General features: G+C 47.7%; 64 protein-coding genes (2 of these 64 only partly in view). 42 read left to right on the top strand and 22 right to left on the bottom strand.

The features are described from left to right. The 12 genes from NEE14_RS01730 to thrS all read right to left on the bottom strand — a co-directional run. Window positions 1-214, bottom strand: the 5' end (the start) of a protein-coding gene (locus NEE14_RS01730; protein WP_422394666.1) for a PCMD domain-containing protein. Its footprint begins 770 nt before the window's first position; the window shows 214 of its 984 coding nt (coding positions 1-214); it begins with the start codon at window positions 212-214; the stop codon falls past the left edge of the window. A gap of 17 nt (window positions 215-231) precedes the next feature. Then, window positions 232-1,335, bottom strand: coding sequence for a sulfotransferase family protein (locus NEE14_RS01725; RefSeq protein WP_251967709.1), 1,104 nt, complete (start codon window positions 1,333-1,335; stop codon window positions 232-234). Window positions 1,336-1,477: 142 nt separating this feature from the next. Beyond that, complete coding sequence (gene cysN, locus NEE14_RS01720; RefSeq protein WP_251967708.1) at window positions 1,478-2,947, bottom strand: sulfate adenylyltransferase subunit CysN; 1,470 nt, start codon at window positions 2,945-2,947, stop codon at window positions 1,478-1,480. Between the two features lie 78 nt (window positions 2,948-3,025). After that, complete coding sequence (locus NEE14_RS01715; RefSeq protein ID WP_317259016.1) at window positions 3,026-3,145, bottom strand: four helix bundle protein; 120 nt, start codon at window positions 3,143-3,145, stop codon at window positions 3,026-3,028. 65 nt (window positions 3,146-3,210) lie between these two features. Beyond that, a complete protein-coding gene (gene cysD, locus NEE14_RS01710) occupies window positions 3,211-4,122 on the bottom strand; it encodes a sulfate adenylyltransferase subunit CysD (protein WP_251967727.1) in 912 nt (303 codons plus the stop codon). An 8-nt stretch (window positions 4,123-4,130) separates the two neighbouring features. Continuing rightward, a complete protein-coding gene (gene cysC / locus NEE14_RS01705; RefSeq protein WP_251967707.1) occupies window positions 4,131-4,763 on the bottom strand; it encodes an adenylyl-sulfate kinase in 633 nt (210 codons plus the stop codon). 24 nt (window positions 4,764-4,787) lie between these two features. Then, on the bottom strand, window positions 4,788-6,338 hold the full coding sequence (locus NEE14_RS01700) for an SLC13 family permease (protein WP_251967706.1): 1,551 nt from the start codon (window positions 6,336-6,338) through the stop codon (window positions 4,788-4,790). A 111-nt stretch (window positions 6,339-6,449) separates the two neighbouring features. Beyond that, window positions 6,450-7,268: a 3'(2'),5'-bisphosphate nucleotidase CysQ gene (gene cysQ / locus NEE14_RS01695; RefSeq protein WP_251967705.1), complete on the bottom strand. Its 819-nt coding sequence runs from the start codon at window positions 7,266-7,268 to the stop codon at window positions 6,450-6,452. Window positions 7,269-7,880: 612 nt separating this feature from the next. Then, on the bottom strand, window positions 7,881-8,225 hold the full coding sequence (gene rplT, locus NEE14_RS01690) for a 50S ribosomal protein L20 (RefSeq protein WP_022455800.1): 345 nt from the start codon (window positions 8,223-8,225) through the stop codon (window positions 7,881-7,883). Between the two features lie 99 nt (window positions 8,226-8,324). Continuing rightward, entirely contained in the window at window positions 8,325-8,522 is a 198-nt protein-coding gene (gene rpmI, locus NEE14_RS01685; protein ID WP_022455799.1) for a 50S ribosomal protein L35, read from the bottom strand. Between the two features lie 70 nt (window positions 8,523-8,592). Continuing rightward, window positions 8,593-9,195, bottom strand: a complete 603-nt coding sequence (gene infC / locus NEE14_RS01680; RefSeq protein ID WP_251967704.1) for a translation initiation factor IF-3 — start codon at window positions 9,193-9,195, stop codon at window positions 8,593-8,595. Between the two features lie 50 nt (window positions 9,196-9,245). After that, window positions 9,246-11,186, bottom strand: a complete 1,941-nt coding sequence (thrS, locus tag NEE14_RS01675) for a threonine--tRNA ligase (protein WP_251967703.1) — start codon at window positions 11,184-11,186, stop codon at window positions 9,246-9,248. A gap of 121 nt (window positions 11,187-11,307) precedes the next feature. Between thrS and upp the strand changes: the two genes are divergently transcribed. The 8 genes from upp to NEE14_RS01635 all read left to right on the top strand — a co-directional run bounded on the left by upp (window position 11,308) and on the right by NEE14_RS01635 (window position 21,067). Then, window positions 11,308-11,961, top strand: coding sequence for a uracil phosphoribosyltransferase (upp, locus tag NEE14_RS01670; protein WP_251967702.1), 654 nt, complete (start codon window positions 11,308-11,310; stop codon window positions 11,959-11,961). A 119-nt stretch (window positions 11,962-12,080) separates the two neighbouring features. Next, window positions 12,081-12,983 (top strand): nucleotidyltransferase, encoded by a 903-nt coding sequence (locus tag NEE14_RS01665; RefSeq protein ID WP_251967701.1) that lies wholly within the window; start codon window positions 12,081-12,083, stop codon window positions 12,981-12,983. Window positions 12,984-13,164: 181 nt separating this feature from the next. Further along, window positions 13,165-13,950, top strand: coding sequence for an EFR1 family ferrodoxin (locus NEE14_RS01660; RefSeq protein ID WP_251967700.1), 786 nt, complete (start codon window positions 13,165-13,167; stop codon window positions 13,948-13,950). A gap of 22 nt (window positions 13,951-13,972) precedes the next feature. Then, window positions 13,973-14,962, top strand: coding sequence for a TlpA disulfide reductase family protein (locus NEE14_RS01655; protein ID WP_251967699.1), 990 nt, complete (start codon window positions 13,973-13,975; stop codon window positions 14,960-14,962). 14 nt (window positions 14,963-14,976) lie between these two features. Further along, the gene (locus NEE14_RS01650) at window positions 14,977-15,438 is read left to right on the top strand and encodes a septal ring lytic transglycosylase RlpA family protein (RefSeq protein ID WP_251967698.1); all 462 of its coding nucleotides are present in this window, start codon (window positions 14,977-14,979) and stop codon (window positions 15,436-15,438) included. A gap of 28 nt (window positions 15,439-15,466) precedes the next feature. Further along, window positions 15,467-16,330, top strand: coding sequence for a patatin-like phospholipase family protein (locus NEE14_RS01645; RefSeq protein ID WP_251967697.1), 864 nt, complete (start codon window positions 15,467-15,469; stop codon window positions 16,328-16,330). Between the two features lie 181 nt (window positions 16,331-16,511). Then, the gene (ppdK, locus tag NEE14_RS01640; protein WP_251967696.1) at window positions 16,512-19,232 is read left to right on the top strand and encodes a pyruvate, phosphate dikinase; all 2,721 of its coding nucleotides are present in this window, start codon (window positions 16,512-16,514) and stop codon (window positions 19,230-19,232) included. Between the two features lie 338 nt (window positions 19,233-19,570). Continuing rightward, window positions 19,571-21,067, top strand: coding sequence for a tyrosine-type recombinase/integrase (locus tag NEE14_RS01635; protein WP_005938473.1), 1,497 nt, complete (start codon window positions 19,571-19,573; stop codon window positions 21,065-21,067). A 214-nt stretch (window positions 21,068-21,281) separates the two neighbouring features. Here the strand turns inward: NEE14_RS01635 and NEE14_RS01630 are convergent, their stop codons facing one another. Beyond that, window positions 21,282-21,488, bottom strand: a complete 207-nt coding sequence (locus NEE14_RS01630) for a hypothetical protein (protein WP_005938468.1) — start codon at window positions 21,486-21,488, stop codon at window positions 21,282-21,284. A gap of 1,061 nt (window positions 21,489-22,549) precedes the next feature. Here NEE14_RS01630 and NEE14_RS01625 point away from each other — a divergent pair. From NEE14_RS01625 to NEE14_RS01530, 20 genes are all read left to right on the top strand, one after another. After that, window positions 22,550-22,939 carry a hypothetical protein gene (locus NEE14_RS01625; RefSeq protein WP_005938465.1) on the top strand — a complete coding sequence of 130 codons (390 nt, stop codon included), beginning with the start codon at window positions 22,550-22,552 and terminating at the stop codon, window positions 22,937-22,939. Window positions 22,940-23,065: 126 nt separating this feature from the next. Continuing rightward, the gene (locus NEE14_RS01620) at window positions 23,066-24,661 is read left to right on the top strand and encodes a relaxase/mobilization nuclease domain-containing protein (RefSeq protein WP_005938462.1); all 1,596 of its coding nucleotides are present in this window, start codon (window positions 23,066-23,068) and stop codon (window positions 24,659-24,661) included. Between the two features lie 232 nt (window positions 24,662-24,893). After that, entirely contained in the window at window positions 24,894-25,748 is an 855-nt protein-coding gene (locus NEE14_RS01615) for a ParA family protein (protein ID WP_005938460.1), read from the top strand. 20 nt (window positions 25,749-25,768) lie between these two features. Further along, entirely contained in the window at window positions 25,769-26,206 is a 438-nt protein-coding gene (locus tag NEE14_RS01610; protein ID WP_005938457.1) for a hypothetical protein, read from the top strand. Continuing rightward, window positions 26,187-26,783, top strand: a complete 597-nt coding sequence (locus NEE14_RS01605; RefSeq protein ID WP_005938454.1) for a hypothetical protein — start codon at window positions 26,187-26,189, stop codon at window positions 26,781-26,783. The genes NEE14_RS01610 and NEE14_RS01605 overlap by 20 nt, the downstream gene beginning before the upstream one ends. Before the next feature lie 10 nt (window positions 26,784-26,793). Next, the gene (locus NEE14_RS01600) at window positions 26,794-27,477 is read left to right on the top strand and encodes a hypothetical protein (protein WP_005938452.1); all 684 of its coding nucleotides are present in this window, start codon (window positions 26,794-26,796) and stop codon (window positions 27,475-27,477) included. A 213-nt stretch (window positions 27,478-27,690) separates the two neighbouring features. Beyond that, window positions 27,691-28,002 (top strand): DUF4134 domain-containing protein, encoded by a 312-nt coding sequence (locus NEE14_RS01595; protein ID WP_050560719.1) that lies wholly within the window; start codon window positions 27,691-27,693, stop codon window positions 28,000-28,002. Window positions 28,003-28,031: 29 nt separating this feature from the next. Then, a complete protein-coding gene (locus tag NEE14_RS01590; RefSeq protein WP_005938448.1) occupies window positions 28,032-28,322 on the top strand; it encodes a hypothetical protein in 291 nt (96 codons plus the stop codon). Window positions 28,323-28,338: 16 nt separating this feature from the next. Beyond that, window positions 28,339-31,179, top strand: a complete 2,841-nt coding sequence (locus NEE14_RS01585; protein ID WP_005938446.1) for a TraG family conjugative transposon ATPase — start codon at window positions 28,339-28,341, stop codon at window positions 31,177-31,179. Next, window positions 31,167-31,904: a hypothetical protein gene (locus NEE14_RS01580; protein WP_005938444.1), complete on the top strand. Its 738-nt coding sequence runs from the start codon at window positions 31,167-31,169 to the stop codon at window positions 31,902-31,904. Before NEE14_RS01585 ends, NEE14_RS01580 begins: the two co-directional genes overlap by 13 nt. A 14-nt stretch (window positions 31,905-31,918) precedes the next feature. Next, window positions 31,919-32,617: a hypothetical protein gene (locus NEE14_RS01575; protein WP_005938442.1), complete on the top strand. Its 699-nt coding sequence runs from the start codon at window positions 31,919-31,921 to the stop codon at window positions 32,615-32,617. 28 nt (window positions 32,618-32,645) lie between these two features. Continuing rightward, on the top strand, window positions 32,646-33,293 hold the full coding sequence (locus NEE14_RS01570; protein ID WP_372588037.1) for a DUF5045 domain-containing protein: 648 nt from the start codon (window positions 32,646-32,648) through the stop codon (window positions 33,291-33,293). A gap of 31 nt (window positions 33,294-33,324) precedes the next feature. Beyond that, a complete protein-coding gene (locus NEE14_RS01565) occupies window positions 33,325-34,473 on the top strand; it encodes a hypothetical protein (protein WP_005938439.1) in 1,149 nt (382 codons plus the stop codon). An 18-nt stretch (window positions 34,474-34,491) separates the two neighbouring features. Further along, window positions 34,492-35,088, top strand: a complete 597-nt coding sequence (gene traK, locus NEE14_RS01560) for a conjugative transposon protein TraK (RefSeq protein ID WP_005938437.1) — start codon at window positions 34,492-34,494, stop codon at window positions 35,086-35,088. A gap of 21 nt (window positions 35,089-35,109) precedes the next feature. Beyond that, window positions 35,110-35,601 carry a hypothetical protein gene (locus NEE14_RS01555; RefSeq protein ID WP_005938435.1) on the top strand — a complete coding sequence of 164 codons (492 nt, stop codon included), beginning with the start codon at window positions 35,110-35,112 and terminating at the stop codon, window positions 35,599-35,601. Further along, window positions 35,601-36,836, top strand: coding sequence for a conjugative transposon protein TraM (gene traM, locus NEE14_RS01550; protein ID WP_025066792.1), 1,236 nt, complete (start codon window positions 35,601-35,603; stop codon window positions 36,834-36,836). Before NEE14_RS01555 ends, traM begins: the two co-directional genes overlap by 1 nt. Before the next feature lie 135 nt (window positions 36,837-36,971). Beyond that, complete coding sequence (traN, locus tag NEE14_RS01545) at window positions 36,972-37,844, top strand: conjugative transposon protein TraN (RefSeq protein ID WP_005938431.1); 873 nt, start codon at window positions 36,972-36,974, stop codon at window positions 37,842-37,844. A 12-nt stretch (window positions 37,845-37,856) separates the two neighbouring features. Further along, window positions 37,857-38,330 (top strand): hypothetical protein, encoded by a 474-nt coding sequence (locus NEE14_RS01540; RefSeq protein WP_005938429.1) that lies wholly within the window; start codon window positions 37,857-37,859, stop codon window positions 38,328-38,330. A 34-nt stretch (window positions 38,331-38,364) separates the two neighbouring features. Then, window positions 38,365-40,701, top strand: a complete 2,337-nt coding sequence (locus NEE14_RS01535) for a type IV secretory system conjugative DNA transfer family protein (protein ID WP_005938427.1) — start codon at window positions 38,365-38,367, stop codon at window positions 40,699-40,701. A 12-nt stretch (window positions 40,702-40,713) separates the two neighbouring features. Continuing rightward, window positions 40,714-41,427 carry a TraX family protein gene (locus NEE14_RS01530; protein WP_005938423.1) on the top strand — a complete coding sequence of 238 codons (714 nt, stop codon included), beginning with the start codon at window positions 40,714-40,716 and terminating at the stop codon, window positions 41,425-41,427. 9 nt (window positions 41,428-41,436) lie between these two features. Here the strand turns inward: NEE14_RS01530 and NEE14_RS01525 are convergent, their stop codons facing one another. From NEE14_RS01525 to NEE14_RS01500, 6 genes are all read right to left on the bottom strand, one after another. After that, on the bottom strand, window positions 41,437-41,949 hold the full coding sequence (locus NEE14_RS01525) for a methylated-DNA--[protein]-cysteine S-methyltransferase (protein WP_005938420.1): 513 nt from the start codon (window positions 41,947-41,949) through the stop codon (window positions 41,437-41,439). A 10-nt stretch (window positions 41,950-41,959) separates the two neighbouring features. Beyond that, the gene (locus NEE14_RS01520) at window positions 41,960-42,427 is read right to left on the bottom strand and encodes a DUF4112 domain-containing protein (protein ID WP_005938417.1); all 468 of its coding nucleotides are present in this window, start codon (window positions 42,425-42,427) and stop codon (window positions 41,960-41,962) included. Next, window positions 42,427-42,849: a hypothetical protein gene (locus NEE14_RS01515; protein ID WP_005938415.1), complete on the bottom strand. Its 423-nt coding sequence runs from the start codon at window positions 42,847-42,849 to the stop codon at window positions 42,427-42,429. Before NEE14_RS01515 ends, NEE14_RS01520 begins: the two co-directional genes overlap by 1 nt. A gap of 15 nt (window positions 42,850-42,864) precedes the next feature. After that, complete coding sequence (locus tag NEE14_RS01510) at window positions 42,865-43,290, bottom strand: arsenate reductase ArsC (protein ID WP_005938412.1); 426 nt, start codon at window positions 43,288-43,290, stop codon at window positions 42,865-42,867. After that, on the bottom strand, window positions 43,287-43,991 hold the full coding sequence (locus NEE14_RS01505; protein WP_005938409.1) for a DUF5714 domain-containing protein: 705 nt from the start codon (window positions 43,989-43,991) through the stop codon (window positions 43,287-43,289). Before NEE14_RS01505 ends, NEE14_RS01510 begins: the two co-directional genes overlap by 4 nt. A gap of 106 nt (window positions 43,992-44,097) precedes the next feature. Then, on the bottom strand, window positions 44,098-44,718 hold the full coding sequence (locus NEE14_RS01500; protein WP_005938407.1) for a glucosaminidase domain-containing protein: 621 nt from the start codon (window positions 44,716-44,718) through the stop codon (window positions 44,098-44,100). A gap of 90 nt (window positions 44,719-44,808) precedes the next feature. Between NEE14_RS01500 and NEE14_RS01495 the strand changes: the two genes are divergently transcribed. From NEE14_RS01495 to NEE14_RS01450, 10 genes are all read left to right on the top strand, one after another. Further along, window positions 44,809-45,585, top strand: coding sequence for a DUF4099 domain-containing protein (locus tag NEE14_RS01495; RefSeq protein WP_005938403.1), 777 nt, complete (start codon window positions 44,809-44,811; stop codon window positions 45,583-45,585). 12 nt (window positions 45,586-45,597) lie between these two features. Beyond that, window positions 45,598-46,908, top strand: coding sequence for a hypothetical protein (locus NEE14_RS01490; protein ID WP_005938400.1), 1,311 nt, complete (start codon window positions 45,598-45,600; stop codon window positions 46,906-46,908). 53 nt (window positions 46,909-46,961) lie between these two features. After that, window positions 46,962-47,192 carry a hypothetical protein gene (locus NEE14_RS01485; protein ID WP_005938397.1) on the top strand — a complete coding sequence of 77 codons (231 nt, stop codon included), beginning with the start codon at window positions 46,962-46,964 and terminating at the stop codon, window positions 47,190-47,192. Next, the gene (locus NEE14_RS01480; RefSeq protein ID WP_005938394.1) at window positions 47,176-48,501 is read left to right on the top strand and encodes an ArdC family protein; all 1,326 of its coding nucleotides are present in this window, start codon (window positions 47,176-47,178) and stop codon (window positions 48,499-48,501) included. Before NEE14_RS01485 ends, NEE14_RS01480 begins: the two co-directional genes overlap by 17 nt. A gap of 30 nt (window positions 48,502-48,531) precedes the next feature. Next, window positions 48,532-49,716, top strand: coding sequence for a DUF3991 and TOPRIM domain-containing protein (locus tag NEE14_RS01475; protein WP_005938391.1), 1,185 nt, complete (start codon window positions 48,532-48,534; stop codon window positions 49,714-49,716). A 4-nt stretch (window positions 49,717-49,720) separates the two neighbouring features. Then, window positions 49,721-50,464, top strand: coding sequence for a hypothetical protein (locus NEE14_RS01470; protein WP_005938388.1), 744 nt, complete (start codon window positions 49,721-49,723; stop codon window positions 50,462-50,464). Between the two features lie 121 nt (window positions 50,465-50,585). Beyond that, window positions 50,586-51,125: a topoisomerase C-terminal repeat-containing protein gene (locus NEE14_RS01465; protein WP_005938385.1), complete on the top strand. Its 540-nt coding sequence runs from the start codon at window positions 50,586-50,588 to the stop codon at window positions 51,123-51,125. Further along, window positions 51,122-51,682 (top strand): hypothetical protein, encoded by a 561-nt coding sequence (locus NEE14_RS01460; protein WP_005938383.1) that lies wholly within the window; start codon window positions 51,122-51,124, stop codon window positions 51,680-51,682. Before NEE14_RS01465 ends, NEE14_RS01460 begins: the two co-directional genes overlap by 4 nt. Next, window positions 51,679-52,347, top strand: a complete 669-nt coding sequence (locus tag NEE14_RS01455; protein WP_005938381.1) for a hypothetical protein — start codon at window positions 51,679-51,681, stop codon at window positions 52,345-52,347. The genes NEE14_RS01460 and NEE14_RS01455 overlap by 4 nt, the downstream gene beginning before the upstream one ends. A 24-nt stretch (window positions 52,348-52,371) precedes the next feature. Continuing rightward, window positions 52,372-52,548 (top strand): hypothetical protein, encoded by a 177-nt coding sequence (locus NEE14_RS01450; protein ID WP_005938379.1) that lies wholly within the window; start codon window positions 52,372-52,374, stop codon window positions 52,546-52,548. 86 nt (window positions 52,549-52,634) lie between these two features. On the opposite strand, the gene NEE14_RS01445 is transcribed toward NEE14_RS01450, so the two are convergent. The 3 genes from NEE14_RS01445 to NEE14_RS01435 are packed head-to-tail and all read right to left on the bottom strand — an operon-like array spanning window position 52,635 to window position 54,038. Continuing rightward, the gene (locus NEE14_RS01445) at window positions 52,635-53,195 is read right to left on the bottom strand and encodes a sugar O-acetyltransferase (RefSeq protein ID WP_005938377.1); all 561 of its coding nucleotides are present in this window, start codon (window positions 53,193-53,195) and stop codon (window positions 52,635-52,637) included. 27 nt (window positions 53,196-53,222) lie between these two features. After that, entirely contained in the window at window positions 53,223-53,714 is a 492-nt protein-coding gene (locus NEE14_RS01440) for a 3'-5' exonuclease (protein ID WP_005938374.1), read from the bottom strand. Between the two features lie 39 nt (window positions 53,715-53,753). Further along, a complete protein-coding gene (locus tag NEE14_RS01435; RefSeq protein ID WP_005938372.1) occupies window positions 53,754-54,038 on the bottom strand; it encodes a hypothetical protein in 285 nt (94 codons plus the stop codon). Between the two features lie 396 nt (window positions 54,039-54,434). Here NEE14_RS01435 and NEE14_RS01430 point away from each other — a divergent pair, with 396 nt between their 5' ends. The 4 genes in view from NEE14_RS01430 to NEE14_RS01415 are tightly spaced (at most 49 nt apart) and all read left to right on the top strand, a layout consistent with a single transcriptional unit that may run on beyond the window. Beyond that, a complete protein-coding gene (locus NEE14_RS01430) occupies window positions 54,435-54,737 on the top strand; it encodes a hypothetical protein (protein WP_005938370.1) in 303 nt (100 codons plus the stop codon). 33 nt (window positions 54,738-54,770) lie between these two features. Further along, the gene (locus NEE14_RS01425) at window positions 54,771-55,007 is read left to right on the top strand and encodes a DUF6926 domain-containing protein (RefSeq protein ID WP_005938369.1); all 237 of its coding nucleotides are present in this window, start codon (window positions 54,771-54,773) and stop codon (window positions 55,005-55,007) included. Window positions 55,008-55,056: 49 nt separating this feature from the next. Beyond that, window positions 55,057-55,488, top strand: coding sequence for a PcfK-like family protein (locus tag NEE14_RS01420; RefSeq protein WP_005938367.1), 432 nt, complete (start codon window positions 55,057-55,059; stop codon window positions 55,486-55,488). Further along, window positions 55,485-56,082 carry the beginning of a PcfJ domain-containing protein gene (locus NEE14_RS01415; protein WP_005938364.1) on the top strand. The gene runs 677 nt beyond the window's last position, so the window shows 598 of its 1,275 coding nt (coding positions 1-598); the start codon lies at window positions 55,485-55,487; its stop codon lies off the right edge, out of view. Before NEE14_RS01420 ends, NEE14_RS01415 begins: the two co-directional genes overlap by 4 nt.

Below are 56,082 nucleotides of genomic sequence, written 5' to 3'. Positions count from 1 at the left end.
CTGTATCTTTGGCGGCAATCTCATAGAGCAATTTCGTCTCGCCTCCGATAATAGACGATTCTTCAATCTGGCGGACCAGCCATTGATCCATGTTACCATACAAGAATGACGTCTCCTTTTCATCCGAAACCGACTTTATTTCCTCTGCAGCCAGACGACCCTGACACATCCACAAGCAGAGCGCCATCCAGCAAATATATATATATTTTCTCATCACCATCAACATTTCTCTTACAAAGAATATCCCCATTTATCCAAAGCCATGCCCCAGTTTTCCTCAACGGTATGCACGGTAGCATCTTCGTACTTATATTGATTCTTCTTATATCCCTTCTTCTTCCCCAGATATTGGGCAATCTTGTCTTTTGACTCTTCAAACCCGGGCAGGTTTAACTGCCGGTAAATATCCTCAGTCATTCCATAAGCATCCTTTTCAAAGTCTTCAAACTTCAGTTCCACCAAATTGCCTTCCGGAATCAGATGTTTCTCGTCTTCAAACTTATAGAACAAACGCTTGTAGACTTCCACAAAATTACGGATCAGTTCTTCATCTGAAATCGGCTGCAACTTCAAGGGTTTGATTGTATTGATAAAAAAGCTGCGTGTACTCTCAAAGACTGTATATGGATTGCGCTTCAAATAAATAAACTTGGCATTCGGAAACATTTCCAGCAAGGTCTTTACCCGTCCGGTGTGAGGAGGATTCTTACTCAGGTATTGTGTTCCGCCGGTATTGTGCAAAGAGATTTTTACCAGCTTCAAAAATGCCTTCATGAAAATCTGGCGTTCTTCTTCTGTTATCGTATTAAACAAAAGATATTTATCACAATAATCCAGCATCTTCTGCGGGAAGAACCAGAAATTATAATACGTATAAGGCATCATATTGGAAAGGGCAAACTCTTCTTCCTGCGGCAGATCCACCTTCAGTTCCATATTGTCGGTCGGACGATGATCGGGCATCAGGAACGACATATTCTTCTTAAAGAAAGGCTGTCCCCACAGCATTAAGTTCGGAAATACCGTCTGATAAGTAGTCGTGTACCCAAAATGCTTATCGCAAGCAAAGACATTGTGTACAAATGTCGTACCACTCCGCCAATGGCCCAAGATAAAGAGCGGATCCATTTCAAGCGGCTGATTTTCCAGTTTAGCGTATCGGCGGTCTTCAAATGGTTTCAATAAACTCAATAACCGGCAAACAGCTTTCGTCAACCGGAACTTAGCTTTATACTCATCACCTATCCATTGCCCGTCAGTAATCTTCTTAAAGGTGTCCCAATCGGCACCTACCAATGTATTTATCGGCAACTTGTCAAACTGAAGTAATCCCATATTTAATCAAATCTAATAACCTTTTAGCTTTAGCACAGCCGTCGAAAAGCTTTTCCATATATGTCAAAAAGCTTTTTGACAACTGTGCTAAAGCTTTCCGACAACTGTCAAACAATTAAAAGGTCGTATTATTTATATCCTTTCACTTAATAATCCGCAGCTCAATGCCCCGGCTTTCGATTTCCTTACATACCTTTTCGACGGCTTCATAGTGTTCCGGAGTAATTCCCATCTCGGGTAAATTCAGGGTAATCATACTGCTTTCATTTTCGAGAGCTAGCTGATTATCATCTACCGGATTCAGGATCATGCCCACAGCCGACGTATTGTTGGTGATCGGGTCAATCAGGATAAAAGAACCGGTCGGCTTGTTCTGGGTGTAAGGATCGAAGAACAGCTCTTTGTTGGTAGAAATGACGACCTTGCCAATTTCATTCAGTTCGAGATGATCAACGGCCGACTGTTCCATTGTATTGACGTTTACTTTATACCGGATTGTATCGATACGAGCACGCGTGGTATTGGTCGTCTGTTTCAGGTAGAACTGCTTGCTTGTATCCATGGGTTCTTCGTCCATCCAGACAAGCATGGATTCGAAGCAGCGCTTTTCGAACGGAAGATCGTCGGGGTGAACCAGCATCTCGCCACGCGACACATCAATTTCATCTTCGAGTGTCAGGGTAACGCACATAGGCGGAAAAGCTTCTTCGAGCTCTCCATCGTAAGTTACGATGCTCTTCACCCGAGATTTCTTTCTGGAAGGCAAAGCCATGACTTCGTCGCCTTTACGGACTACGCCGCTTGCCACTTTCCCGCTAAAACCACGGAAGTCCAAGTTTGGACGCAAGACATACTGCACCGGGAAACGGAAATTCTCGTAATTCCGGTCCTTATCAATGGGCACTGTTTCCAAGAAATCCAACAGCGACGGGCCTTCGTACCACGGAGTACGGTCGCTCTTATCCACCACGTTATCGCCATCCAAGGCAGAAAGAGGAATGCAAGTTACATCCTCGATGCCCAATGGCTTGACAAAGGCCAGATAATCAGAAACAATCTTGTCGAATACCTTTTTGTCGAAATCAACCAAGTCCATCTTATTGACGGCCAGAACCACATGATGGATGCCCAATAAAGAGACCAAATAAGTATGACGGCGGGTTTGTGTAATCACACCCGTGCGGGCATCTACCAGGATAATCGCCAGATTGGCTGTCGAACCACCCGTAATCATATTTCGGGTGTACTGTTCGTGCCCCGGAGTATCGGCAATGATGAACTTGCGGTTATTGGTACTGAAGTAGCGATAAGCCACATCAATCGTAATACCCTGTTCACGTTCGGCCTTCAACCCGTCGAGCAGCAGCGCATAATCAATGTGTTCGCCGGCATTCCCAACACGCTTGCTGTCTCGTTCCAACGCATCCAGCTGGTCTTCATATATTTTCTTGCTGTCAAACAACAGACGGCCTATCAACGTCGATTTACCGTCATCCACTGATCCGGCAGTCAGAAAGCGCAATAAGTCTTTCTGCTCATCCCGATCGAGGAACTCTCGAATTGACAATTGACTATTGCCAATTGACAATTTCTTATCTTGTTCTATATCCATTATATATTCAGTTTACAAGTTTTTATAATTGCTATTAACAATCGAACAATTTCCTGACAATCCTTTACAATAGACTGATTATTCACCTACTGAAGTTCCGCATCTCAGCAATTGCTTGGACAAAACAAACTCCCTTCTTGCACACAGGAGCTTATACAGTCGGACAATTCGAACCGCAAAGGCAAACGACTTATCCATTATTAAATTCTCCTTTTTCATAGTCTGGTCTTGTAATTATCAATCTTCCATTGTCAATTGTCAATTTAAAAGTATCCTTCGCGTTTCTTCTGTTCCATGCTGGCATCCTGGTCGAAATCGATGACACGGGTTGTACGTTCACTCTTGGTAGTCGTCATCATTTCTTCCACGATCTTCTCAATCGTATCGGCATCGCTCTCGACAGCACCGGTCAAAGGCCAGCAACCTAAGGTACGGAAACGGACTTTACGCATCCGGATCTTGTCACGATACTGCTCCGGCAGACGGTCATCGTCGGCCATGATCAGATTTCCGTCAATCTCGACAATCGGACGTTCTTTGGCAAAGTATAACGGAACAATCGGAATATTCTCTAAGCGGATGTACTGCCAGATATCCAGCTCCGTCCAGTTCGACAACGGGAACACACGGATACTTTCGCCTTTATGCACACGGGTATTGTAAATATCCCACAATTCCGGACGCTGGTTCTTCGGGTCCCACTGGTGGAACTTATCACGGAAAGAGAAGATACGTTCCTTCGCACGGCTTTTCTCTTCATCGCGGCGGGCACCTCCAAAGGCCGCATCAAATTTATATTTATCCAACGCGTGCAGCAGTGCCTGCGTTTTCATCAAATCAGTATGTACTTTACTTCCGTGCGTAAACGGTCCAACGCCCGCCTTAAACGCTTCCATATTCGATTCAACGATCAGGTTCCAGCCATATTTCTTGGCATAATTATCACGAAACTCAATCATCTCCTTAAACTTCCATTTCGAATCGATATGCATCAACGGGAAAGGAACCTTTCCGGGAGCAAAGGCTTTTTCAGCCAGACGAACCATAACGGACGAGTCTTTACCAATTGAATAAAGCATAACAGGATTTTCAAACTCGGCAGCTACTTCACGAATGATATAAATCGACTCAGCTTCCAATTCCTGCAAATGACTTAATTTGTAATCAGACATAATAAATATCTTTATTTTCTTATTTTCGGTAATATTTTTTCCAATAACTGATGAACAGATTCTTCCAAGGTGAGAACCGAGGTATCCAATGACAAAGCCGGGTGTTCAGGCGCTTCAAACGGAGCAGAAATACCGGTAAAATTAGCGATCTCGCCTCGGCGGGCCTTTGCATAAAGTCCTTTCACATCACGCCGTTCACACTCTTCGATCGGTGTACTTACATAAACCTCCATAAAATCGTCTTCCCCAATAATTGAAGCCGCCATTTTACGGATATCGTTATTCGGACTGATAAATGCCGCCAGCGTAATAATTCCCGTATCTACAAATAGCCGTCCGACTTCTGCAATCCGACGGATGTTCTCTACCCGGTCGGCAGCCGAAAAGCCCAAATTATTATTGATTCCGCTCCGGATATTGTCACCATCCAGAATCCGGCATAGCAATCCACGCTTGTGTAATTCTCTTTCCAGCGCAATGGCGATTGTGCTTTTTCCTGATCCGCTCAGGCCGGTAAACCAGACCATCAGACCTTTCTGGTGGAGCAGCTCCTCTTTATCGGCACGGCTCATCATCCTATCAAAAATAGGATACACATGATTCGGATTATCGGTTTCCACACATCCTTTTTCTTTTATATCCATATTCACTTTACTGTTTTCATGTAGTTAAAATTTCCAGATCTGAGGGATCAGAAAGACCGAGATCAGGAATGTTATTATATTCAAAGGCAAACCTACCTTCACAAAATCGACAAACTTATATCCACCAACACCTTGCACAATCAGATTGGTCTGATACCCGATCGGCGTACTGAAACTGGCCGAAGCAGCCATACAGATCACGACAAAGAAAGGCTTCGGGTCAACGCCCAACTGCGAAGCAACCGAAAGAGCGATCGGAAAGCTCAAAGCCGCCGCAGCGTTGTTCGTGATCAGTTCTGTAAAGATATTGGTGATGATGAAGATGATGGCCAGCAAGGCATAAGGCCCCAAGTCGTCGGCCATACTGATTATATACTGGGCTATCAGCGTAGCAAATCCCGAATTTTCCATCGCTTTACTGATGCCAAAGGCACAGGCAATGGTTATCAGGATATCCCAAGAGATGTACTTCGTATATTTTTTCGGAGGGAATATCTTTGTCCATGCCATAATAATCGTGGTAATACAGACAAAGAAGAACATATCCAGCTTCATGTCCGGAAACATTTCTTTCACGGCAGGCAATTCGCCGACCGTCGCTCCTACAATCATGAAGATAAGCAAACCTAAGGCCAACCAGCGTTTCTTGGCAGAAACAGGAGTCTGACTGTCTTTTCCATTGGCCAGCATCAAGAACACACTTGACTCACCCCACGTAGGAATAAAAGAATCGTCGGCCCAAAGGATCAAAGTGTCTCCCACATTCAGACGGACCTTATCTAAATTATGTGTATAACGCCGTCCGCCACTGATCACTTCTTTCACAATGGCACCATAATGGCGTGTAAAATTAAATGCTCCTAGAGTCTTATTAATACCGGGGAAACGAGCACCTAAAACGGCTTCCACCCGATGCAAGCCCGTATGCTGTTCTTCATCATCATCCTGAATGGAATCCGAGCGATCTTCCGGCAATAAGAACTTTGAAAAGGCAAAAAGATAAAGAATACCTGCAATAGCTACGAATACGCCCACTTTACCCAGCTCAAACATCGTAAAGCCTTCGTAACCGGCTTCTAAAATCATGCCGTGCACAACCAAATTGGTAGAAGTACCGATCAATGTGCAGATACCACCTAATATAGTGACAAACGAAAGCGGTATGAGGAACTTGGTGGCCGGAAGCTTTACAGACTCTGCCCAGCGTTTGATAATTGGAGCAAAGATAACCACCACGGGTGTATTATTCAGAAAAGCCGAAATGAAAGCAATCGGAGGCAACATGCGCAACTGAGCTTTAAAGACAGTTGTATGATGCTGCGGCAGCAATTTCTTAATCAATTGTCCCAATGCCCCACTTTGTCGGATCCCTTCACTGACGAGGAAAAGCATTCCTACCGTTATCATTCCCTTATTGCTGAAACCTTCCAGCATTTCCTTCGGTGAAAGGATACCCGCACAAAGGAACAAGACGACAACCGTCAGCAAAATCATGCCCGGACGCATCTTGTCCATGACCAGTGCTGTAATCATTCCGACTAAAGCCAAGAATACAAATATTACTTCAAAACTCATCGATCTCCTTATACTATTCAGACAAAGTGCAAACTTACACAAAAAATCTGGAATAAAACCGTTGAGTTTCGATTAGGCCATCTTTTTTAAGAAAATAGCACAAGTAGGAATTTATTTGTTCACCGGCTTGACAATAAACCACGGATTCAGCAGATTTTCCTTATTATAAGTCAGCGGAGTCTTCTCATCAATGTGATAAACTTCACACCCCGAAGCCTTTGCTATCGCATGACCGGCGGCCGTATCCCATTCCATAGTAGGAGCAAAACGAGGATAAACGTCGGCAGAACCTTCAGCTACCAGACAAATCTTCAAGCTGCTGCCACTGCTTATCAGCGTCACTGGCTGGCCCTTTTTCCGTAAGTTATCAATATATCTCGTTGTTTCTTCCGACTGATGAGAACGGGAAGCAACGACTACGATACCTTGATGGAACATGGCGGAAGGCAGACGTGAAGCATTCTTTTTAAGCACATCCATCGATGGCTGGTTAGCACTGTCGATATCCATCAGCTTATAAGCGCCGACCGACTCACAAGCAAAATAAAGTTCTTTCCGGACAGGTACATAAATCACGCCCAACACAGGCACATTCTTATGTACAAGAGCTATATTAACCGTAAACTCTCCATTACGTTTGATAAACTCCTTGGTTCCATCCAGCGGATCAACCACCCACAAAGTCTCCCAAGTTTTGCGCTCTTCATAAGGGCATTGTTTCTCTTCTTCACTTAGAATGGGAAAAGGAGTAACAGAAAGGGCTGAAACAATAATTCGGTTGGATGCTTTATCAGCCAATGTCAAAGGAGAATTATCCTCTTTTCTTTCAATACCAAAATCAGAATTAGGATCTGTATAAATGTCCATAATTGATTTGCCGGCATCCAAAGCAGCACGAATAGCTATATATAAATATTTAACGAAGTCCATAGTATATGATAAATTAATGTATTCAACAAATATACTAAAAAATTATTTTTCCACTCGAATGTCATTTCATTTTTAACGCATAACAACAAAAAGACACTTTTTATAGTCATTTATCACCCAAATAAGCGACATTTCCATACATTGCACGATAGTCTATAACAAAAAAGGGACTACTTTTCAGTAGTCCCTTTGTATAATAAAAGCCGCACCGTAGATATGAATAAACTCCGCATGACAGGATTTGAGTGCCCTGCCACCTTTGTAATCCGCCGTGCTAAGCATACCCCGAAGGGCGCGGCCCGCCATTGGTGACAAAAGCTATGTCTCGGAATTATTATAATTTGATGAGTTTCCCAATCGAACAAGTGCGGCTTAACTCTTTAAGCTCGTTTGATTGTATTGCAAATATATGCTTTTATTTTGAGTAAACCAAATATATTGTAGAAAAAAATACACGAACATCGAAAACAAAATCGACGAGAAACGAAATCATTTCCCGTAAGTTTCATTTTCGATCCTCACGAGTTTCGAACGGTCATTTCAGAAGCCCCAAAAAGAAAAGGACCTGCCCCTATCAGGCAGATCCTTTCTTTATCCTAAGAAATTCAATTCTTACTTTACTTTGGCAACGATAGCCTTGAAAGCTTCAGGATGGTTAACAGCCAAATCGGCCAACACCTTACGATTGATTTCGATTCCTGCAGCGTGCAAAGCACCCATCAAACGAGAGTATGACATACCTTCCAGACGAGCGGCAGCATTGATACGCTGAATCCACAAAGCGCGGAAGTTACGTTTCTTGTTACGACGGTCACGGAATGCATACGTTAAACCTTTTTCCCATGTATTCTTCGCTACGGTCCAAACATTCTTACGAGCACCGTAATAACCACGGGTAAGTTTCAAAATCCGTTTTCTTTTTGCTCTTGAAGCAACATGATTTACTGATCTAGGCATAATTCTAATCTGTTTTGAATGTTAGCGTCATCTTTTACAATGATCTTTTTTGCTAATACACTCGGTTAATAAAAATCTAAAAAAACTCGCTTTAATAAATTACTTCATGCAAAGCAATTTCTTTACACCGTTTACATCAACACCGGCAACGATACCTGTATGAGTAAGGTTTCTCTTCTGCTTTTTAGTCTTCTTTGTCAGAATGTGACTTTTAAAAGCGTGTTTTCTCTTGATCTTTCCTGTTCCGGTAAGGGCAAACCTCTTTTTGGCACCGGAATTAGTCTTCATCTTAGGCATTTTCCAATCTGTTTTAATTAATTAAACTATACACATCCCCATCTGGGAAATGTTTCTATTTCATTCAATATTATTCATCTTTACTACCAGCTTCACCTGCAGCATTCTCAGCCGGAGCAGCCGGTTTCTTGGCAGCTTTTGAAGAACCAGCGCCTTTCTTAGGTGTCAGAACGATAATCATTCGCTTACCTTCCAAAAGCGGCATCTGCTCTACGCGGCCATAGTCTTCCAAATCATTGGCAAAACGGAGTAATAAAACTTCTCCCTGCTCCTTAAACAGAATGGAACGACCTTTAAAGAACACATAAGCCTTCACTTTTGCTCCTTCTTCCAAGAAGCCCTTCGCATGCTTCAACTTAAATGCATAATCGTGATCATCCGTCTGAGGTCCGAACCGGATTTCCTTCACAACGACTTTCACAGATTTTGCCTTCTGTTCTTTCTGACGTTTCTTCTGTTGGTAGAGGAACTTCTGATAGTCAATCACTCTACAAACGGGGGGCGCAGCATTGGGCGAAATCTCAACCAGGTCTAATCCTTGATCTTCGGCGATTTTAAGTGCCTGTGATGTGGGATAAACTCCCTGCTCTACATTATCACCGACTAAACGAACTTCACGAACACGAATCCGTTCATTAATTCTATACTGCTCTTTTGAATTGTCAATCTTCATTCAAAAATGTTTTATTCTCCTCGTTATTTTGTTAATTTAATCTTCACTTTTTACCAACGATTGATCATTTCCTCAACTTCGTTATTCAAAAGCGCTGCAAAGTTAGCAATTTTCATCGAACCTTTATCACCTTCGCCCTGTTTTCTTACAGAAACTTCACCATTTTCTGCTTCTTTTTCTCCAACAATCAGCATATAAGGGATACGTTTCATCTCGTTGTCACGAATTTTACGTCCGATCTTCTCATTTCGGTCGTCAACCAAAACACGAATATTGCTTTGCTTTAACTCACGTGCCACATTCCAAGCATATTCATTGAAGCGCTCACTGATTGGCAAAACCACTACCTGATCCGGAGTCAGCCACAAGGGGAATTTTCCAGCAGTATGTTCTATCAATACAGCCACAAAACGTTCCATAGAACCAAACGGTGCACGGTGAATCATAACCGGGCGATGCTTCTTGTTGTCTTCACCCGTATATTCCAGTTCAAAACGCTCCGGCAAATTATAATCTACCTGAATTGTTCCTAACTGCCAACGGCGACCGATGGCATCCTTCACCATAAAGTCAAGTTTCGGACCATAAAATGCAGCTTCACCATATTCTATCTTTGCAGGCAAACCTTTTTCTTCGCATGCCTCAATAATGGCACGTTCTGCTTTTTCCCAGTTTTCTTCGCTACCGATGTACTTTTCCCGATTAACTTTATCCCGCAATGAAATCTGTGCTTCGAAGTTCTGGAAATCCATAGACTTAAACACGATTGAAATAATATCCATTACACGGATAAATTCGTCTTTCACCTGATCCGGGCGACAGAAAATATGAGCATCATCCTGCGTAAAGCTACGTACACGGGTCAAACCGTGCAGCTCACCACTCTGTTCATAACGACATACCGTACCGAATTCAGCCAGACGCAAAGGCAGATCCTTATATGAACGCGGTGAGTTTTTATAGATCATACAGTGATGAGGGCAGTTCATCGGTTTCAGGAAATATTCTTCTCCTTCTTCAGGCGTATGAATCGGCTGGAAAGAATCTTTTCCGTACTTCGCATAGTGTCCGGAAGTAATATACAATAATTTATTACCGATAGGCGGACACATTACTTCCTGATAATCATAACGGGCCTGAATACGGCGCAAGAAATCCTGCAGACGCAAACGCAAGGCTGTTCCTCTCGGTAACCACATAGGCAAACCTTTACCTACTGTATCTGAGAACATAAACAGATCCAGCTCCTTACCTATTTTACGATGGTCACGTTTCTTGGCTTCTTCCAGCAAGGTCAAGTATTCATCCAGAAGTTTTTTCTTCGGGAACGTAATAGCATACAAACGAACCAGCTGCTTACGTGTTTCATCTCCACGCCAATAAGCTCCTGCAACACTTAATACCTTAACGGCCTTTATATAGGATGTGTTAGGAATATGCGGACCACGGCACAGATCGGTAAAAGCACCCTGTGTATAAGTGGTGATGGTTCCGTCTTCCAATTCATTGATTAATTCAACTTTATACTCTTCACCTCTGTCTCCAAACATTTTCAAGGCATCTGCTTTTGAAATGTCTTTACGGACAATGGCTTCTTTCTTCGCAACCAGTTCCATCATCTTGGCTTCAATAGTCGCGAAATCGCTGTCTTTAATAACAGCGTCACCCGGATCTACATCATAGTAAAATCCGTTTTCAATAGCCGGACCGATACCGAATTTAATGCCAGGGTACAACTCCTGCAAAGCTTCAGCCATCAGGTGGGCACTTGAATGCCAGAAAGCATGTTTACCTTCTTCATCATCCCACTTGAACAGTTTTACAGTTGCGTCCTGATTAATAGGACGTGTCAGGTCCCAGACTTCACCGTTTACACTTGCAGCCAATACTTCTTGTGCCAAACGAGAGCTAATGCTTTCGGCTATCTGCATGGCAGTTGTTCCTTCTGCATATTCTCTTACGGAATTATCCGGAAATGTAATCTTTATCATAATCTGTTCACTAATAAGTTTTTCTTTCAGCGCACAAAGTTAGTATCTTTTTTTAACTGATAAAAGATTTCAAAAAAAAGTTTGATCTTTATTCTTATCTTTGCAGAAAAAACAAAACGACATGGAAATAATCAACCTTGGAGCTACAAATTCTATTCTCAATCAATTCGTGGCAGAACTTCGGGATGTAACCATTCAGACAGACAGCCTGCGTTTTCGCAGAAACATCGAGAGAATCGGGGAAATTCTTTCATACGAAATCAGCAAACATATTGCTTATCAGAAAAAGACAATACAGACTCCTTTAGGAAATGCCGACATGATGGTTCCTAATTCACGAGTAGTAATCAGTACCATTCTGCGCGCAGGACTGCCTTTTCATCAAGGTTTTCTGAATTATTTTGATCATGCCGAGAATGCATTCGTATCAGCTTACCGCAAATACAAAGACCGTTTAAACTTTGACATTCACATCGAGTACATTGCTTCTCCGCGGTTAAAAGACAAAATTTTAATCATAACGGATCCGATGTTGGCGACGGGAAGCTCGATGGAACTTGCTTTTCAAGCCCTTCTTACAAAAGGTGAACCCGAACATATACATGTAGCTTCAATCATTGCCAGCAAACAGGCAATCAACTATATCAAAGAATGTATGCCGGCCGACAAAACGACGGTATGGGTAGCCGCCATCGACGACCAATTAGACGAACATTCATACATTGTTCCGGGACTTGGTGATGCAGGAGATTTAGCCTTTGGCATCAAGGAATAACCCAACCAGAACAAGCAGAAAAATCTGATTACAAAATTATTTTCTGCTTTTCCGATATTCATCTTTAATTTTAAATTAACTTTGTCGTAAATAACATTCAATTTTAAATTAAATACAACATGAAACCTACATTATTTGTATTAGCTGCCGGAATGGGAAGCCGTTACGGAGGTTTGAAGCAATTGGACGGACTGGGTCCTAATGGTGAAACAATCATGGACTATTCTATCTTTGATGCGATCCGTGGCGGTTTCGGCAAACTGGTATTTGTCATCCGCAAATCATTTGAACAGGATTTCCGCGAGAAAATCGTTGCAAAATATGAAAATCATATTCCTGTAGAAGTAGTGTTCCAGGATTTAAACGATCTGCCTGCCGGTTTTACTTGTCCGGAAGGAAGACAGAAACCTTGGGGAACCAATCATGCTCTTCTGATGGGTAAGGATGTCATCAAGGAACCGTTCGCAGTAATTAATGCTGACGACTTTTATGGTCGTGACAGTTTTGCTGTTTTGGGCAAATGGCTGTCTAATATGGAAGGCAAACAAAACCAGTACTGCATGGTTGGCTACCGCGTAGGAAACACATTAAGCGAAAGCGGATCTGTTGCCCGTGGTGTTTGCGAAACAAATGCTGAAGGCTATCTGACAGGCGTCGTTGAACGTACAGCCATCGAACGCATCGACGGAGAAATCCAGTTTAAAGACGAGAACGGAAAAAAGGTTGTACTGGAAGAAAACACGCCTGTATCCATGAATATGTGGGGCTTCACGCCTGACTATTTCAAATACTCAGAAGATTACTTTGTTGAATTCCTGAAAGCCAACATCAGTAACTTAAAATGTGAATATTTCATTCCGCTTATGGTCAATGAACTGATCACAACAGGCAAAGCTACTGTCAAAGTATTGGATACAACATCTAAATGGTTTGGTGTAACTTATGCTGCCGACCGTCAAGGTGTTGTCGACAAGATCAAAGCGTTGGTTGATGCCGGTGAATATCCGGAAAAACTCTTCTAATTGAAGAATACTCCATTAAATCAAATACTTATCGCCTGCCATTTTTGTATATACGCAAAATGGCAGGCGATTTTCTTTTTTTATTCCTGATATTTCCCTAAATACCTCACAGAAATCAATCTCCTATTGCGATACCAATTTTTATCTTTATCTTTGTAGGATACAAGATATATACATATATATGATATTCTATTTCTCAGCAACAGGTAATTCTTATTGGACAGCTCAGCTATTAAGCGAACACTTTGGATTGCCCTTAATCTCTGTTACGGAAGCAATTAAGCAAGCGTCTTTTCATTTCGACGTATCCAGTGCTTCCCTGATCTTGTTTGTCTTTCCCGTTCATTCGTGGGGACCGGCATTACCCATGCTTTCCTTTGTTCAACAGATGGAACTCTCGGGTTATAAAGGTCAGCCTGTTTATGCCATTTGTACATGCGGTGATGATTGCGGGCAGACCAATGAAGTCTTCAAAAAAGAACTGCAAAAGAAAAGACTGTCGCTTCGCAATACCTTTTCTGTAACGATGCCCAACTGTTACATTCTTCTGCCCGGCTTCGACGTTGATTCCCCTGAGGTGGAAAGAGCCAAACTGGAAAAAGCTCCTTTACGAATCCAGGAAATCATAAAAGCGATTGAATCAGGAGAAACCGGCCATTCACTCTATCATCCTGGAGGAGCGGCCTGGCTAAAGACGAAATGGATTTATTCCGCCTTCCGGAAATACATAACAGGCAAAACCCGATTCCGAGTAACCGATTTATGTATTTCATGCGGACTTTGTGTCAAGGTTTGCCCGGAAAACAATATCCGGCTGAATGATCAAAAGCGGCCCGAATGGGGCAACCGATGTGTACAATGCCTGGCATGCATTCATCGTTGTCCGGAACAGGCCATTGAATATGGGAAGATAACCGAGCACAAAGGCCGATATAAGAACCCCAACGTCTATTCAACACAAAAATAAATTATAAGAAAAACAACGTCGCATGAAAAAAATCAGTATTGCAGCTTTATTGGCTTCGGCATTGTTTATGAGTTGCCAACCAACACCCGAAGGATATGTCATTGAAGGAGAAGTTGACGGTATGCAAACGGGCAAAATCTATTTAAAGTCCTTCCGTAACAAAATGTTCTTTGACGTAGATACTGCTGATATTGTTAACGGGAAATTCTCCTTCCAAGGAAAAGTTGAGCAGCCCTTATTGTACGGACTGGCTACCGACGACATGAGTTACCCAGCACAATTCTTCCTGGAAAACCAGAAGATGAAGCTTAAGTTGGATGCTGAAGATGGCGAAATTGAGAAAATAGAGAATTCGACCCTCAACCAGTTATTCCTTGACAAACAAGACGACGTACTGGAAGAAGGTTTTGATATCGACAAATTAGTCAGTGAAAATCCGGCATCTCCGGTGGCTGCATTCTTTCTATATCGCTATTTTACATACCAGCTGCCTCTTGAACAGTTAAAAGCTACACGGGCCAAGCTATCTCCTACTCTTGCATCTTGCCCGTATGTCAAAGACCTGGATCAGATTATCACGACATTGGCAAGTGTACAGATTGGTCAGCCGGCTCCAGCCTTTACGCTTCCGGATACTGCCGGGGTAAATATCTCATTGGCCGATTTCAAAGGGAAATATGTGTTACTCGATTTCTGGGCATCGTGGTGTCCTCCATGCCGGAAAGAGAATCCGAATGTAGTAGCCGCTTACCAGAAATATAAAGACAAGAACTTTACCATCCTAGGGGTTTCGCTGGATAAAGATAAAGAACGATGGATAAAAGGAATCCACGACGACCATTTAACATGGACGCACGTATCCGACTTAAAATACTGGGACTCGGAAGTTCCGGCGTTGTATGCTGTTCGCGGTATTCCGGCCAACTTCCTGATTGATCCGGAAGGCATCATCATTGCCAAAGACCTGCGTGAAGAAGCGCTACAAGAAAAACTGGAAGAATTACTGAAATAATAAAATTCCATTAGATGCATCAATTCGTATTCCGCTTACTGCTTTTCGGCTTGTTCATAACCGGGAACTTAATTTCCGCTTATGGACAGGAAGAAGGTCTTGCATCTTATTATCACAACCGTTTTCATGGTCGGAAAGCGGCAAGCGGATACATTCACGACAATGACGATTATGTGGCGGCACACCGGACATTACCTTTCGGTACCTTTGTCCGTGTAACGAATCTAAAGAACATGAAGAGTGTCATTGTCTCGATTATGGATCGCGGTCCCCGACGTAAAAGCCGGATCATTGATGTGTCCCAGTCAGCAGCCGAAGCTCTTGATTTTATCAAGGCTGGCGTTACGCGGGTACGCATTGAAGTCGTTCCAGGTCCGGTTGATCTCCGGTATCTGGATTTAATGCGTCCTACGATTCCATTTTTACCCATAGAACAACAAAAGGAAACGCCTCCTTTTATTTACCCCAAAGAATAAACACAGGCAGAATTAATCTATATATAATATGAGAACAGACACAGCAACCGGATTAGTCCTTGAAGGAGGAGGCATGCGCGGTATCTTTACGGTAGGCGTATTGGACTGTTTAATGGACAATCAGCTCTGGTTTCCTTACGTGATCGGAGTATCAGCAGGAGCCAGCAATGGCATTTCGTACATTTCCCAACAGCGCGGACGTTCTTATTTCAGTAATATTGAGCTACTGAAGAAACATAACTACATTGGTCTGAAACATTTGTTGAAAGGGAACGGATACATCGACCTCCATTTCCTTTTCTATGAATACCCGGATAAATATTATCCGTTTGACTTCGAAGCCTACAAAAAATATCCCGGCCGGTTTGTCATGGTAACCAGCAATTGCTTGACCGGTCAGGCTGAATACATTGAAGAAAAACAGGATTACAAACGGACACTCGACGCATGCAAGGCTTCCTGTACTTTGCCTGTGATGTGCCCGATATCGTACGTGGACGACATCCCCATGGTTGACGGAGGTGTCTGTGATGCAATTCCCATCCGGCATGCCATCCAAGACGGTTTCACGCAAAATGTCGTTGTCTTAACTCGCAACAAAGGATATAGGAAACCGGATAAGGAATTTCACCTGCCCTCTTTCATCTATCACCAGTATCCGGCCATACAGGAAAAATTACGGCTGCGCTACAAGAACTACAACCAGACGCTCGATTATATTGATTCGCTTGAAGCTGAAGGGAAAGTGCTTGTCATCCGCCCTGAAAAGCCTTTGCAAGTGACTCGTACGGAAAGGAATACAGCCAAATTACAGGATTTATACGAAGAAGGATATGCTTGTGCACAACAGCTGAAAGAGCAACTAAAAGGACTTTGCAGCCCACTAAAATGATACGCTATCAAATTTCCGCACACAAATATAAGCATTTAAACTGAATTAAACCATATTATAGTTTAAAAACACACAAAAAAAACCATAATACAAAGACTATCAAAGAACTAATAAAAGTCTATATTTGCGATTGTTTATAAAGAAAAACAAAACTAACATCTAAGTTAAAACTAATTATCTTATGGAGAAAAAAAGAGTCTATACCTTCGGTAATGGCCACGCTGAAGGAAAAGCTGACATGAGAAACCTGTTAGGTGGAAAAGGAGCCAATTTGGCTGAAATGAATTTAATTGGAGTTCCTGTTCCTCCTGGCTTTACAATTACGACTGAAGTTTGTAATGAATACTTTGAAAAAGGGAAAGATGCTGTTGTTGAACTGCTAAAAGATGACGTAGAAAAATCTATCAAAGGTGTAGAAGTTTTGATGAAATCTAAATTCGGCGACGTAGAGAATCCGCTTTTGGTTTCTGTTCGTTCGGGAGCGCGCGCTTCCATGCCGGGCATGATGGACACAATTCTTAACTTAGGTTTGAACGACGAAGTAGTTGCCGGCTTAGCCCGCAAAACAGGAAACGAACGTTTTGCCTGGGATTCTTACCGCCGTTTCGTACAAATGTACGGAGATGTCGTATTAGGAATGAAGCCGACCAACAAAGAGGATATTGATCCGTTTGAGGCAATTATCGAAGACGTCAAGAAAAATAAAGGCATACGTCTGGATAATGAACTGGAAGTAGCAGACTTGAAAGAGCTGGTTGCCCGCTTTAAAGAGGCTGTGAAAGCACAGACGGGAAAAGATTTCCCAAGTGACGCTTACGAACAGCTTTGGGGAGCTATCTGTGCCGTCTTCGATTCATGGATGAACGAACGAGCTATTCTCTACCGCAAAATGGAAGGTATTCCTGCTGAATGGGGAACAGCAGTCAATGTTCAGGCCATGGTATTCGGTAATATGGGCGACACATCGGCTACAGGTGTTTGCTTCTCACGTGATGCAGCTACGGGTGAAGACCTGTTCAATGGTGAATATCTGATCAACGCACAAGGTGAAGACGTAGTAGCCGGAATTCGCACTCCGCAGCAAATTACAAAGATCGGCTCCCAGCGCTGGGCTAAACTGCAAGGTATTTCAGAAGAAGAACGTGCCAGCAAGTATCCTTCCATGGAAGAAGCCATGCCGGCTATCTATAAAGAATTGGATGAACTCCAGACAAAACTCGAGAATCATTATCGCGACATGCAAGATATGGAATTTACCGTTCAGGAAGGTAAATTATGGTTCCTGCAAACACGTAATGGTAAACGCACGGGTGCTGCCATGGTACGTATCGCCATGGAGATGCTGGATCAAGGTCTGATTGATGAGAAGACAGCCGTTTTGCGCTGCGAACCGAATAAACTGGACGAGCTTCTGCATCCGGTATTCGATAAAGAAGCGTTGCGCCAGGCAAAAGTATTGACTCGCGGTCTGCCTGCTTCTCCAGGTGCCGCCTGCGGACAGATTGTTTTCTTCGCTGAAGATGCCGCTAAATGGCGTGCCGACGGTCATCGCGTCGTACTCGTCCGTATTGAAACCTCGCCGGAAGACTTGGCTGGTATGACAGTAGCTGAAGGAATCCTGACGGCTCGTGGAGGTATGACATCGCATGCAGCTGTTGTTGCCCGCGGTATGGGTAAATGCTGTGTATCAGGTGCCGGAGCTATCAATGTAGACTACAAGGCCCGCACTGTTGAAATTGAAGGCACGTTATTGAAAGAGGGCGATTTCATTTCGTTAAACGGAAGCACGGGTGAAGTTTACCAGGGAGAAGTTCCGACCAAGGCAGCAGAAGTATCGGGCGATTTCGCCAAACTGATGAAATTGTGCGACAAATATACCCGATTGAAAGTACGCACCAATGCAGATACACCGCATGATGCCGAAGTGGCACGCAGCTTTGGTGCCGTAGGTATCGGCTTGTGCCGTACTGAACATATGTTCTTCGATAACCAGAAAATCATTGCCATGCGTGAAATGATTCTGGCTCCGGATGTAGAAGGCCGCCGCAAGGCATTGGCAAAATTGTTGCCTTACCAGAAAGCAGACTTCAAAGGCATCTTCAAAGCCATGGATGGTTGTCCGGTAAATGTACGTCTGCTCGATCCTCCTTTGCACGAATTCGTTCCTCACGATCAGAAAGGCCAGGAAGAAATGGCAAAGGCCATGGGTGTTACTGTTGAATACATCCGTCAGCGCGTAGAAAACTTATGCGAACACAACCCGATGTTAGGTCACCGCGGTTGCCGCTTAGGTAATACATATCCTGAAATTACGGAAATGCAAACTGAAGCCATCTTGGGCGCTGCCATCGAATTAAAGAAAGAAGGTTATGATCCTCATCCTGAAATCATGGTTCCGCTGACCGGTATCTTATATGAATTCGAGGCTCAGGAAAAAGTAATCCGTGCAACAGCAGCGGCATTGTTCAAGAAAGAAGGTATTGAAATTCCGTTCAAGGTCGGAACTATGATCGAGATTCCGCGTGCCGCTTTGACAGCCAACCGTATCGCTTCGCGTGCTGAATACTTCTCATTCGGAACAAACGACTTGACGCAGATGACCTTCGGTTATTCTCGTGACGATATCGCTTCCTTCTTGCCGGTTTATCTGGAAAAGAAGATCCTGAAAGTCGATCCGTTCCAGGTACTCGACCAGAATGGTGTAGGTCAATTAGTACAGATGGCTGTAGAAAAAGGCCGTTCCGTTCGTCCGAATCTGAAATGCGGTATTTGTGGTGAGCACGGAGGTGAACCTTCATCTGTGAAGTTCTGCCACAAAGTCGGATTAGACTATGTTTCATGTTCTCCGTTCCGTGTGCCTATCGCCCGCTTAGCTGCCGCACAAGCCGCGGTCGAGGAATAATCTCAACAAAATCAAGGCTTCTTGAAAAGTGTTTGCGATAAGTTTTCCAAGCATAGCTAACCTTGCTGATTTTGAGAAGCTTTTCCGAGCTGCCCAGGCTGCTGTTGAGGAATAATTCCTAGATAGAATTATCATATTATAGCATTATCAGGCTGTAATTACCGGTTTTTCGGTGGTTACAGCCTGTTTTGCGCTTGGACGGTTCGTGCATTTGACCGCACTATTCGAGCCAAATGAACAGAAATGTTTGCTCTATGTTTACCCCGAAAAGCACCATGTTTTCCACTGTTTACCCCGGATAATTCTGATGTTTTTTAATATGTAAATTCAAATCGATTATGACGACATTAAAAGTAACCGTAAAGAGACCGAAGAGTGATGGACTTTATACAGTCTATATTCGAGTGACGCATGCGCGTAAGTCCGTTTACATAAATACCAATAAGGTAGTGGACGCAGCGCATATTTCCGACAGTGGTGAACCGACAGACCCGGTGGTAAAAGAACATTGTTCACGATTGGTCCGTGAGTATATGGATCGGTTGAACCGTGTGGACACAACCGCCTGGGACGTGAAGGAAGTGCTGGAGTATTTGCAAGAGACCAATCAAGATGTCTGCTTCAGCGAATATGCCCGGGAGTTTATCCGGAAGATGGCCAATGACGGGCATGAGCGTAATGCCAAGAACTACAAGCTGGCAGTAAACCATCTGGAACGCTTTGTGGGGTCTAACAAAGTTATGTTTAGCTACCTAACCTCTGCTGTTCTAACCCATTGGTTGGAGTATCTGTCCAAAACCAACCGGGCAAAGGAAATGTACCCCACCTGTGTCCGGCAGATTTTCAAGAAGGCTCTGGTCGAGTTCAATGATGACGAACGGGGTATCTGCCGCATCAAGTTCAACCCGTGGCTGAAGGTACAGATACCGAAGTCTGATACCACGACGAAGATTGCCATCAGTGCAGAAGCCTGCCGTGAGTTCTTCAACCGCCCCTTGCCCAAGACCAAGATGCTGGCTTCTACTCCCGAACTGGGAAGAGATGTGGCACTTCTTTCCTTGTGTCTGGGTGGCATCAATACAGTGGACCTCTACTTGATGAAGAAGACCGACTATCGGGATGGCATCATCTGCTACAAACGAGCCAAGACCCGTCACAGCCGCAAAGATGAAGCCTACATCGAAATGCGGGTGGAACCCTTCATTCAGGCTACCTTTGACAAATACCTTTCTACCGATGAAAACGATGAATACCTTTTCGTATTTCACAGCCGTTTCACGGATTCCGACAGCTTCAATGCAGGTGTAAACATCGGTATCAGAAGAATTTGTACGGACATGGGAATGAAGAAGGAAGACTTCTACCATTTCTATACCTTCCGTCACACTTGGGCGACCATCGCACAGAATGACTGTGATGCCAATCTGTATGAAGTGGCCTTCGGTATGAACCATAGCCATGGTATGAATGTGACTCGTGGTTATGTGAAGATAGACTTCTCACCTGCCTGGAGGCTGAATGCCAAGGTAATAGACTTCATCTTCTTCAGCACCAAGAAGAGTAAGCAGGGAAAGGCAAAGGATCTTGGTGCGCCACAGGACAAGATGTTCCGCATTTCACCCAAGATGATGATCTATGCCCGTGCCTATTTCAAAGGTGAAGTGATTGCTGAGTTGACCGACATCGGGTTCAGCAACGTCGATGAAGTCATTGACAAGCTTGTGCCGATGTTGCGCAAGGACATACCCGACGGCTGTAATGTTCAATTCCGTCTGACGAATTGTGATTCTCAAAAAGAAGCTGTGTATGAACGCAGTAAAGGAAAAGGATTTTAAGTAAGATGTGTTGTTATGTGGAAAGCCATCCATTTCATTGCCTCAAATGAAATGGATGGCTTTTGCGTAGAACTATGTTTGATGGGACTTACCCCTTGGGCTTTTGGTAAGGTTATGTAGCATTTAACCAGAGGGAAAACACTTGTTCCTTCCCCATAAGCCACACTACCCTTTGCGGTTAAGTGCAGCTCGTTTGACCTCCGGCTACCTGGCTTTATTTCGGCGGTGGAGAGGAACGCAGACTGGCAAAGACCAACACGGCGACAAACACCAACAGCTTCCATAGCAGGACAAAGGCATGTTTCAACAGCCACACCGCCAACTGAATCAGATTAATGGCAAGCCACAGACCCAGCTTCAGCACGATGCAGAACACGAACACCACCGGTACCAGATATATGAAGAATAACAGTAAAACCATAACATACATTTTAAGTGATTGACTACCCGTATATAGGGTGTTATCTATACTCAAATATACTAATAATCAACGAGATAAGGAAATTTTCCAGTCTCTTTTTTATGTATTTTGGGTCACTTTTTCACCTGGTTCTCAGGCTGTTTCAACCTCCAAACCAAGGTGCAGACAACAGCGAAACATCGGTAGCATGAACATTCATGCAGTCGTTCTTCCGTCAATGCTTCAAATGCACTTGGTCCAACAAAAAGATAACAAAAAATGTTTGACCACATGTTGGACCAACTTCTTTTCCCTCTCGTTCTTTGACCATCGTTCGCAAGCGCCCAAAATCCTTTTCCCTTGAAGTATGATACATCAGCGCAAGGTACATGACGCGACGGTTTGCCGATGAACATCTATATGCTTTGAGAGTTTCATGAACCAAGAGTTCAAGGGACTTTCAGAATGGGCAAACCCGAACACGCTTGTTTGCCTATACCTATATATAGATTGCTTCGTTCGTTCCAACTTGAGAATATCTGTTCTGATGTCGGAGCCATCAAGCTACGCAGATGGACTGTACCACGGAAACAAAGCTGCAGGTACATCCATTTCTTTGTAAGCAGCATCAATGTAACTTATATTCCGTAGAGCTGATGACCGCTGTCGCAAATTAACCTTGGAGAATGTATCTCACGAATGTCATCCTCTGCTGACCAATCCCCAATGTATGTTGAACCGACAACCCCCGTAACCGGGGTTCCATGGTGCAGACGACCCGCATTTCATAGTACGCGGAAAGCCTGGTAATCAAGTAAGTTGTACAGAAGATTTCTCCAAAGAATGATGTTGTGCATTTTTGTTCTTCGCAAAATTTTGCGGTAATTTGGGTCGAGAAATACCCGGGGAGCCTTCGAACTGCGTTGCATATGGAGCCAAGCAAGTTGTACCCTTGTCATTACAAAACAAGTTTTGTCCTCACAAGGGTCACTTGCCGACTGCCGTGCAGCGGAGCGATGTGCATCGCTGTTTCGCTTCGCGAAAGAGGTGTCCGGGAATCCGAACAACTAAAGTCAAGGCATATGAAGAACCAGCGTACCAAAGTATTTCAGTTACGGCTTACCTCCGATGAACTGTTGAATCTGAAGGAAAAAGCCGTTCCTTACCAGTCTGTGAGCAACTATATCCGGCAGGCCGTGCAGGAATTTACCCATGTGGATGTCAGACAGCAGATTGAGATGATGCAGGACTTGCGAGCATTTTACCGGAAGTTCCAGAACGAATTGTCCTGGGCAGGCAGTAACTTGAATCAGTCGGTCAAGCGGGCCAACGAACTGGCGGTCGCCGGACTGCTGGCACCCAGTTATGTGTATGAGGTCCTGCTTCCTTCGATTCAGGATATGCAGGACACCTTGAACAAGCTGAAGGAGGATCTTGAATTGCTGCACCGAAACTCACGGCTGATGCGGTAAGCACATTCACCATTCAGCGATATGGCATACCTGGAACCTTGGAGCCTCCCGATTGGGCATCCGAGGTTTCGTGTTTTTTAGCCCCCAATTCCTTGTTTCACGAATCACCCAACAAATGAACATACCATGATAGCAACCATCCTTCCCGGAAGCGCCGACTTCCATGCCGTCGGCTACAACGAACACAAGGTCTTTAAAGGAGTGGCCACCCTGCTGGAGATGCGGAACTTCGGTGGACTGGACGCTTCGGAACATCCGACCGCCAAACAGCTGGTGCAGTTCCTCCAGCTCTATAGTTCCCAGAACAGCCGGATTCAGAAACCTCAGTTCCATGTAGCCATCTCCTGCAAGGGCCACGAGATGACGGAACAGCAGTTACTTGATTTCGCGCACCAGTATCTGCAGGAAATGGGGTATGCCGAATCCGGACAACCCTGGCTCATCTATGCGCATCACGATACAGACAACACTCACTTGCACATTGTGACTTCGAGAGTGGCGCCCGACGGTCGCAAGATACAGCACGACCATGAACGCAGGCGCTCGCAGGTGGTTATTGACAAGATACTTGGAACCGACAGAACACAAAAGACAGAGAAAGACATCGAGGCCGCCAAGCAGTACAGTTTCTCCTCCTTTGCCCAGTTCAAGGCCGTGATGGGAACCATGGGCTATGAAGTTTTCCAGAAAGACGGGAACGTCTTCGTCAAGCAAGGCGGCCGAATCCAAAAGAAACTCCCCCTGACAGAGATTGAAGTTCTATATAAGAAAGGTTATCAGGACAAGGCACGCAATCGCCAGCTGAGAGCCTGCCTGAAGAAATACCGGGATGTATGCGCCAATAAGGAAGAACTGCAGAAGGAAATGAAGAAGAATTTCGGCGTGGATGTGGTCTTCTTCGGCAAGAAAGACAAACCCTACGGCTACATGCTGATTGACCATGCCAACAAGACCGTCATTCATGGTGCCCGGGTTCTAGCCGTAGAAGAACTCCTCGACTTTGCTACTCCCGAACAACGCTTTGATCGGATTGAAGCCTACATTGGCCAGTTACTCCAGCTGAACCCCAAGATAACCCAGGGAGAAATCTTCCAGAAACTCAAGAAACAGCATGCCTATATAAAGAAAGGTGTCATCTTCTACGACGGCCAGTCCCGACCTCTTCCGGAAGAAATGGCAGCAGCCATCAACCGCAACAACCGCATCAGCTTCATCGAGAAGTTCCGTCCGCAGAATGAAGCCGAAGTGGAACTGCTGTGCAAGGCTTTCAAGGTGGACCGCCCGGATATGGTAAGCATCTCCACGGAGCGTCCTCCCAAGTATGCCGATTCCGTCAGCCGCCTGCATGAAATCTTCAGTGATTCCGAAGTGAAGTCCCCCCGCAGCGCCATGTACCAGGAAGGCTTCATCATCCGTCAGGTCGATGATACCTACTATGCCATCAACTTCAAGGAACATATCCTGATCAACCTGAATGAAGAAGGCTTCGATGTGGAACGGGTGAAGAAGAAATCCAAGAAGCCAAAGCGCCAGGGAGTGCCGTTCAAGAAGTCCAAGAAGAAGACGCTCAATCCAGTCAAGAGTTTGCAGCGGAAGTCGCATCAAGGACTGGGCAAACTCCGGAAAGAAGGTGTCGGCAGCCACAGCGCCAACCGTGAATGGGAAGTCGGCAAGAAGACCAACTACGACGAAGTGGACAACGGCCACTCCATGAAATGGTAAATGAATGATGGACAGATGATTGAATATTGTTTGATTGAAGGAAATCTTCGCATTTTCAGTTTCATGGGACTACCTTCTGTAATCTTTTCGGGCATATAGACAGAAAAACTCCGGTAAAACAGCTCAAAATACAAAAGTTTGCCCGATTCCCTGCACACTGATGTTGTGCATTTAGGTTATCAATATCCTGGAATTTATTTTTGCTTCCGATTTAATTCAGACGAAAAACAACATGATACAGACACCTGTCATAGTAACCTTTGCCAACCAGAAGGGAGGTGTCGGAAAAACCTCCCTTTGCGTAACCTTCGCCAATTACCTGGTGACGAAAGGCGTCCGTGTGGTCGTTATCGACTGCGACTTCCAGCACTCCATCATGAAGTGCCGCAAGTCAGACATCAAGCGCTACGGAGAAGAACTCATCCCCTATGAAGTATGGTCCTACGAAGTCAACGACAACAATGCCATGACCTCGCTGGTCGAGAAACTCCATAACGACCCGGAGATAGACGTGGCGCTGATGGACTCACCGGGCAGCCTGATGGCCAACGGACTGGTGCCGATGTTTGTCAACTCCGACATCATCGTTGTGCCTTTTCACTATGACCTGGTAACGGTTCCCTCCACCGCCAGCTTCCTGATGTTTTTGGATCGGCTCCGTAAAATGGTCGGTGCAAAGATGAAAGCCCGGCTCTTCATTGTACCCAATCAGCATGATCTCCGTGTGGGCAGGCGCTCGGAACTCCTCCTTTGGGACAACACCCGGGAAACCTTTTCCAACTACGGGTATGTCACCGCCAAGATTCCCAAACGGGCAGACATGGAAAGGTTCAGTACCATTGCAGGTCTGGATATGGCCTTGCCGATAGCAGCCCAAGTTTTTGACAAGCTGTATTCCTGCATCTTCGACACCCTGGACCCTCTGCGGGAAGTGGAACTCTCCGGCATCCAGCTCACGGAAAACCTCTATCCCAAGAGCGGAAAGAAAAAGTATCAGGCCGCCGCCACATCCATCGCCCTGTCCGAGGACGCAGCAGAAGATGAAAGTGAAGCAGCAGAGCCAGACGATAATCAACTCAATCAGTAACCATCAAAATAGCATTGCGTATGAAAAATGACATTCCGGCATTGGATGACCTTATGCAAGGCATCAATGACCCCGACATCATTCTGGCAGACGAATCGCCCGATATGTTGGAACCCACACCCCAATCTCACAAGGAGGAAACAACGGAAGAGAACACCGAAGCAGTCCTTTCTCCTCAGGTTGAACAGGAAAGATACTGGAACGACTTCCTGAAACATCTGGAAGCCTCCGATGAACAGAACGACAAGAGCGAAAGGCTGGTCTGCAGGCTGGACCGCGACCTGGCAGACTCACTCGACGACTGTGTCATCTACAACCGTAGCCGCTCCGACATGGTCAATGCCATCGTCCGCTCCTTCTTCGATGCCTACCTGCCGCAGCTGGCCCAGTTTCGCAGGGAAAAGAAATCATTGTTTACCAACTTCAATCAGCAAGCCTATGAGAAAGAGAAGAACTAACTGGACCGAACAGAAAATAGCCCTGCTCGTCCAGCTGTATCCCATCGAAACCACACCCCACACGGCACAGGTGCTGGATATGAGCGAACGCTCCGTGAAGATGAAGGCACGTCAGCTGGGGCTCAAGAAGATGGAAAAAACCCGTTGGCTCGAACGTGCAGACTACATACGCAACCACTTCGGGCACCGCTCCTTTGCCGAAATCGGAAAGGATCTCGGTGTGTCCAGAGAATATGTGCGGAGAATTGCCGCCAATATGGGCTTGAAGCGTACCCCATCGGAAGACTTCAACCTCTTTTCAAGGATTCACACCGACATCATGCGTCGGGAAAGACGCAGGGTCATCTTTGGGCTGAGTCCCATCACCCGCATTAAGGTTGTGTCCAACCGGGCCCGAGTCCGCCTCCGTTCCTGGCTCAGGTCACAGGGCTATGTGGCCGGAGAGGAATACGGCATACTCTACTATCCCGATCATATCCGTCGAATCAAGGAATCGGAAATGAGAGGCGCCAAACTGGGATTCCGTTTCCTGCCTTTTCCGGTCGAAGCCACGGTGGTATTGTCTAACCTGCTATAAAGAATCAATCATGACCTATGGACAAATAATCTCGATCCTCTTTGTGGCGCTGTTATGCTACTATGCCTTCTTGATTGTGATGGACATCCAGCGAGCCAAGGCAGCGGAAGCGGCAGAACAAGATAACCATGTAGAGGAGGATATAGACATATCGGACGAAGCCCAGTCTTTCCGACCTCACAAGGTGAGTCGGGAGGAACCGAAGAAAGAAGAGGAAAAGAAAGAAGATTCTCCAAGCGAGAATGCTTCTGAAAACAGTCAGCATGACGATGCTTCTCCAACTCAATCGGATGCCGATACTTCACAGGAATGGAAAGAAGAAACCGAAGATGAACAAGAGGAATCAGACAATTCTGAAGATGTGTACAATGAAATTGAATCTGGTACTACAACTCCTTCACAGGCAACTGAATCGGATAACGAACAGGAAGCAGCTTCTTCCCAATCTTCTGATGATGAAACGACCGAGGGAACTGCTGAAGAAGAATCTGAAAAACCTTCTGGCGAACAAGCATCCGAAGAAAGTACCGATGACGACCAACCCTACCGCTCACCGACCTATCGAGAAGCCATCCTGACAGACGGCATTTTGGTGGATGACATCTTCAAAGCCATCGACCAGTTGGCCGAAACCGGTGAATGTGACCTGGGTACCATTATCTATCACTGCGAAAGCATGCGATATGCCGGGTAATACACCCGATACTACTTGGACGAAAGTCCACCGTTCCTTTAGCGACCTCTGATACTTGAATGACCTCTGTTTCTTTGGCGACCTCTGTTCCTTTGGCGATGAAATCCATTATCAAAGAAATATACAATGAAACAACTCAATCAACTCGTATGCGGAAACGAAAGCATCTTCCGCTCTATCCAGCGTTCTTCTGAAAAAGCAGTCAACCGCCTTATGGCCTGCAGTGTGGTACAGAAATGCCTCATGTTCATCTTTGCCCTTACGGTATCGGTCGGTGAAGCGATGGCAGGCAGCAAGGGAGCCGCAGGCTTTACCAAAGCCACCCAGGAAGTGAGTTCCTACCAGACTCCGGTGTCAAACTTGATGAAAGCGATTGCAGCCGTTATAGTTTTAGTAGGAGCTTTTAACGTTTATTTTAAGATGCAGAACGGCGACCAGGATGTCAAGAAAACTATCATGCTGACCATTGGCGGATGTATTGCATTTATCGCTCTTTCTGAGGCTCTTCCGCTCTTCTTTAAGTAATCCAATCTGTCAACATTCTATCCAGAATTATGACGATGAATCAGGAGGGTTATCCCGTTTTCAAAGGCTTGCAGAAACCGCTGGAGTTCATGGGCATACGCGGTCGTTTCCTGACTTTGGCAGCAGCGGCCATCGGTGTGTCATTCGTGGGTTTTATCGGTTTCTCCATCGCTTTGGGAAAGCTTGCCGGGTTCATCGCCATGCTGGTGATGGCAGTGGTCGGATTGGTCACCATTTACGTCAAGCAGCGTGGCGGTCTCCACAACAAACGGCGGGCAAAGGGTATCCATGTTTACAAGAATCTGAGACGTAACTCGTAAAATAAAATGAATGATTATGGCACGTACCAAGAAAAGAATATTTGACGGCCTTTATGCGCAGCTGGAGGAAACGGACGGCAATGTCGTCCTTTTTTCAGCCAAGGGGGAACCGTCGGTTATTTTCGAGATAATCAATCCCGTGCAGCAGCTTTGTACCGATGCGGAGCAGTACATGCTCTTTCAGGATGTGCTCTCCAATGTGGTACAGACGCTCGGCGAGGGTTATGCCCTGCAAAAACAGGACGTGCTCTGCAAGCAGTCCTACCACCATGAGGTGCCGGAGGATGCAGAGTTCCTAACCAAAAGCTACTTCCGTTACTTTGAGGGAAGAGAATTTACGGAGATACGTACCTACCTTATCCTCACGCAGGAGGCACAGCACAGCCAGTTCGTTCAGTACGACCCGAAGAGATGGCTGGACTTCCATTCCAAGGTTTCCAAAGTGAGCGACATTCTCAAGGAGAAGAATATCAAGCATCGGAAGTTGACCAAGGAAGAGGTGAACGAGTATTGCCACCGCTTCATGGCCTTCCAGTTCCGGCATGGTCCGTTCTCGATGACCAACTTCAAGGCATCAGACGAGTATCTGAAAATCGGCGACCGGGTAGTCCGTTCTTATCCGCTGGTGGATATAGACGAGATTAACCTGCCTTCGCTGGTGAAGCCCTATACTCAGATGAACATCAACGGCTACGGCATCGCTACGGACTTGTTCTCTTTTCTGACGAGTGTGCCCCATGCTGATTGTGTGGTGTTCAACCAGGTGGTACAGATACCGAACCAACGAAAATTGCTGAGAAAACTCCAGGCAAAGGCCAAACGTCACGGCTCCATGCCTGACCCGAGCAACAAGATTGCGAAGGAAGACATTGAGGAAGTGCTGGACCGCCTGGCTGTGGACAGCACGCAGTTGGTTTATTGCAACTTCAACATTCTGGTAAGCTGCCCGGCAGACAAGGTCACCCCGGTCACTTCCTATCTGGAAACCAAGCTGTATGAATGCGGCATCATGCCGTCCCGTACCGCCTACAACCAGTTGGAATTGTTTACCGACAGCTTCCCCGGCAACGGCTATGCCTTCAATCCGGACTATGACCTCTTTTTGACGCTCTCCGATGCCGCTCTGTGCTTCTTTTTCAAGGAACATCTAAAGGGCTCGGAAGATACTCCGCTGACCACATACTACACCGACCGCCAGGGGCTGCCAGTGTGTATTGACATCACAGGGAAAGAGGGTAAGGTGAAGATGACGGATAATGCCAACTTCTTCTGCATCGGACCTTCAGGAAGCGGGAAGTCATTCCACATGAACAGCGTGGTTCGTCAACTATTAGAGCAAAAGACGGATGTGGTTATGGTCGATACGGGTGATTCCTATGAAGGTATCTGTGGTTACTACAAGGGAACCTATATTTCTTACTCGAAGGAGAAGCCCATCTCCATGAATCCTTTCAAGGTAACAAAAGAAGAGTATGACTTGAACTTCGGGGAGAAGAAGAACTTCTTGAAGTCTTTGATATTCCTGATATTCAAGGGTAACGACTTTCCAAGCAAGATTGAGGACATGCTCATCAACCAGACCATCGTGGAATACTACGAAGCCTACTTCCAGCCCTTCACCAAGTTCACCGAAAAGGAACGTGAAGGGTTGAGACAAAAGCTGTTGGTTGCCTCCAAGATGGAAGAAGACTACGACAAGTTCTCCCACAGCATGGAAGACATTGATGCCCAAATCAGAGAAGCCGAAAGGGACAAGCAGGCAGAAAGCAGGGCACTCATGCTTCCGGCAGAAGCCCGGCGACTCAAGCTGCTCCGCCAGTGCCGTTCGCTCTATGCCCTTGCCCAGGATGAAGCTGCCAGCAAAGGGGAAAAGGAACGTGCCCTGCAGATTATCGAGAACTACAAGAAGGAACTCTACAACAACTCCATGCTTATCAAGATAGACAAGCAGATAGACCACATCGAGGAACAGAAACGCAGACTGAAAGTCCGGGAATTGTCCTTCAACTCTTACTATGAGTTTGCATTGGAACGCATTCCGCAAATCGTGGCACAGGAGAAGATTCAGTTCAACATCCGAGACTTCGCTGCCATCCTGAAGCAGTTCTACCGAGGAGGCGAACTGGAGATGACCCTGAACTCCGACCTGGACGTGAACCTCTTCGATGAGCAGTTCATCGTCTTCGAAATCGACAAGATTAAGGATGACCCCGTGCTGTTCCCGATTGTGGTACTCATCATTATGGACGTGTTCCTGCAGAAGATGCGTATCAAGAAAGGACGAAAGGCGCTGATTATTGAGGAAGCGTGGAAGGCAATTGCTTCGCCCACCATGGCAGAATATATAAAATATTTGTACAAAACGGTAAGAAAGTTCCACGGCATAGCAGGTGTCGTTACTCAGGAGTTGAACGATGTGATAGATTCGCCCATCGTGAAGGAAGCCATCATCAACAACTCCGACGTGAAGATACTGCTCGACCAGACCAAGTTCAAGGACCGCTACGAGGACATTGCCGCCATCCTGGGACTGACCCCCATCCAGAGGCAGCAGATATTTACCATCAATGCCCTGAACAACCGGGAAGGACGCAGCTATTTCAAGGAAGTCTGGATATGCCGGGGACAATACTCGGATGTGTACGGTGTGGAGGAAGCACCGGAATGCTACTGGGCTTACACTACCGAACGTACGGAGAAGGAAGCCCTCAAACTCTATCTGGCCCACTACGGAACCATGCAGGAAGCCATCACGCACATAGAGGCAGACCGCAAACGGGACGGCGGGCATAAGTATCTGGAATTTGCCAGAAAAGTCAATCAACATCAAAAAGTCATGTCATTATGGTCAAGTTAAGATTCCTGTTGATGGCGGTACTGATGCTTGCCGCTTCAACGCAAATGTATGCCGGATGGCGCATCGTTGTGGACAAGAACTGCATCAAAATCGTGTCGTCCAACCTTGCCGCCCAGAAACTCATCGAGGAACAGCACAATGCCCGGCTGGACACCATCGCCGCCAAACAGCAGAAGGTGGAACTCTATTCGGTCAGCATGGCCACGATGAAGGAACTCTACAAACTGTCGATGCAGAACATCTCCGGTTTCGGTACGGAGAGCCTGTACTACAAGGAAATCGGCAGCTGTGCCCTCGATATCATCCGGAATGTGCCGGAACTGATAAAGACGGTCAGCAAGGCGAAGTTCACCAACCAGCTCTACTGCCTGACGGAACTCGGAGGGCTGGTGATGGAAACACAGCAGCTGGTGGGCAACTTCGTAAACATCGTGAACAATGCGAGGATTCCCAATCCGCTCAAGGGAGAAGGCACTGCCGAGAAGAAGAGCGACGGCTATAACATGCTCGACCGCTACGAGCGAATGTCACTGGCCAACTCCATCTACACCAATCTGAATGAGATCCGCTACAAGGTGGACGGCATGATGCTCATGGCACAGTATGCCACGCTGAATGACCTCTGCTTTGCCATCGACCCCGAGGGATGGGCCAACGTGATGACCATGCGCAACCAGGTGGACGGACTCGTATCGGACTGGAACGGACTGGTGGCTGCTAACTAAAAGATGAAAAAGCTATGGAACACTGGAAAAAGAAATTGGGCGCAATCTGTTTGATGCTATTCCTTCTGGTGCCGGGTACGGCCACCGCTGTAGTCATACCCAAGGACCTGCCGACCATTGAAGCGCTGATAGCCCTGCACAAGTGCATCAAGAAGGACGAGGACCAGGCACTGGGCAGAGTGGCCACCAGTTTCGGGGAGCAGTCAATGGTCACCAAAGGCGCCAACAAGTTCAACGAAGTGCGGACCGCGCTAAACACCAAGATGAGCAATGCCCATTCGTACCTGGTACTGGCCGGAGCCATTTCCTCCACCGCCAACTCGCTCTACATGCTGGTCAAGGAGTACAAGGACTTTACCTCCAACACTTTCAAGCATGTCAAGAAGAAGCCCTTTGTGGGATGGTATTATGCCGATGCCAACGTGGCGATAGCCCGGGAAGTGAAGCACTGCTACAAGCTCTACGCTTCCGTGGCCGCTTCGGGCATCAACCTGATGAAGGCTTCCATGGACGAGAAGCTGAACCTGGTGATGACGCTCAAAGCCACCATCGACAAGGCCCGTTACATCGTGGACAATGCGAACCTCTACTGCTTTCTCATTACCGACTGCGGCTGGAAGCCCGACTACATCTGGGAAATACTCAACTCCAACGTGAAGGACGAGATAGCAAATCGTGTCATCAATCAATGGAACAAAGGATATGTCAGCTAAAGCAATCATCACAGGCATCATCGCACTGATGCTGATGGGGTGTCCCTATAGCGGACATGCCCAGCGTCCAACCAAGGACAAGGAAAAGGCCCGGCAGTGGCAGTCCATGGAGAACGGTCCATGGGATTTCGCACCGGACTGGTACTACTTCCTGTTGCACAAGAAATACTCGGGCGCGGAAATGTACTGGAAGTGGGCAGGATTTCAATCCGGCTTCCGGGTACGTTTCAAGGAGCACAAATCCAACGTGAAACGCATCATGCCCACCCGGGTAACTGCGGAAGAGACCCAGCGGCAGAAAATCAAGAAGGTGGAGGAAGAGCGGCAGAAGATGGAGGAACTCTATCAGGAGGAACTGCTCCGCGAGGCAGACCGCAACGTGGACCTGATGTTCCCTTCCTACAAGGACGAGTTCAACCGGATGCAGGACTGCATCACCGACGGACTGCTCTACTGCATGCAGAAAAGCAAGGGCAAGCTCCAGTACCAGGTGGACGAACTGAGCCGCCAGAATGAAATCCTCTGTGCCGACATCGCCTACATCCACAAGATGGGAGTCGGCTACGGACTGGAGAATGCCAAGCGGCAGAAGGCTTACGAGGAAGCCCGGCAGAAGATGGAAGAACTGGTCAAACGGACCGCCAACCTCTGCGCGGTGGCTTCCACGCATTATTAAAAGGAATATGTAACGAAAATAGAATGAAAATATGAATCTACTGTTAGTACCATTAACCATCGGATTGCCTGCCATTGACGAGAGTCTGGACAAGCTGCTGGTCGCCATGGAAACCTTTCCCAATGTGGCGGTGCTGGGTGATGCCATCGGACTGGCACGCATCCTCGGCCTGTTGCTGGCGCTCTGTGTAGGCTCCTACGAATGCTGGATGATGATGCTCGGGCGGCGCGGCATGGACGTGATGAAACTCCTGCGCATCATCGGCATTTCCATCTGTATCTCTTCTTCCTCGTGGATCTGTCAGGCCCTGCAGGTTCCCGGCAAAGGACTGGAAACCGCTACCAAGGCCATGGCAAAAGCCAAGAACAAGGAAGTGGCCGCTTTCGAGTTGAAGGTGGCGCAGAAACAGAGTGAATACCTCGACCGGCTGAGAGCCGTACAGGACTCCATTTCCACCGCCCAGCAGGTAGCCGCCATCGGACAGGATGCTGCCTGGTGGGACAAACTCATCTACAACGTGGAGAATCTGGGCAACACCATCAACAACTATGCCCAGCGGGCAGCCGTGGCGGCTGAAACCAAGATGAGCGAATGGATCAACGATGTCATCCGTTTTGTGGGGGAACTGATATTCCAGATGTCCTACTACGGCATTCTGGTGGCGCAGCGCATCTTCATGGCCATCCTGATGATTTTCTGTCCCATCATGTTCGCCCTGTCCCTGGCGCCGCCCTGGAATTCGGCCTGGAGCCAGTGGATGTCGAAGTTCCTTTCCCTCTCGCTGTGGGGCTTCGTCACTTATATGTGTATCTACTACATCGACTTCATTCTGCTCTATAACCTGCAGCAGGACCTCATAGCTTACAACCACCTGCTTCATGGTTCGGTAAACTCCTGGGAACAGATTGGCGCACTGGGACTGCAGGGCATCGGCTCCAACTGCATGTATGCCATGGGAATGCTGGTGGGTGCCTATATCATCCGCTTTGTGCCCGAAGTGGCTTCGTGGCTGATTCCGGGCGGTGTCAGCTCCGGTGCAGGTTCAGCAGCCGGCAGTACCGTGATGGGCATGACAGCGATGGCAGGAGGTATGGCAGGAAGTGTGGTCGGCTCTGCAGCCGGCGGTGCCGCTTCTTTGGTCAGACCGAGCAAATCCAAGAACAGCAACAACAAGAAGTAATCACTCAAACCATTCCCTATGCTTATAGAATCCTTAGCACAGAAAACGAAACTCGCCCTGATGACGGTGCTGGCCACGATAGGTGGCTGCACCCTCATCTGCGGGTTCACCGTCTGGTGCTGCATCTCGCTCGTGACAAAAGAACGGGAGCAGATTTACATACTGGACGGTGACATTCCCTTCCTGGCACAGCGTGCCCAGCTGGAAGCGAACTTCACGATGGAAGCCAAGGCGCATATCCAGCTCTTCCATCAGTATTTCTTTAACCTGCCTCCCGACAACGACTACATCAAGTGGACGGTCGGCAAGGCAATGTATATGGCAGATGGTACTGCCCTCAAGCAGAAGCAGGCATTGGATGAGAACGGATTTTACTCTGATATCATCTCTTCTTCAGCGGTGTGTACCATCATGTGTGACTCCATTCAGTTCGACGAACATGAACGGAAATTTACCTACTACGGAACGCAGCTCATCAAGCGCCGTACTCGGGACCTGAAACGCTCCATGGTCACTACAGGCTACATCGAATCAGTTCCCCGTACCCGGAACAATCCGCACGGTCTGATGATTACGAATTGGAGGACGCTGGAGAACAAAGATTTAGATTACTAACCTATAGAGAATAAGTACCCCATGAAATCATTCAGAAAGACACTTCAGGAAAGCAGGCTCAAGACGCATCACCTGATACGCTCCTGGCTGCAACCCAAGTTGGGAGCCGTCGGCACCAGGTATCGTCTGGCAGGACGCATCCGTTTGGCCAACATCTGGGCAAGGAAGCATCCCAGACGCACCTTTGCTTATGTCACCGGTTCGCTGTTTTTCCTGCTGGTAAGTACCGTTTTAATAGATGGTGTCGGACAGCAAAATAATCGTGAGCCGGATGTCAGCAGTATTGCCCAGTTGGAACCCGTGTTTGCTGGGTTCCGCACCATTCAGGCAAACAAGAGCATCCATCGTTCCACGCTGACAGAGTTGACCCATGAAGGGCAGCTGATCCGGGAGGAACTGGACTCGCTCATTGCGATACCACGTAAAAGCCATCAGGACTCCATCCACATCGTACAAAGTTACAACCGGCTGGAATCCATCGTCAAATCACTTCAAAACAATGACCATCCATGATCAGAAAAATCAATTTCAAACAGCCCAAGTACATCTTCCCGTTGGTGGTGTTCATTCCCCTGTGTGCCCTGGTGTACTTTGTGATGCAGACGTTCGGGGGCGGCGAAGATGCCCAGCAGACGGTTGCCACCGACCGCATCAATACGGAACTGCCGCAAGCCAATGCGGAGGAAGCCGGAGACAAGATGTATGAGATGTCGCGCCGTTTCGGGGACGAGGATGCCTTTACCGCCGTCGGTGCCATCGGAGAAGAACAGAAAAAAGCCGAAGAATTGGAGCACGGCTACAGCGAAGACGAACTCAACAAGCTGGATGCAGCGGAAGCGGAACGCATCCGTCAGCAGCAGGAAATGGAGGAACTGGAAAGGTCGTTGGCCGAATCCAGAAGACATATCAATTCCTTTGCATACGGGGACAATGCTCCTTCCGGAAATAGGTCTGGTAATGGAAGCAGAACCGCTTCATCAACAGCTACTGATGGCTATACCTCACAAGATGACTTCGCTAAAGACCTGGAAGAAATCCAACGCAGGAGTTACGAACGTCAGAAGGCCATTGAAAGCGGGTTGGGTATCGGGCGCTTTGACCGGGATGAACAGGCAGAGAAGCAGCGGAAGGACTCCATTGCAAGGGTCCGTCAGGCTGAAAAGGAACGCAACCGCCCAAAGCTTGTCATCAAGTCCGGTGATACCAATGCGGAGAAGTTCCACACAGTGACCTCACCTGATGATGTAGCGGAAGCCAAGCTCATTCGGGCGATGATTGACCAAACTACCAAAGCCAAGGAAGGTACTCGTTTACGCTTCAAACTTTTGGATGACATTACTGTCAGCAATACCAAGTTGAAGAAAGGCACCTACCTGTATGGGACAGTGACAGGCTTTGGACAGCAGCGAGTGAAGGCTACCATTACCAGTATTCTGGTCGGTGATAAGTTCATTAACGTGAAACTTTCTGTGTTCGATAATGACGGCATGGAAGGGTTCTATGTACCGGAAAGTTCTTTCCGTGAGTTCGTGAAGGATGCCAGCTCCAGTGCCGTGCAACAGAACATCAGTTTTGAATCGGAGGATGGCTACGGTTCCGGTATTTCCGGTGAAGCCCTGGCACTTCAAGCCTTGCAAAATGTCTATAACTCAGCTTCTTCGGCCATCTCGTCCAACATCCGCAAGAACAAGGCGAAAATCAAGTACAACACGATTGTCTATCTGATTAACTCGGAGGAAGCAAGGTAAAAGGTCAAGAATGAAAATAGGTAAACTATCTTACTAATCACAGAGTAAGTAAGGTTACAAGCAATAGAGTAAGCAAGTTTACAAGTAACGGAATCAACAAATAATCAAATCAGTAAATCATAAGAATTACCTAATATGAAAGCGAAATTATTTTTACTTTTCTTCGGTCTTCTCGGTATGGTCGTACAGGCTGCAGCCAAGGAGAAGATCTACGTGAACAGTGAGGTCACAACCCACATCGTTATGCCCGAGAACATCAAATTGGTGGACATCTCCACGACCAAGATTATGGGCAACCAGTGCGCCGACAACATGGTGCGCATCAAGCCTTATCTGGAGCCAGACTCCATTAAAACCTCCTTTGACGAGAATGAATTGCTGGGTACTATCACCCTGATTGGAGAGCGCCATATCGCTCAGTATGACGTGGTTTATACCCGTTATCCCAATATGGCAGCCTCCATCTTTGAGGTAGCTTACAGCGATACCCAGTCCTATATCAACCCCGAGGTATCGATGCCCAAGGCCGAAATGGTGCGCTATGCGTGGGCGGTGTATGGCAGCAAGCGCAAGTACAATCAGGTGGTGTCGAATGCCCACGGTATGAAGGCCATCGTCAACAACATCTATACTATCGGGGACTATTTCTTTATTGATTATTCTTTACAGAACAAGACGAAGATTGCCTACGACATTGAGGAACTTCGCGTGAAGCTGACGGACAAGAAAGAGACGAAAGCCACCAACTCGCAGACCATTGAACTGACACCGGTTTACTCATTGAATCCGGTCAAGAAGTTCAAGAAGAATTACCGCAATGTGCTGGTGATTGAGAAACTGACCTTCCCGGATGAGAAGGTACTCCGACTGGAAATCTCAGAGAACCAAATCAGTGGCCGTGTCATTACGCTCACCATTGAATACGAAGACATCCTCAATGCCGATGGCTTTGATTCGGACATTCTGAAGAATTCTTCATGCTATCCGTACTATTACATTTACCGCTAAAACCTACCCGATATGAAGAAAATTTTAATGATCATCTGTTGTGCGTTTGCCGTTCTTTCAGCATCCGCACAGGACAAGAAACTCACGCTGAATGCAGGTTTCCTGTTCCCGAATACCTTGAATGCGATGATTGGTTACGAGTATCCGTTGAGCTATGGCAATGCCGTGGAAATCTACGGTGAAGTGGGGAACCATTGGCAGAAACCCACCTGTTGCCGATTTTGGAAGGGTTACTACTGGGATGGCGGATTGGTCTATAAGCAGCGACTGGTTCGTTACAAGAACGGCATGCTCCGCTTCCGTCTCGGTCCTCAGTTCGGTGCCACCCAGAAGAAGTTCTTCCTCGGTGTGGAAGCCGGCTTTGAATACAGCTATGTATTTCAGAACGGCTGGGAGTTTTCGCTGATCCAGAAGAACAACGTCAACTTCTTGCATGGAGATACTTTCCGCAACGGACTCTTAGTGGGTGTAAAGATTCCGTTCTGATTATCGTTTAACGTGTATTTTAAATGCAATAACAATGGCATTCGAAGAAACCCGGGAACAGCAACAGATGTACAACTACTTCCGCAGTTGCATCTACATCTTTCTCATCATCGAGATTGTGATGAATCTTCCCATCACGGCGGATAACCGTGTCACGCAGTTTATCCTGGACCTTCTGGCCCGCTTCAAGGTGTTCAACTCCGTGTCGGGCTGCAAGGTGGCAGAACTGATTTGCATCTGTGTAGTCTGTATCGGAACCAAGGCAAAGAAGGCGCTGAAGTTCAACGTCAAGACAATGGTCATCTATCCGGTGCTGGCGGGATTGACATTGGTCGGCATGTGCTTTATCTTTCACGGCATGAATGTCGGCATGAGCTGGTTCGGCTTCCCGGCCAACCGCATCCTCTATGCGCTCTGTTCGGTCGTAGGTACCATGCTGGTGCATCAGGGACTGGACGGCATTGCCAAGTACTACAACTACAAGGTAGGTGAAGACCGCTTCAACTTTGAGAACGAATCGTTCCAGCAGTCGGAGGCTCTGGTAGCCAATGACTATTCGGTGAACATCCCGATGATTTACTACTGGAAGCAGAAGATGCACAAGGGCTGGATCAACATTATCAATCCCTTCCGTGGAACGATTGTATTGGGTACGCCGGGTTCGGGTAAGTCTTTCGGCATCATCGATCCCTTTATCCGGCAGCACGCTGCCAAGGGATTTGCTATCATGTGCTACGATTTTAAGTTTCCTACATTGGCCAAGACACTTTTCTATCAGTATTGCAAGAACCGCAAGGCTGGTAAACTGCCACAAAACTGTGGCTTTCGCATTATCAACTTTACGGACGTGGAGTATTCCGACCGCATCAATCCGATTCAGCGCAAGTACATTCCGGACTTGGCGGCAGCTTCGGAAACCGCTGCTACCTTGCTGGCTTCCTTAAACAAGGGAGGCGGTGAAAAGAAGGGCGGTTCGGAAGCCTTCTTCACCAACTCGGCAGAGAACTTCCTGGCAGCCATCATCTATTTCTTTGTGAACTTCCATCCGGTAGGCTTCAAGAATGGCAAGAAGCTGAAACGCTATGTTTCTCTGGCACCAGACTCCGAAGTGGTCATACCCGAGGGAAATAAACTGGAACTGGTGATACGGAACTGGGACGATTACCATGCACTCGATACAAAGGGAAACATCATCCTGGACTTTGTGGACAAAGACGGAAACGATGTGTCAACGGATGAAGACCGAATGTTTGTGGATTTAAACGGCTTCTCGTATTTGGACCGGACGGGCAAACAAGTTCACATAGAACGCTGCTGGTACGAAGATGATAAAGGCAAGGAAGTAGAGCCGGACACCATCACCGGGGAGTTCTCGGACATGCCGCATGTGCTTTCTTTCTTAGGCAGGTCCTACGACCAGGTGTTCAACATTCTCATGCAGGACGACAAGATTGCTTCCCTCATGGCTCCCTTCAAGAGTGCCTACGAGAACAAGGCGAACGACCAGTTGGAAGGTATGGTGGGTACCCTTCGTGTCAATGCAGCCCGGCTGGTATCTCCGGAAGCCTACTGGGTGTTTACGGGGGACGACTTCGACTTGAAGATTTCTGACAAGGCAAATCCAAGTTATCTCGTGATTGCCAACGACCCGGAGAAGGAACAGGTCATCGGTTCATTGAATGCACTGGTGCTGAACCGACTGATTACCCGAGTAAACTCAAAAGGCAATATCCCGGTGAGCATCATTGTGGATGAGCTGCCTACACTCTATTTCCATAAGATTGACCGCTTGATTGGTACGGCCCGCTCCAACAAGGTGGCGGTGACCCTGGGCTTTCAGGAGCTGCCACAGCTGGAGGCTGACTACGGCAAGGTAGGCATGCAGAAGATTATCACGACCTGCGGTAACATCTTCATGGGTGCTGCCCGTAACAAGGAAACCCTGGAATGGGCGCAGAATGATGTGTTTGGCAAGGCGAAGCAGACTTCCCGGTCCATCTCCATCAACGACAACAAGGTATCGACCACCATCTCCGAAAAGATGGACTACCTGGTGCCTGCTGCCAAGATTGCGGATATGGCGACCGGTTGGCTGGCGGGTCAGGCTGCCCGTGACTTCACGGCTACGGACGAGCGGATGCTGAACCACTTCGACATTGAGCAGTCGGAGGAGTTCAAGACCACGAAGTACTTCTGCAAGACGCACTTCGACATGAAGAAGATTAAGGACGAAGAGGACCACTATGTACCGCTGCCGAAAATCTATGAGTTCAAGAACGACCGCGAGAAGGAAATCATGCTGAACCGCAACTTCAAACGGGTGAACGATGAAGTGGAGAAAATGGTCAAGGAACTGCTGGGTATGGCATAAATGATTAGTATAATGGCATCCTTACAATCAGCATATAAACATTCAAGCCTTTTGCCTCCATTGAGTGGTAGCGCACTGAAGGTCATTGCCGTTCTTTCGATGGTGGCAGATCATAGTGCCTACTACTTGATGGAGCACGGCACACTTCTTTATGAGGTCATGCGCTGCTTCGGTCGCATTGCTTTTCCAGTGTTCGCCTTCCTCATAGCTGAAGGCTTCCGGTATACCCGAAACCGGATGAAGTACTTCCTGCTGCTGCTCGGGTTTGCCGTAGTCAGTGAAGTGCCTTGGTACTTGCTGAACGGAGCGGACGGAACGCACAATGTACTCTTCACCCTGGCATTGGGTGTATTGGCTTTGGCTGCGATGGAAGCATTTAAAAAGGATGGCATCCTTTGTGGGGCTGTCATCCTTTCTATTGCTTGTTTCGCCACTTGGTCCGGAGTGGACTATGAGTGGCGGGGGATTCTGATGATGGTGGTGTTTTACCTGTTGGGAAATGTCTGCAATCCTTCTTTTCCCTCCGGTAGAAAGGCGCAGTTGTTCTGTGCCTTTCCGCTGATGATGCACTATGGGATAGTCGGGGCTTTGCTGGCATGTCTGGTGATTTCCAGCTATGATGGAACACGAGGGTTTATCTATGGCAAGGTGGCGAAGTATGGGTTCTATGCGTTCTATCCGGTGCATCTGCTCTGTTTAGTAGGATACATCGTTCTCTTTCCATAAGCCATTCATTCAAGTTTCCAGACAAAGCAGTTGCCGCTTGATTTCCAGACCACCTCCATATCCTGTCAGTTTACGATTGCTACCAATCACCCGGTGGCAAGGAACGATGACGGAGAGAGGATTGGCATTGTTGGCATTGGCTACTGCACGGACGGCAGCAGGTTTTCCGATACGGCAAGCCAACTCCTTATAGGTCTGGGTGCTTCCGTAGGGAATCTGTAATAATTCTTTCCATACACTCCGTTGGAAATCAGTTCCGGAAAGCAAAAGAGGCATTTGGAATGTAATTCTCTTTCCTGCAAAATATTCTTCCAGTTGGGATTGGGCTGTTTCAATTATCTCGCTTGTTCCTTCCAAATAGGTCGCAGAAAGTCTGGTCTGCAGCCGTTCGTCCATCCGTCGGCCATGTTCAGCTGTTGTGCGCCAGTTACACAAGCAGAGCCTGTCTTCAAAAGAACCCAGCAGCAATACCCCTATAGGTGAGGCATAAGGCTTGACTATAATTACTCGTTCTGTTCTCATATCCGTTTTGTTAGAAAAAGGAACCAGCCCATTCCACAATTTTTACAGCAGCCAATACCATGGCATAGATAAGTCCGCAGAGAATCACGATGAGAAAAGCCATACCGACCGCTTTCCGGTCTATCTCCTGCATGATGGCTCTGTCGCCCTCCACATATCCCTTTATCATGGCCGCATTTCTGGTAAATGCCCGTTTGAAGACATCACCGACTACTCCTATATAAGGAATGATACCGATAAGTACATCCAGAAGGATGTTGCAGACAATGGCCAGTGTCAGGGGAATGCTTTTCAGTTTGACAATGCTCAGATAAAGATAAGGCACTGCTAAAACCGAAGTCAGCGCATCACCGAAGCCGGGCAACACCAGACCAATCAATGGATCCAACAAGCGCCGGTCCATCCATAGGGCTATCGCATGCACCAGCTTGTACGATACCGAGTTCCGGATTATTTCCTGCTTCTCATTCGTCATCATCAGGATTGGGTTTTCTTTTCTTTACGCAGTTCCTTGTTGATACTTTGTACAATACTCTCGTTCAGCAGATGCTTGACTTCATCACTGTCCTTGGCATACTGTCCGGTAAGCTGGTAAGTTTCTTGAATGGCCGCCTTTCGCAGTTCTTTGACGATGCCTCCTTCAGGAATGAGCCTTTCACTTTGCCAGTATTCCACCACCCGGTTGACCATGGCAGAGCGGAGTGCCTTTCTGGTTTCCGCACTCAGTTTCTTGAATGGAAGTTCCTGTACACATTCCGTTTCACCGGGAATAAGCGGACAATCATTGACGGTATCATATTGTGGTCCGAAAGCCATGTAATCCTCCCACAGACCGAAGTCTTTCTCTATTTCCACAAAGGAAGCCGTCTCTACCTTCTTTTTGTGTTTCTTCTTAGCCATATCGTATTTGAAATGTCAGGATTCTTCCTCTCTGATAGCCTGCGCCAGTTGTTCAAAGCTGGCGCGGATTTCATCACGCACCCTTCTGAACTCGGTGATGATTTCTTCCGGTGTCCCCGTGAACGCATCGGGGTCGTCAAAGCCGATATGCAGTCTGTGTCTGACTTCACCGCTAAAGAGCGGACAGGTTTCACGGGCACCTCCACAGACCGTGATAACATAGTCCCACGGCTCGTTCAGATAGCGGTCTACCTGTTTCGGATAGTGTTGGTTCAGGTCGATGCCTATTTCCTTCATCACCTGAACAGCCAGGGGATGAACTTCACTGGCCGGACGAACGCCGGCTGAATGGACTTTAAACGAAGGTTCCAGTTGTTGCAGGATGCCGTGAGCCATTTGGCTTCGGCATCTGTTTCCGGTACAAAGTATCAGTATTTTCATGATTGAGGGATGGTATGTGAGGGATGAAAAGGACAACGCTTTCCGATACACTGGTTGTTAGCATCGGAGCGGTGGCAGACAATTGGTTTCATTTCCAGTGTGACACCCTTTGTTACTTGGAAATATTCGGCAGCCGCCTGAAGGGACAGGTAGGAGTTGCGCTTGCAGCAGCGGGGACCGCCCACTTCCCCGATTTTCAGCAGCGACCGGGCCGTCATCAGGTTGCTTTGTCCCCAGGATTCCTGAGTGAGCGGGGTGGCACCGGAGAGGATGGACATGCACATACCGGTACTGATGGCAGCCCCGCAGCTTCCCCAAAACCCACAGGCACCACCCGGCACCTTGCGTCCGCGTGCCATCATTTCCTTCAAGGCCGTCAGCAGCTCGATTTCACCTCCGGCATTGCGGTAGGCGGTCAGGAGCGCAGCACCGACCAGCGTATGATGTTCCGGTCCGTGCATGTGGCAGAAAGGCAGACTCATCAGGTGATCCAGTATTTCAACAGGATTTTTGGACGTTTCATTCAGGCAGTAACCGATGACGGCATCCATTCCCTTCGTATGGCATTCGTTGCAGACATAGTGTCCGTTGATGCAGCGCGTTTGGCTCATTTCCTGTCGGTGGCAGAGAGCGCATTCCATCAGCGTTTCCGTTCCCAGATACTCCAGCGGAGCCTGGCATATCAAGCATTCTTCTTTCATTATATAGTTGTTTCTTCTTTTTCTGAGTTGTTGCAGTAATGACACGAAGTTCGTAAAAAGTATGGAAATGAGCAAAGAAAGGTGCTTTTTTCTTTGGCCTTCCAAGCTACAGATGCTGCTTCATCACCTGTACCACTGTTTGTATGTATCTGGGGTCTTCTGCATAGCCGATGTCACGTAGCCATTTCAGATAATCTACATCGCTGGAGTTTATCCGGCTCTTTTGACCATACCGATACTGCACCTTGGTATAGTAAGCCCGGACACTTTCCGTCCAATGGTTGAACTCATAGTACTTTCCGGTTTTGGGATTGGTAAGGCCAAACAGGTTATGTCGGTTTCGGCAGAGCGGTGAACGGAACCACCCCGTTTCCAGTATGGCTTGTGCCAGTACTATCTTCGGATGCCGAATGCCGTTGCGGATGATTTCCTGATAGAGATTGGGAATAGTAAGTGCAGGAAGTTCTTTTTCGTGGGACACCCTTGCGTAAACTTTTCGGGCATATAGCTCCGAAAGCGGTTTCACAGGCACCTCTAGGGCAAGTGAGTCCTTTTCTGCCTTTTTGCAAGACTCATAAGCTCCCAAACTCCTCTGTAGGGTATCAGGAGCCATTTTTTGTTGCTTTTCAGGTAGGATTTCCTTCTCTTTTGTAATCGTATAGAACTGTGCCGATGCTGAAGCGGAACCAAGAATCAGTAATACGGCGGTCAGAATGATGTTGTGCATTTCTTTTCAATGATAGGGTTGACAATACTTTTGCGGGTGTTCAAGGCGGTTCCGACCGCAAATATATCGTTTTACTTAAACAATACGAAAATGCACAACATCAATCATTCTGAAAGGCTGCCCTACGAGAAACTGGCAGTCTTGGGCATTGACCGGGAAAAGGCCGACAGCCTCCCTCAGGAAGTGAAGGAGAAACTGGCTTCCGGAGAGGTCACACCGCTCTTGCAGGTGTCCATCAGTGCCCGGAACGGAGACCTTATCACACTTCCCCTCAAACTCCAGCTGGTATCGGATAAATACGGCAACCCGGCGCTCATGGCTTACCCGGTACGGGCCGTACTGGAAAAGGAACGCAACCAGGTGTTGTGCCTCACGGAACAGGAAGCCGAAAGGCTCAAGAAGGGTGAGGTCATCCAGAAAGCCGTGGAAGTAAACGGAGAAAAGACCCAGCAGTATCTGCAACTCGATCCCGAAACCAAATCCGTTATCCATCGCCGGGTTACGGATGTTCAGCTGGAACAGAAGCTCAAGGACATGGAGAAAGTCAACGACATCGAACTGGGCATGCAGCAGAAGCAGCAGGTACGCGAGGGAAAACCCATTGAACTGAATGTAGGCGGTGAGAAAGTGTCGGTTGGTGTGGATTTGAAAGAACCGCAAGGTTTCAAGGTCATCCAGGGCGACATGAAAGAGTGGGAACGTCAGCAGAAACTCCGCTATGACGAGCAGCATCCCGAGTTCCTGGGACTGGTGATGACGGACAAGAACCGCTGGGAATATCAGCAGGTGGTGGACAAGCAGTCGCAGGAAAGGGCTTTGAAACTTCATGCTCCGAAAGCTGAACAATCCAAAGGTCTCAAACTCTAAATCCTTTTCCCTATGGTCAAGAAGAATGCAGAGAAGGATGTCGGCTTTGTCCGGCAGTTCAACGAATTGAAGAAGAAACATCCCGATGCGGTGCTGCTCTTCCGTAAAGGTGACTTCTACGAAATGTACAAGGAAGATGCGCTCAAGGCATCGGTGATATTGGCGCTGAAGGTATCAGACAAGATTCTTCCTTTAGAGAAAGACCCCATCAAACTCCTGACCTTTCCCCGTCATGAACTGGACAAGCATCTGCCCAAGCTGATTCGCTCGGGTCAACGGGTCGCCATATGCGAGGCGATAGACCAGCCGAAACTGATGAAGAAACCCAAGGAGAAGGTCGGGGAAGAATTGAAAAGCCAGGATAAAACAAAAAAAGAAAACAACCTCAATCAGGAAACTATGGCGAAAAAGAAGAAAGAACAGGCTGTGCAGGAAGAGCCTACCAAGACAGTCAAGACGGCTGCAGAGGAAAAACCTGCCAAGGAAAAGAAGACGGAAGCCAAAGCCGAAGTCAAGAGTGAACAACAGGCCGAGCAGAAAGCGGAAGCCAAGCAGGAACGCAAGCCACGTGAACCGCAGATGATTACCGCCAACGGCGAGAAAGTCAGCCACGGCCATGCGTTCCAGAGCACCACCAATCCGGCGGACTGGTACTTCACCGCCAAGATTGACGGCGTACAGCTGAAGCCGCAGAAGATGGACGCAGCGGATTTGGCCGCATACCAGAAGAAGGACATGACGGTGCCGCAGCTGATGGAGAAGTATTATCCGACTAAACTCATGCCGAAGGTATCGGAAGAAGCGTACCAAATGCCGAAGCAGTTGTCCGGCCCTGATGGTGCCATTACCATCGACAAGTTCAATGTCTATAAGGAAAAGGACGAACAACGACCAGATTACGGCAAGTACAAGTTCTACGTGCAGATGGGCGACACCAAGATGTCAGCAGTGGCTTCCCGTGAGGACTTGAATGCCTACTTCGACCGGGTGGTCAGTCCCACACAACTCGTGGAGAAGAACTTCGGGGAACGCCTGCACCTGCAGTCTGCCTACGAGAAGTACCAGCTTCCCGAAGGAGTGGACCCCAAAGGAGTCCGTGTGGCCAAGGACCACTCCGACAACAAATGGAAGGTGTCGATGGACCTGGGCGACAAGGGCAAGACCAGCAAGCATGAAATCTCCTTCGATGACGGCTACTCGCTCTTCAAAGCCAAGACCGCTACCCGGGAACAGATTGCAGCCAAGTACCTCAATACGGAAATTACCGGGATGCTTTCAGCCGTGACCAACAAGTTGGAGAAGTCGGCTTCCATGAAAATGTAACAAAATCAAGAAAAACAAACGAATATTCAAGAAACAATAAAAGACGAAAAGATATGACAGCTAAAAAGACACACGAGGAGTTGGTAGAACTCCTTCAGGCCGGTAAAATCGGCTTCCTCCGCTTTGTGATGGATGGGGACAGTGCAGAGGATTATCTGGAGTGGTGCCAGACCCACGGCACGGATCCTTCGGATGAATCCGCAGAGTTTTATGTTGAACAGACGGACATCGACCAGATGGACCGTCAGGTAATGGATGACGAAAGCTATGGCGTATGGAACTAACACATCCGGCAATGCCGGGCAGGTAGCCATCGACCGCTTTGCCGAAATGATGATTGCCCGTATGGAGCAGATGAAGGCTTCCGACTGGAAGAAAGGCTGGATTGGGGGTGCATCCGGATTTGCAGGTCTCCCGCAGAACGTGGGTGGCCGCAACTATTCGGGTTCCAATTCCTTCTTCCTCCAGCTGCAGACCGCAGCCCAGGGCTACCGCCTGCCGGTGTACCTCACCTTCAAGCAGGCGCACAACCTCAAGGCCCATGTACTGAAAGGTGAAAAAGCCTTCCCCGTGGTCTATTGGGATGTGCTGGTCAAGGACAAGAACGGCCATAAGGTCAGTTCGGATGAGTATAAGGCCATGAGCAAGGAGGAGAAGAAAGGCATGGATGTCATTCCCTTCTTCAAGGCTTTCCCCGTGTACAACATCGACCAGACCAACCTGGCGGAGGTGCAGCCCGAACGGGTGCAGAAACTCATGGAGAAGTTCAAGGTGCCCGAACTTCGGGACAAGGAAGGCATGTATGTCCATGCCGCGCTCGACCGGATGATTGAGACGCAAGGCTGGCTCTGTCCCATACAGGCGGACAAGCGGGTGGACGGAGCTTTCTATTCACCGGCTCAGGACATCGTGGTGCTGCCCATGAAGGAGCAGTTCAACATCGGCGATACCCCCGAGGAAATCTACCGGGGCGGCATGGAGTTCTATTCCACCATGCTGCATGAGATGTCACACTCCACCATGACCCCTGAACGGCTCAACCGCGAGATGGGCGGACGCTTCGGAGACCCGAAATACGCCAAGGAGGAACTGGTAGCCGAACTGACGGCTGCCATGATCTGCCATTCGATGGGCTTTGACATGAAGGTGACGGACAACTCCGCAGCCTATCTGGATTCCTGGATTGGGGTGCTGAAGCAGGAACCGAAGTTCATCGTTTCCGTCATGGCGGACGTGAACAAGGCTTCAGATCTGATTCTGGACCAGGTGGACAAACAGCGGCTGGCACTCAACGAACAGCCCTACCTGACGAAGAACGACCCGTTTGCCCCGTTGGGCGAAGGAGAGGAAGTGCCGTTCAAGAATGCGGCCATCGTGAAGACACGCAACGGGGATTATGCCATCCGTGCTTCCTACGATGGTGTGGAACTGGGGTTGAAGAAGGTATCGAAAGATACGGCCAAGACCTATTTCCAACTGACGGACTACAAGGACAAGGCTGCCTTCCTGAACATGACGGCGCACAAGACTTTCGAGCCGGAGATAGCCAATCTCAAACGCACGCAGGCCGTGGGTGCCAAGTTAAGCATCTGATACCATGTAGAATCTTTAAATCCATGAACCATGACTGATTACAAGGTAAACTTCAAGGACCTCAAAGCCAAGGTAGGCATCGACGATGTAGCCTATGCGCTCGGCTACCGCCTCGACCGCAAGGCCGGTGTGGGCCGCTACATGGAGCTGGTGTTGGGTGACGGCAAGGAAAAGCGGGATGCGCTCGTAATCTGCCACCCCCAGGACAAGGCTTCCCAGCGGTTCTTCCGCCGCGACGGTTCCAAGGGGGATGTAGTTACACTCATCCGGGAGAACCTGAATGCCTTCAACGTGTCGGGCAAGGATGAATGGCAGAAGATAGCCAAGGTGCTGTCACGCTTTGCCAACATGCCCGAACCCGAATACCGCGAGGACAGGGAGTATGTGCAGTCAGTCAGGTATCATGCCACCTTCGACAGCTCCAGGTATGAGGTGAAGCCGATAAATCCCGATAAGATTCCGGCCATCTTCCAACAAAGGGGATTGTCCGATGAAACGGTACGCACCTTTGCTCCGTTCATCCGGCTCATCCGCGACAGGAAGAACGAGAACTTTGACGGCTACAACATCGGCTTCCCTTATACCAACGGAGAGAATGACAAGGTCCGGGGCTACGAAATGCGAGGGTACGGCGGTTACAAATCCAAGGCTGCCGGAAGTGATTCCAGTTCTTCTGCATGGGTGGCTGACTTGTCAGGTGGCTATCCGAATGTGGTGAAGAGTGTCTTCTTCTGTGAGTCGGCTTTCGATGTCATGGCATTCTACCAATGGAACCGGAAGCAACTGACCAATGAAATTGCCCTGGTATCACTGGGCGGCACGTTCTCTGATGGACAAATCCGGCAGGTGCTGAACCGCTTTCCCGGAGCCCGTCCGTTTGACTGTTTCGACAATGACCTGCCCGGTCGTATCTACGGCTTGCGCATGATGGCGCTGGTAGAGAACATCCCCTTGAAAATCAACCGAACCCGTGACAGTCTGGAAGTGGAAGCGAACGGACGTTCCTTCCGGCTTGATCCGGAGCGACCCTTTCAGGTGCAGGTCAAGGAACACCTGTCGGTCAGATACGATATGGGACAATGGCTTCCTCCCAAGGCATTCAAGGACTGGAACGACTGTCTGCTCAACAAACCGATGGAGGTGCGGCTGCATCCGACCAAACAGGACCAAATCAATAACCTGGCCGAACGCAGAAATGCAGGCCCTAAATTATAAACGTATGAATGTAAGACGATGGAAACGCTCCTTGTTAATCGCTGCTGTTGGCTTATTGATAGGCAAGACTCCGCTCTTTGCCCAACAGACCGACCCGGCGCTGACTTCTGCCGTACTGGGGCAGACCGCAGCCTTGAAGAAGATTCACAAGGACCGCAAGAAAACGCAGGAGAAAATCATTGCGGCGGAAGTGGCCGTAACCGCTTCCTTGGAGCGGATTCACCAGGTGGAAGACAAGATGCTGGACTACCTCTCGAATGCGCAGGGCGCCATGCAGAACCTCTACCAGATTAAGCGGGCTGGGGAACTGGTGGCCAAGGAAATCCCGCAGAACTGCAGTCTGCTCCTCAAATCGGTAGGCGGCAATCTGAAGGGAACCGTCATTGCGGCCATGGTATCGGATGAGCTGACGGATGCCGCCACCCAAATGACGGCACTCTTTCCCTTCATGAAACAGCTGGTGACTTCGGGCAAATATGACGTGACAGGAGATGACGGCAAGAACGAGAAGCACAAGGTGAACTTGCTGAACGCTTCGGAACGCTACTACATCGCCAACGAGGTTGTCAGCTGTTTGGAAGCCATCAACACCGACCTGTTTATTCTGGCCTGGCAGGTACGCACACTCTCATGGAACGACCTCTGGTTCTCGCTCGATCCCGAAGGATGGGCCAACGTGATGTCCGGCAAGAACATCATCGGCGGTATCATCTCGGACTGGAACCAGGGCTACAGCCTGAAATGGTAAATAGGTAAACTAACTTACTAATCAGCTAATCACAAAGTAATCAAGTAAGGAAATAAGAAAGTAATCAAAGCAACAAGTAACAGAATTATATAGTAAATAAATCATCCAAAAACAAAAGCGTATGGAAAAGAAAATAATCGGTCGCTGTCCCTTGTGTGGCGGCAACGTGGTAAAGACCTGCAAGGGCTACCGCTGTGAGAACAACATCGCCGAACAACCTACCTGTGTGCTGAATATCAACGGCATTATCGGCAACCGCAAGATGAGTGACGAAGAAATCACCGAACTGTTGGAGCACCGCTTCATCCTGTTGGACGGCTTTGCTTCCAAGGAGGGAAAAGCCTTCCCTTCCGTGCTGGAACTGGCAGACAATGGTGCCATCAACATGCAGTCCGTCATCGGCAAATGTCCGCATTGTAGCGGTGATATTCGGGTGGGTACACGCGCCTTCAACTGCTCCAATTACAGCAACCAGCAGGCACCGTGCAACTTCGCCATCTGGCGCAACATCGGTGGCCACCAGCTGAGTCTGACAGAAGCCAAGGAAATCTGTGAAAAAGAAATCACCTCCAACGAACTGGAGATGTATCGTGATGACGGCACCATCTACCGCAAGCGTCTCGGCCTTTCTCCCGACAAACTCCAAATCGTGAAGATATGAAACCGGGAATGAAAATGATTATCATGCTGGTAACCGCTGTCTGCTTCTGGGGCGGACTGTTTTACTTCGCCAGCTGTTCCGACCGACCCGAGAAACGGGCGGTGGAAATCGCAGAGAGAGCCTTGAAAGCAACTGTCGATAATCCGGAGTCCATCCAAATCAAGGGCATCAGCAAGGCAGATTCGGTATTCGGCAAGGAATATGTCAATCCACACGAGAAGGCTGCATTATCCATGCACCTGATGCAGTACGGCCACAAGTTGATGGAAGAAACGGACTACTTCCAGAACCTCGACAAGGACGATGCCGCAATGAGTGATCAGGTCACCCGTCAGTTGGATGCCATGACCACGCTCCGGGCTTTGATAGCTTATGGAGAACTTGAGGGAGCAAATCCGCATAAAGCCAAAGAAAAGAAGCCTTTCAACGGATGGAAGGTCAAGATAGATTTTGAAGCCAAGACCTTAAAAGGAAAGCCTTACCACTCGGAATACTGGTTCATCCTCGATAAGGAGGCGGAAATTGTAGTCAAATCATTTGAAATACCGCTGCTATGAAACTGAGAAACTTGTTCTTATCGTTATTGGCAGGAAGTACCTTATTCATTACCTCCTGCGAAGAATGTGACCATGAAGGAAACCAATCCATAGCTTCTTCCCTTCAGGTTGGTGATGTAGTCTGCTCGGATGGCAGTGTGCTGTCCAAAGAAAAGTTCAGTTCCTCCCAAAAGGAACCGGTGGCCATTGTCTATCATGTGAACCGGAATCCGGAGATCAAAGCTTTGGGCTATGCCGTTTCCATCAGGGACGTCGCATCGGCAGCCTTTGCCGACAGTCTGGGTGTCGAACAGGAAACGTCAGCTTCATTGGAAAAGGAAGACGGTAACGAGAACACCCATGCCATGTACCGCAACGAGGAAGTGAAATCTCCCTTAGCCGTTTATGTCTTCGATATGTGGCGCTACGGTCAGTCCGCCTACATCCCTTCGGTGAAGCAGCTCACTTACCTCTATCAGCAAATTGGGTTAGTCAACCAACGGATAGAGGCGGTCGGCGGATTACCCATCAGTCTGCAGCCCGGTGACTGCTGGCTGTGGACTTCCACCGAAGTGGAAGGGCAAAAGGACAGCAAGGCCTGGCTCTTCTCGATGCAGTCGGGAACCATTCAGGAGACTCCGAAGGACCAGGCGCATAAGTTCAGACCGGTGATAAGTATCTATTAGGTATAACTTCTAAATGCAAAGATTATGAATGAATTACTCGCACAACTCCAGATGAAGATGGAGGCATTCCAAAAGGATGCAGCCCTTCAAGCCGAAAAAGGAAATAAGGCAGCCGGTCAACGTGCCCGCTGTGTATCACTTGAAATGGAACCATTGCTGAAGCAGTTCAGAAAACTATCGTTGGCGGCAGCGAAGAAATAAAACAGTACGGTTTTATTTCTCATGTTTTCAAATTTTGATTGTTTTATCAAGGTCCTGGTGCGTGAGCATCGGGACTTTTTTGTAGCCTAGATGGAGCGGATGACTCTGCACGGGTTGCCAACGGCCAGGGAGTTAGCTGGAATGTCTTTGGTTACTACACTTCCGGCACCGATGACGCAGTTGTCTCCGATGGTGACACCGGGCAATACGCTGACGTGGGCACCTATCCATACATTGTTGCCGACATGAATGGGTTTGGCATATTCCAGTCCCTGGTTCCGTTGCTGCACATCTAAGGGATGACCTGCTGTATAGAATCCGCAGTTGGGAGCAATAAACACGTTGTCGCCAAAGGTAACGGGCGCTCCGTCCAGGATGACGCAGTTCACATTGCTGTAGAAGTTTTCACCCAAGTTGATGTTATAGCCGTAGTCACAATAGAAAGGTTGTTCGATGAGAAAGTCCTTTCCGGTCTTTCCCAACAGTTCACGAAGCAGTTGCTTCCGTTCTTCGATACGGGATGGCAACAGCTGGTTATAGCGAAAGCAGAGGTCCTTGCACTTTGTTCGTTCTGCAATCAGTTCAGCATCATAGTTGGCATCGTAGAGTTGGCCGAGCAGACATTTTTCCTTTTCAGTCAGTTTCATTAAATCAAAAGAATATATTTCTGTAAATTACAAGATTTCTCTAGCAATCCACGCACAAGCTTCTGCATCGGCCAGTGCATGATGATGGTGATCTAGTTGATAACCGCAAGCTGCTGCTACGGTGTACAGCTGGTGATTCTCCAGTTCAGGCAAGGTTTGGCGAGAAACGCTGAGTGTATCGTAAAACGGATAGTCGGGATAGTCCATCTGATAGACACGGAACACCGCTTTCAGACAGCTTTCATCAAACGGACTGTTATGAGCCACCAGGGGAAGACCTTCGATCAACGGCTCTATTTGTTTCCATACCTCTGGAAAGACCGGGGCATCTTCGGTGTCCTCACGGGTAAGGCCATGCACCTGACTGCACCAGTAGTTGTAGTAATTGGGCTCGGGGCTGATGAGGGAGTAGAAGGAATCTACAATCTCTCCGTTGCGTACGATGACAATGCCTACGGAACAAACGGATGAGCGTTCGTTGTTGGCGGTCTCAAAGTCTATGGCTGCAAAATCTTTCATGGGTTGTTCTTTGGTTGAATGTATAGAGTTCTGCTCAAATCAGTAAACTATGCCTTTCTGTTTCATTTCTTCCCGAATAAGTTCTGCTTCGGTATGGGTCAACTTCGGAAGTTGTACCTGTTCCGGACTCTCTTGCTGGTAAGCCTTCACTTCGTTGATGAGCATTTGCCAGTCGTAAAGGAATTCCTCGCTACAACCGTGTTTCTGATAAATTTCTTTGGCGGCTTCCAGTATCTCTCCGGCGCAGCTGTCATTTCCTTGGAATACAACAGCCGGAATCTCGTTATGGAAACAGTCTCTCAATAAGCGTATTTGATCTTTCATTGTTCTTGGTGATTAATTCTGTGCTTTATCGTGCCTTTCTGAACATTTATTTTCAGGGCCTGCAAAGATAGTGAGTTTTCGGATAGATTAAAAGTTAAACATTCATCTTTAACAGCTGGCGGATTCTTTCCTTAGTCAGGCATTTCCACTCCCGATGAATTTTCCGATACAAAGAAACGAAGGGTCGGTACGGCAGCAAATGGCGCTTTGCTTGGCTGCAAGGAAAGCAGCCGGCAGCCTTCCACAATTTGTGCCAAATTGGGTATTCCGTCTGCTTTCCCCTTGCCACATTTGCCTTCCGTCCCTTACACCCTTCGTGAGAAGAGGCATCGTAAAAATCACCCGGGAGTGAGAAGCCGAAAGGCTTCAAACCAAAGGGAAAAAATTAGTTCAGCTATGGCATACAAACTTAAAGACCGAAAAGAAAAGATGCTCTATAAGGGCAGTGTTTACGAACTTACCCTGCAGTGGGACAGAGAGAGTCTCCGCAAGTGCTTTTGTGGTATGCCTCCTTTCTATGCACACATCCGGAAGGACGGCAACAACTTCGCACATATCGACTGCTATTCCACCGGGGACGATTTCAGTGTGGAACCCATGCACCCGCTTTTTGAAGAGCCGGAATGGATAGTTCACTTCCTAAAGTCGGACATCAATTCCATTCCACTAAAGAAACTGCTGGAACTGCTTCCTATCTAATTCAAGGAGTAACGAACTTAAAAAGAAAACGCTATGGACACACTCATTGAAGCCATCCCGACATGGGCACTCTGCTATCTGTTCAACTCGGATGCAACCGGACTGACGGATGAAGAAATCGCTCTGATTGACCAGTGGTACACAGAGAACAAGGTCATGGGTATCACTACCGCAACGGAACAAGAGGGAGAATGTTTCCCTTACTTCTCACACTATCCGGCTTTCGGACTTCCTGCCGAAGTGGTGGACTGCCACGTTATGGTACGCTGAATACAGCCGGTGACTGCTGATGATTATTTACGCTTAAACATAGGAACATATGAAAGGAACTGACCATTTCAAGAAACTCATCAAGAACTATCTTGATAACCGAGCCAAGGAAGATGAACTCTTCCGTGCCAAGTATGAAACCACCACACGCACCATTGACGATGTGGTAAACTATATCTTCCATGCCGTACAGCAATCCGGCTGCTGCGGTTTCAGCGACATGGAGGTTTATGCCATGGCAGTCCATGCGATAGATGAACCTCATTTGGAAATTGGCAAGCCGATGGACTGCAATGTGGTAGTGAATCATCACATTGAGCTGACTGAGGCTGAGAAGGCAGAACAGCGAGCCATTGCCCTCAAGCGGTATCAGGAGGAGGAAATGCGAAAGTTGCAGCAACGCAACAGCCGACCAAAAGCAGCCAAACCGCAACCCAAACCCATTCAAGAACTCTCACTCTTTCAAGGCATGGAACTATGAAGGCAAGAACGAAAATAGAAAAACAGGTGGCAGCTTCCAATGAGAAGCTGACCGTCCTAAGCCCCAAAGTGATAACATGGGCAGTGCGGAAAGTGGCAGGACATGTCTGCTTCCGTACTTCCGCACACAAATGTACCTGTGGCGATTGTAGCAGGCAGTTCGACTATGAGGGAAAAGGCAAGTCTGTCTGCTGCCCTTATTGCGGTACTCGCTTACAGATAAAGGACACCCTCAAACGCACCATCAAGGAAGCCTACTACTTTTCTTCCCTCGAAGTAATAGACCATTTGCAGGTGCAACGGGTATTCCGTTTGGAAACGACCTTCCGGAAAGGAATGCCGATGGAGGTAGACTACTGGGAAGCATGCCGTTTGTGGCTTAATGCCGAAGGCAAGTTGGCTGTCACGGCAAGGGCAAGGACATTGAGCTATTATGTGGACTGCTTTGATTGGGCATCCGAAATCTCCTTGAAGCGACCGAACGAAGTTCACTGGCTCATTGCAGACACCTATGTCTATCCGCACTATCGGTTGCTGCCCGAACTGAAACGCAACGGCATGAAAGGCAAGCTGCCCGACTGCCACCCGATGAAGC

Origin of the sequence: Parabacteroides sp. AD58 (assembly GCF_023744375.2) — a bacterium.
Lineage (GTDB): Bacteria > Bacteroidota > Bacteroidia > Bacteroidales > Tannerellaceae > Parabacteroides > Parabacteroides absconsus.
The sequence above is the reverse complement of the archived record's forward strand: the minus strand, read 5'-3'. Positions and strand labels throughout refer to the sequence as shown.

Excerpts from the sequence above, each read along its gene's own strand:
- NEE14_RS01605 (WP_005938454.1), top strand. The coding sequence starts at position 26,187 with ATGAGAAAGAGAAGAACTAACTGGACCGAACAGAAAATAGCCCTGCTC.
- NEE14_RS01650 (WP_251967698.1), top strand. The coding sequence starts at position 14,977 with ATGCATCAATTCGTATTCCGCTTACTGCTTTTCGGCTTGTTCATAACC.
- NEE14_RS01480 (WP_005938394.1), top strand. The coding sequence starts at position 47,176 with ATGGCGTATGGAACTAACACATCCGGCAATGCCGGGCAGGTAGCCATC.
- NEE14_RS01575 (WP_005938442.1), top strand. The coding sequence starts at position 31,919 with ATGGAACACTGGAAAAAGAAATTGGGCGCAATCTGTTTGATGCTATTC.
- NEE14_RS01430 (WP_005938370.1), top strand. The coding sequence starts at position 54,435 with ATGGCATACAAACTTAAAGACCGAAAAGAAAAGATGCTCTATAAGGGC.
- NEE14_RS01445 (WP_005938377.1), bottom strand. The coding sequence starts at position 53,195 with ATGAAACTGACTGAAAAGGAAAAATGTCTGCTCGGCCAACTCTACGAT.
- thrS (WP_251967703.1), bottom strand. The coding sequence starts at position 11,186 with ATGATAAAGATTACATTTCCGGATAATTCCGTAAGAGAATATGCAGAA.
- NEE14_RS01490 (WP_005938400.1), top strand. The coding sequence starts at position 45,598 with ATGGTCAAGAAGAATGCAGAGAAGGATGTCGGCTTTGTCCGGCAGTTC.
- NEE14_RS01580 (WP_005938444.1), top strand. The coding sequence starts at position 31,167 with ATGGTCAAGTTAAGATTCCTGTTGATGGCGGTACTGATGCTTGCCGCT.
- NEE14_RS01540 (WP_005938429.1), top strand. The coding sequence starts at position 37,857 with ATGAAGAAAATTTTAATGATCATCTGTTGTGCGTTTGCCGTTCTTTCA.
- NEE14_RS01510 (WP_005938412.1), bottom strand. The coding sequence starts at position 43,290 with ATGAAAATACTGATACTTTGTACCGGAAACAGATGCCGAAGCCAAATG.
- NEE14_RS01655 (WP_251967699.1), top strand. The coding sequence starts at position 13,973 with ATGAAAAAAATCAGTATTGCAGCTTTATTGGCTTCGGCATTGTTTATG.
- NEE14_RS01715 (WP_317259016.1), bottom strand. The coding sequence starts at position 3,145 with ATGGATAAGTCGTTTGCCTTTGCGGTTCGAATTGTCCGACTGTATAAG.
- NEE14_RS01610 (WP_005938457.1), top strand. The coding sequence starts at position 25,769 with ATGAAAAATGACATTCCGGCATTGGATGACCTTATGCAAGGCATCAAT.
- NEE14_RS01475 (WP_005938391.1), top strand. The coding sequence starts at position 48,532 with ATGACTGATTACAAGGTAAACTTCAAGGACCTCAAAGCCAAGGTAGGC.
- NEE14_RS01495 (WP_005938403.1), top strand. The coding sequence starts at position 44,809 with ATGCACAACATCAATCATTCTGAAAGGCTGCCCTACGAGAAACTGGCA.
- NEE14_RS01590 (WP_005938448.1), top strand. The coding sequence starts at position 28,032 with ATGACGATGAATCAGGAGGGTTATCCCGTTTTCAAAGGCTTGCAGAAA.
- NEE14_RS01565 (WP_005938439.1), top strand. The coding sequence starts at position 33,325 with ATGAATCTACTGTTAGTACCATTAACCATCGGATTGCCTGCCATTGAC.
- NEE14_RS01555 (WP_005938435.1), top strand. The coding sequence starts at position 35,110 with ATGAAATCATTCAGAAAGACACTTCAGGAAAGCAGGCTCAAGACGCAT.
- NEE14_RS01635 (WP_005938473.1), top strand. The coding sequence starts at position 19,571 with ATGACGACATTAAAAGTAACCGTAAAGAGACCGAAGAGTGATGGACTT.
- NEE14_RS01700 (WP_251967706.1), bottom strand. The coding sequence starts at position 6,338 with ATGAGTTTTGAAGTAATATTTGTATTCTTGGCTTTAGTCGGAATGATT.
- NEE14_RS01420 (WP_005938367.1), top strand. The coding sequence starts at position 55,057 with ATGAAAGGAACTGACCATTTCAAGAAACTCATCAAGAACTATCTTGAT.
- NEE14_RS01500 (WP_005938407.1), bottom strand. The coding sequence starts at position 44,718 with ATGCACAACATCATTCTGACCGCCGTATTACTGATTCTTGGTTCCGCT.
- NEE14_RS01530 (WP_005938423.1), top strand. The coding sequence starts at position 40,714 with ATGGCATCCTTACAATCAGCATATAAACATTCAAGCCTTTTGCCTCCA.
- NEE14_RS01620 (WP_005938462.1), top strand. The coding sequence starts at position 23,066 with ATGATAGCAACCATCCTTCCCGGAAGCGCCGACTTCCATGCCGTCGGC.
- upp (WP_251967702.1), top strand. The coding sequence starts at position 11,308 with ATGGAAATAATCAACCTTGGAGCTACAAATTCTATTCTCAATCAATTC.
- rplT (WP_022455800.1), bottom strand. The coding sequence starts at position 8,225 with ATGCCTAGATCAGTAAATCATGTTGCTTCAAGAGCAAAAAGAAAACGG.
- NEE14_RS01505 (WP_005938409.1), bottom strand. The coding sequence starts at position 43,991 with ATGAAAGAAGAATGCTTGATATGCCAGGCTCCGCTGGAGTATCTGGGA.
- NEE14_RS01485 (WP_005938397.1), top strand. The coding sequence starts at position 46,962 with ATGACAGCTAAAAAGACACACGAGGAGTTGGTAGAACTCCTTCAGGCC.
- NEE14_RS01600 (WP_005938452.1), top strand. The coding sequence starts at position 26,794 with ATGACCTATGGACAAATAATCTCGATCCTCTTTGTGGCGCTGTTATGC.
- NEE14_RS01535 (WP_005938427.1), top strand. The coding sequence starts at position 38,365 with ATGGCATTCGAAGAAACCCGGGAACAGCAACAGATGTACAACTACTTC.
- NEE14_RS01725 (WP_251967709.1), bottom strand. The coding sequence starts at position 1,335 with ATGGGATTACTTCAGTTTGACAAGTTGCCGATAAATACATTGGTAGGT.
- NEE14_RS01440 (WP_005938374.1), bottom strand. The coding sequence starts at position 53,714 with ATGAAAGATTTTGCAGCCATAGACTTTGAGACCGCCAACAACGAACGC.
- rpmI (WP_022455799.1), bottom strand. The coding sequence starts at position 8,522 with ATGCCTAAGATGAAGACTAATTCCGGTGCCAAAAAGAGGTTTGCCCTT.
- NEE14_RS01425 (WP_005938369.1), top strand. The coding sequence starts at position 54,771 with ATGGACACACTCATTGAAGCCATCCCGACATGGGCACTCTGCTATCTG.
- cysQ (WP_251967705.1), bottom strand. The coding sequence starts at position 7,268 with ATGGACTTCGTTAAATATTTATATATAGCTATTCGTGCTGCTTTGGAT.
- NEE14_RS01435 (WP_005938372.1), bottom strand. The coding sequence starts at position 54,038 with ATGAAAGATCAAATACGCTTATTGAGAGACTGTTTCCATAACGAGATT.
- NEE14_RS01625 (WP_005938465.1), top strand. The coding sequence starts at position 22,550 with ATGAAGAACCAGCGTACCAAAGTATTTCAGTTACGGCTTACCTCCGAT.
- cysN (WP_251967708.1), bottom strand. The coding sequence starts at position 2,947 with ATGGATATAGAACAAGATAAGAAATTGTCAATTGGCAATAGTCAATTG.
- NEE14_RS01460 (WP_005938383.1), top strand. The coding sequence starts at position 51,122 with ATGAAACCGGGAATGAAAATGATTATCATGCTGGTAACCGCTGTCTGC.
- NEE14_RS01615 (WP_005938460.1), top strand. The coding sequence starts at position 24,894 with ATGATACAGACACCTGTCATAGTAACCTTTGCCAACCAGAAGGGAGGT.
- traK (WP_005938437.1), top strand. The coding sequence starts at position 34,492 with ATGCTTATAGAATCCTTAGCACAGAAAACGAAACTCGCCCTGATGACG.
- NEE14_RS01660 (WP_251967700.1), top strand. The coding sequence starts at position 13,165 with ATGATATTCTATTTCTCAGCAACAGGTAATTCTTATTGGACAGCTCAG.
- infC (WP_251967704.1), bottom strand. The coding sequence starts at position 9,195 with ATGAAGATTGACAATTCAAAAGAGCAGTATAGAATTAATGAACGGATT.
- NEE14_RS01645 (WP_251967697.1), top strand. The coding sequence starts at position 15,467 with ATGAGAACAGACACAGCAACCGGATTAGTCCTTGAAGGAGGAGGCATG.
- NEE14_RS01630 (WP_005938468.1), bottom strand. The coding sequence starts at position 21,488 with ATGGTTTTACTGTTATTCTTCATATATCTGGTACCGGTGGTGTTCGTG.
- NEE14_RS01470 (WP_005938388.1), top strand. The coding sequence starts at position 49,721 with ATGAATGTAAGACGATGGAAACGCTCCTTGTTAATCGCTGCTGTTGGC.
- ppdK (WP_251967696.1), top strand. The coding sequence starts at position 16,512 with ATGGAGAAAAAAAGAGTCTATACCTTCGGTAATGGCCACGCTGAAGGA.
- NEE14_RS01525 (WP_005938420.1), bottom strand. The coding sequence starts at position 41,949 with ATGAGAACAGAACGAGTAATTATAGTCAAGCCTTATGCCTCACCTATA.
- NEE14_RS01595 (WP_050560719.1), top strand. The coding sequence starts at position 27,691 with ATGGCCTGCAGTGTGGTACAGAAATGCCTCATGTTCATCTTTGCCCTT.
- NEE14_RS01570 (WP_372588037.1), top strand. The coding sequence starts at position 32,646 with ATGCTGATGGGGTGTCCCTATAGCGGACATGCCCAGCGTCCAACCAAG.
- NEE14_RS01520 (WP_005938417.1), bottom strand. The coding sequence starts at position 42,427 with ATGATGACGAATGAGAAGCAGGAAATAATCCGGAACTCGGTATCGTAC.
- NEE14_RS01585 (WP_005938446.1), top strand. The coding sequence starts at position 28,339 with ATGGCACGTACCAAGAAAAGAATATTTGACGGCCTTTATGCGCAGCTG.
- NEE14_RS01665 (WP_251967701.1), top strand. The coding sequence starts at position 12,081 with ATGAAACCTACATTATTTGTATTAGCTGCCGGAATGGGAAGCCGTTAC.
- NEE14_RS01465 (WP_005938385.1), top strand. The coding sequence starts at position 50,586 with ATGGAAAAGAAAATAATCGGTCGCTGTCCCTTGTGTGGCGGCAACGTG.
- NEE14_RS01455 (WP_005938381.1), top strand. The coding sequence starts at position 51,679 with ATGAAACTGAGAAACTTGTTCTTATCGTTATTGGCAGGAAGTACCTTA.
- NEE14_RS01450 (WP_005938379.1), top strand. The coding sequence starts at position 52,372 with ATGAATGAATTACTCGCACAACTCCAGATGAAGATGGAGGCATTCCAA.
- NEE14_RS01515 (WP_005938415.1), bottom strand. The coding sequence starts at position 42,849 with ATGGCTAAGAAGAAACACAAAAAGAAGGTAGAGACGGCTTCCTTTGTG.
- cysC (WP_251967707.1), bottom strand. The coding sequence starts at position 4,763 with ATGGATATAAAAGAAAAAGGATGTGTGGAAACCGATAATCCGAATCAT.
- traN (WP_005938431.1), top strand. The coding sequence starts at position 36,972 with ATGAAAGCGAAATTATTTTTACTTTTCTTCGGTCTTCTCGGTATGGTC.